The organism is Enterococcus pallens ATCC BAA-351 (genome assembly GCF_000407485.1).
Taxonomy (GTDB): Bacteria; Bacillota; Bacilli; order Lactobacillales; family Enterococcaceae; genus Enterococcus_A; species Enterococcus_A pallens.
The window spans coordinates 922,459-980,129 of sequence record NZ_ASWD01000003.1 but is presented as its reverse complement, the minus strand read 5'-3'; the positions used below and the strand labels follow the sequence as shown (position 1 = coordinate 980,129).

The 57,671-nt window shown below is 39.3% G+C and carries 53 protein-coding genes, 2 tRNA genes and 1 other annotated feature (1 of these 56 running past the window's edge); of the genes, 42 read left to right on the top strand and 13 right to left on the bottom strand.

The window, feature by feature from the left end; translation table 11 throughout:
- From I588_RS17330 to I588_RS17235, 20 genes are all read left to right on the top strand, one after another.
- Nucleotides 1-511, top strand: the 3' portion of a protein-coding gene (locus tag I588_RS17330) for a phage antirepressor KilAC domain-containing protein (RefSeq protein ID WP_010760066.1). It extends 257 nt beyond the left edge of the window; the window shows 511 of its 768 coding nt (coding positions 258-768); the start codon falls outside the window, past its left edge; the stop codon is at nt 509-511.
- Nucleotides 512-621: 110 nt separating this feature from the next.
- Entirely contained in the window at nt 622-975 is a 354-nt protein-coding gene (locus tag I588_RS17325) for a LexA family protein (protein ID WP_010760065.1), read from the top strand.
- A 60-nt stretch (nt 976-1,035) separates the two neighbouring features.
- A complete protein-coding gene (locus I588_RS17320; protein ID WP_010760064.1) occupies nt 1,036-1,437 on the top strand; it encodes a hypothetical protein in 402 nt (133 codons plus the stop codon).
- Nucleotides 1,438-1,452: 15 nt separating this feature from the next.
- Nucleotides 1,453-1,896, top strand: coding sequence for a hypothetical protein (locus I588_RS17315; RefSeq protein WP_010760063.1), 444 nt, complete (start codon nt 1,453-1,455; stop codon nt 1,894-1,896).
- A 34-nt stretch (nt 1,897-1,930) separates the two neighbouring features.
- Entirely contained in the window at nt 1,931-5,371 is a 3,441-nt protein-coding gene (locus I588_RS17310; RefSeq protein WP_010760062.1) for a hypothetical protein, read from the top strand.
- Nucleotides 5,368-6,441 carry a hypothetical protein gene (locus I588_RS17305; protein WP_010760061.1) on the top strand — a complete coding sequence of 358 codons (1,074 nt, stop codon included), beginning with the start codon at nt 5,368-5,370 and terminating at the stop codon, nt 6,439-6,441. Before I588_RS17310 ends, I588_RS17305 begins: the two co-directional genes overlap by 4 nt.
- Nucleotides 6,438-9,116: a phage tail tip lysozyme gene (locus I588_RS26490; RefSeq protein WP_010760060.1), complete on the top strand. Its 2,679-nt coding sequence runs from the start codon at nt 6,438-6,440 to the stop codon at nt 9,114-9,116. Before I588_RS17305 ends, I588_RS26490 begins: the two co-directional genes overlap by 4 nt.
- Nucleotides 9,100-9,735 (top strand): hypothetical protein, encoded by a 636-nt coding sequence (locus I588_RS17295; protein ID WP_010760059.1) that lies wholly within the window; start codon nt 9,100-9,102, stop codon nt 9,733-9,735. Before I588_RS26490 ends, I588_RS17295 begins: the two co-directional genes overlap by 17 nt.
- Complete coding sequence (locus tag I588_RS17290; protein WP_010760058.1) at nt 9,736-9,927, top strand: hypothetical protein; 192 nt, start codon at nt 9,736-9,738, stop codon at nt 9,925-9,927.
- Nucleotides 9,917-10,411: a hypothetical protein gene (locus tag I588_RS17285; RefSeq protein ID WP_010760057.1), complete on the top strand. Its 495-nt coding sequence runs from the start codon at nt 9,917-9,919 to the stop codon at nt 10,409-10,411. The genes I588_RS17290 and I588_RS17285 overlap by 11 nt, the downstream gene beginning before the upstream one ends.
- A 3-nt stretch (nt 10,412-10,414) precedes the next feature.
- Nucleotides 10,415-13,975, top strand: coding sequence for a hypothetical protein (locus I588_RS17280; RefSeq protein ID WP_010760056.1), 3,561 nt, complete (start codon nt 10,415-10,417; stop codon nt 13,973-13,975).
- A gap of 11 nt (nt 13,976-13,986) precedes the next feature.
- Nucleotides 13,987-15,090: a hypothetical protein gene (locus tag I588_RS17275; protein WP_010760055.1), complete on the top strand. Its 1,104-nt coding sequence runs from the start codon at nt 13,987-13,989 to the stop codon at nt 15,088-15,090.
- Nucleotides 15,091-15,106: 16 nt separating this feature from the next.
- Complete coding sequence (locus I588_RS17270) at nt 15,107-15,988, top strand: hypothetical protein (RefSeq protein ID WP_010760054.1); 882 nt, start codon at nt 15,107-15,109, stop codon at nt 15,986-15,988.
- Nucleotides 15,989-16,010: 22 nt separating this feature from the next.
- Nucleotides 16,011-16,352, top strand: coding sequence for a hypothetical protein (locus I588_RS17265; RefSeq protein ID WP_010760053.1), 342 nt, complete (start codon nt 16,011-16,013; stop codon nt 16,350-16,352).
- Complete coding sequence (locus I588_RS17260) at nt 16,339-16,662, top strand: hypothetical protein (protein ID WP_010760052.1); 324 nt, start codon at nt 16,339-16,341, stop codon at nt 16,660-16,662. Before I588_RS17265 ends, I588_RS17260 begins: the two co-directional genes overlap by 14 nt.
- The gene (locus I588_RS17255; RefSeq protein ID WP_010760051.1) at nt 16,646-16,912 is read left to right on the top strand and encodes a holin; all 267 of its coding nucleotides are present in this window, start codon (nt 16,646-16,648) and stop codon (nt 16,910-16,912) included. The genes I588_RS17260 and I588_RS17255 overlap by 17 nt, the downstream gene beginning before the upstream one ends.
- Before the next feature lies 1 nt (nt 16,913).
- Nucleotides 16,914-17,909: a peptidoglycan amidohydrolase family protein gene (locus tag I588_RS17250; protein WP_010760050.1), complete on the top strand. Its 996-nt coding sequence runs from the start codon at nt 16,914-16,916 to the stop codon at nt 17,907-17,909.
- Between the two features lie 542 nt (nt 17,910-18,451).
- Nucleotides 18,452-18,991 (top strand): hypothetical protein, encoded by a 540-nt coding sequence (locus I588_RS17245; protein WP_010760049.1) that lies wholly within the window; start codon nt 18,452-18,454, stop codon nt 18,989-18,991.
- Nucleotides 18,939-19,391 carry a hypothetical protein gene (locus I588_RS17240; RefSeq protein ID WP_010760048.1) on the top strand — a complete coding sequence of 151 codons (453 nt, stop codon included), beginning with the start codon at nt 18,939-18,941 and terminating at the stop codon, nt 19,389-19,391. Before I588_RS17245 ends, I588_RS17240 begins: the two co-directional genes overlap by 53 nt.
- Nucleotides 19,392-20,213, top strand: a complete 822-nt coding sequence (locus I588_RS17235; RefSeq protein ID WP_010760047.1) for a hypothetical protein — start codon at nt 19,392-19,394, stop codon at nt 20,211-20,213.
- 403 nt (nt 20,214-20,616) lie between these two features.
- On the opposite strand, the gene I588_RS17230 is transcribed toward I588_RS17235, so the two are convergent.
- The 6 genes from I588_RS17230 to I588_RS17205 all read right to left on the bottom strand — a co-directional run bounded on the left by I588_RS17230 (nt 20,617) and on the right by I588_RS17205 (nt 23,934).
- On the bottom strand, nt 20,617-20,913 hold the full coding sequence (locus I588_RS17230; protein WP_010760046.1) for a DUF5960 family protein: 297 nt from the start codon (nt 20,911-20,913) through the stop codon (nt 20,617-20,619).
- 15 nt (nt 20,914-20,928) lie between these two features.
- Nucleotides 20,929-21,204 carry a hypothetical protein gene (locus tag I588_RS17225; RefSeq protein ID WP_010760045.1) on the bottom strand — a complete coding sequence of 92 codons (276 nt, stop codon included), beginning with the start codon at nt 21,202-21,204 and terminating at the stop codon, nt 20,929-20,931.
- A gap of 23 nt (nt 21,205-21,227) precedes the next feature.
- On the bottom strand, nt 21,228-21,569 hold the full coding sequence (locus I588_RS17220; RefSeq protein ID WP_010760044.1) for a DUF7694 domain-containing protein: 342 nt from the start codon (nt 21,567-21,569) through the stop codon (nt 21,228-21,230).
- 159 nt (nt 21,570-21,728) lie between these two features.
- Nucleotides 21,729-21,801, bottom strand: a tRNA-Thr gene (locus I588_RS17215).
- A gap of 350 nt (nt 21,802-22,151) precedes the next feature.
- On the bottom strand, nt 22,152-22,691 hold the full coding sequence (locus tag I588_RS17210; protein WP_010760042.1) for a GNAT family N-acetyltransferase: 540 nt from the start codon (nt 22,689-22,691) through the stop codon (nt 22,152-22,154).
- Between the two features lie 49 nt (nt 22,692-22,740).
- Nucleotides 22,741-23,934, bottom strand: coding sequence for a serine hydrolase (locus tag I588_RS17205; RefSeq protein WP_010760041.1), 1,194 nt, complete (start codon nt 23,932-23,934; stop codon nt 22,741-22,743).
- A 104-nt stretch (nt 23,935-24,038) separates the two neighbouring features.
- On the opposite strand from I588_RS17205, the gene I588_RS17200 reads away from it, so the two are divergent.
- The 7 genes from I588_RS17200 (at nt 24,039) to I588_RS17170 (ending at nt 31,003) form a co-directional block, all read left to right on the top strand.
- Nucleotides 24,039-24,112: transfer RNA gene (locus tag I588_RS17200), tRNA-Asn, on the top strand.
- 130 nt (nt 24,113-24,242) lie between these two features.
- Nucleotides 24,243-25,223: an acyltransferase family protein gene (locus tag I588_RS17195; protein WP_010760040.1), complete on the top strand. Its 981-nt coding sequence runs from the start codon at nt 24,243-24,245 to the stop codon at nt 25,221-25,223.
- Nucleotides 25,224-25,274: 51 nt separating this feature from the next.
- The gene (locus I588_RS17190; RefSeq protein ID WP_010760039.1) at nt 25,275-26,600 is read left to right on the top strand and encodes a C1 family peptidase; all 1,326 of its coding nucleotides are present in this window, start codon (nt 25,275-25,277) and stop codon (nt 26,598-26,600) included.
- 105 nt (nt 26,601-26,705) lie between these two features.
- On the top strand, nt 26,706-28,451 hold the full coding sequence (gene recQ / locus I588_RS17185) for a DNA helicase RecQ (protein ID WP_010760038.1): 1,746 nt from the start codon (nt 26,706-26,708) through the stop codon (nt 28,449-28,451).
- A 196-nt stretch (nt 28,452-28,647) separates the two neighbouring features.
- Complete coding sequence (locus tag I588_RS17180; protein WP_010760037.1) at nt 28,648-29,430, top strand: tyrosine-protein phosphatase; 783 nt, start codon at nt 28,648-28,650, stop codon at nt 29,428-29,430.
- A gap of 13 nt (nt 29,431-29,443) precedes the next feature.
- On the top strand, nt 29,444-30,271 hold the full coding sequence (locus I588_RS17175) for a fructosamine kinase family protein (RefSeq protein WP_010760036.1): 828 nt from the start codon (nt 29,444-29,446) through the stop codon (nt 30,269-30,271).
- Entirely contained in the window at nt 30,272-31,003 is a 732-nt protein-coding gene (locus tag I588_RS17170; protein ID WP_010760035.1) for an acyl-[acyl-carrier-protein] thioesterase, read from the top strand.
- A 58-nt stretch (nt 31,004-31,061) separates the two neighbouring features.
- Here the strand turns inward: I588_RS17170 and I588_RS17165 are convergent, their stop codons facing one another.
- On the bottom strand, nt 31,062-32,036 hold the full coding sequence (locus I588_RS17165; RefSeq protein ID WP_010760034.1) for an asparaginase: 975 nt from the start codon (nt 32,034-32,036) through the stop codon (nt 31,062-31,064).
- Between the two features lie 156 nt (nt 32,037-32,192).
- Here I588_RS17165 and I588_RS17160 point away from each other — a divergent pair, with 156 nt between their 5' ends.
- Genes I588_RS17160 through I588_RS17150 form a run of 3 tightly spaced genes read left to right on the top strand, consistent with a single transcriptional unit; the run spans nt 32,193 to nt 34,399 of the window.
- Nucleotides 32,193-33,023 carry a DUF72 domain-containing protein gene (locus I588_RS17160; protein WP_010760033.1) on the top strand — a complete coding sequence of 277 codons (831 nt, stop codon included), beginning with the start codon at nt 32,193-32,195 and terminating at the stop codon, nt 33,021-33,023.
- A 12-nt stretch (nt 33,024-33,035) separates the two neighbouring features.
- The gene (locus I588_RS17155) at nt 33,036-33,872 is read left to right on the top strand and encodes a Cof-type HAD-IIB family hydrolase (protein WP_010760032.1); all 837 of its coding nucleotides are present in this window, start codon (nt 33,036-33,038) and stop codon (nt 33,870-33,872) included.
- Nucleotides 33,873-33,880: 8 nt separating this feature from the next.
- Nucleotides 33,881-34,399: a pyrophosphohydrolase domain-containing protein gene (locus I588_RS17150; RefSeq protein ID WP_010760031.1), complete on the top strand. Its 519-nt coding sequence runs from the start codon at nt 33,881-33,883 to the stop codon at nt 34,397-34,399.
- A 111-nt stretch (nt 34,400-34,510) separates the two neighbouring features.
- Here the strand turns inward: I588_RS17150 and I588_RS17145 are convergent, their stop codons facing one another.
- The gene (locus I588_RS17145) at nt 34,511-35,863 is read right to left on the bottom strand and encodes an aspartate kinase (protein ID WP_010760030.1); all 1,353 of its coding nucleotides are present in this window, start codon (nt 35,861-35,863) and stop codon (nt 34,511-34,513) included.
- Nucleotides 35,864-36,174: 311 nt separating this feature from the next.
- On the opposite strand from I588_RS17145, the gene I588_RS17140 reads away from it, so the two are divergent.
- A complete protein-coding gene (locus I588_RS17140; protein WP_010760029.1) occupies nt 36,175-37,896 on the top strand; it encodes a septation ring formation regulator EzrA in 1,722 nt (573 codons plus the stop codon).
- Between the two features lie 127 nt (nt 37,897-38,023).
- Here the strand turns inward: I588_RS17140 and I588_RS17135 are convergent, their stop codons facing one another.
- Entirely contained in the window at nt 38,024-39,451 is a 1,428-nt protein-coding gene (locus I588_RS17135; protein ID WP_010760028.1) for a DUF1958 domain-containing protein, read from the bottom strand.
- Nucleotides 39,452-39,686: 235 nt separating this feature from the next.
- Here I588_RS17135 and I588_RS17130 point away from each other — a divergent pair, with 235 nt between their 5' ends.
- Both I588_RS17130 and thiI read left to right on the top strand, forming a co-directional pair.
- Nucleotides 39,687-40,829, top strand: coding sequence for a cysteine desulfurase family protein (locus I588_RS17130; protein ID WP_010760027.1), 1,143 nt, complete (start codon nt 39,687-39,689; stop codon nt 40,827-40,829).
- Between the two features lie 41 nt (nt 40,830-40,870).
- The gene (gene thiI, locus I588_RS17125) at nt 40,871-42,082 is read left to right on the top strand and encodes a tRNA uracil 4-sulfurtransferase ThiI (protein ID WP_010760026.1); all 1,212 of its coding nucleotides are present in this window, start codon (nt 40,871-40,873) and stop codon (nt 42,080-42,082) included.
- A 183-nt stretch (nt 42,083-42,265) separates the two neighbouring features.
- On the opposite strand, the gene I588_RS17120 is transcribed toward thiI, so the two are convergent.
- Complete coding sequence (locus tag I588_RS17120; protein ID WP_010760025.1) at nt 42,266-43,009, bottom strand: SDR family oxidoreductase; 744 nt, start codon at nt 43,007-43,009, stop codon at nt 42,266-42,268.
- A gap of 75 nt (nt 43,010-43,084) precedes the next feature.
- Between I588_RS17120 and I588_RS17115 the strand changes: the two genes are divergently transcribed.
- The 7 genes from I588_RS17115 (at nt 43,085) to I588_RS17085 (ending at nt 50,969) form a co-directional block, all read left to right on the top strand.
- Nucleotides 43,085-43,969 carry a LysR family transcriptional regulator gene (locus I588_RS17115; RefSeq protein WP_010760024.1) on the top strand — a complete coding sequence of 295 codons (885 nt, stop codon included), beginning with the start codon at nt 43,085-43,087 and terminating at the stop codon, nt 43,967-43,969.
- Between the two features lie 259 nt (nt 43,970-44,228).
- A complete protein-coding gene (locus tag I588_RS17110; RefSeq protein WP_010760023.1) occupies nt 44,229-44,882 on the top strand; it encodes a redox-sensing transcriptional repressor Rex in 654 nt (217 codons plus the stop codon).
- 33 nt (nt 44,883-44,915) lie between these two features.
- Nucleotides 44,916-45,127 (top strand) — a binding site (T-box leader).
- Between the two features lie 67 nt (nt 45,128-45,194).
- Entirely contained in the window at nt 45,195-47,834 is a 2,640-nt protein-coding gene (locus I588_RS17105) for a valine--tRNA ligase (RefSeq protein ID WP_010760022.1), read from the top strand.
- 84 nt (nt 47,835-47,918) lie between these two features.
- Nucleotides 47,919-49,235 carry a bifunctional folylpolyglutamate synthase/dihydrofolate synthase gene (locus tag I588_RS17100; protein WP_010760021.1) on the top strand — a complete coding sequence of 439 codons (1,317 nt, stop codon included), beginning with the start codon at nt 47,919-47,921 and terminating at the stop codon, nt 49,233-49,235.
- Nucleotides 49,222-49,881 carry an HAD family hydrolase gene (locus I588_RS17095; protein ID WP_010760020.1) on the top strand — a complete coding sequence of 220 codons (660 nt, stop codon included), beginning with the start codon at nt 49,222-49,224 and terminating at the stop codon, nt 49,879-49,881. Before I588_RS17100 ends, I588_RS17095 begins: the two co-directional genes overlap by 14 nt.
- A 49-nt stretch (nt 49,882-49,930) precedes the next feature.
- Nucleotides 49,931-50,620 (top strand): RadC family protein, encoded by a 690-nt coding sequence (gene radC / locus I588_RS17090; RefSeq protein ID WP_010760019.1) that lies wholly within the window; start codon nt 49,931-49,933, stop codon nt 50,618-50,620.
- Between the two features lie 148 nt (nt 50,621-50,768).
- Nucleotides 50,769-50,969, top strand: coding sequence for a cold-shock protein (locus I588_RS17085; RefSeq protein ID WP_010760018.1), 201 nt, complete (start codon nt 50,769-50,771; stop codon nt 50,967-50,969).
- A 51-nt stretch (nt 50,970-51,020) separates the two neighbouring features.
- Here I588_RS17085 and I588_RS17080 read toward each other — a convergent pair whose 3' ends face one another.
- The 3 genes from I588_RS17080 to I588_RS17070 form a co-directional block, all read right to left on the bottom strand.
- Nucleotides 51,021-51,512: a TetR/AcrR family transcriptional regulator gene (locus I588_RS17080; protein WP_010760017.1), complete on the bottom strand. Its 492-nt coding sequence runs from the start codon at nt 51,510-51,512 to the stop codon at nt 51,021-51,023.
- 275 nt (nt 51,513-51,787) lie between these two features.
- A complete protein-coding gene (gene rnjA, locus I588_RS17075) occupies nt 51,788-53,464 on the bottom strand; it encodes a ribonuclease J1 (RefSeq protein ID WP_010760016.1) in 1,677 nt (558 codons plus the stop codon).
- 1 nt (nt 53,465) lies between these two features.
- Nucleotides 53,466-53,678, bottom strand: coding sequence for a DNA-directed RNA polymerase subunit epsilon (locus I588_RS17070; RefSeq protein ID WP_010760015.1), 213 nt, complete (start codon nt 53,676-53,678; stop codon nt 53,466-53,468).
- A gap of 358 nt (nt 53,679-54,036) precedes the next feature.
- Between I588_RS17070 and I588_RS17065 the strand changes: the two genes are divergently transcribed.
- Together I588_RS17065 and I588_RS17060 are read left to right on the top strand one after the other, a co-directional pair.
- Complete coding sequence (locus I588_RS17065; protein WP_010760014.1) at nt 54,037-55,767, top strand: ABC transporter ATP-binding protein; 1,731 nt, start codon at nt 54,037-54,039, stop codon at nt 55,765-55,767.
- Entirely contained in the window at nt 55,764-57,524 is a 1,761-nt protein-coding gene (locus tag I588_RS17060; RefSeq protein WP_010760013.1) for an ABC transporter ATP-binding protein, read from the top strand. Before I588_RS17065 ends, I588_RS17060 begins: the two co-directional genes overlap by 4 nt.
- Nucleotides 57,525-57,671 lie beyond the last annotated feature (147 nt).

Sequence of the window (57,671 nt, the reverse complement as noted above, 5' to 3'; positions counted from 1 at the left end):
CACAGCATATTATGTTCAACTATTCAATCAAATGGAGCAAAAAGAGCGACAAACTGTTATCCAGTTTCAAATTCCACAGAATTATGCAGAGGCTTTAAGACTGGCAGCAGACCAAGCGGAAGAAAACGAAAAACTTAAAGCCGAAAATGAGATACAGGCGCAACGAATAGCTGAGTATGAACCAAAGGTAAATTATTTGGATAAGATTCTTTCTTCGAAAAAGACAGTTACAGTCACGCAAATTGCTGCTGACTACGGTATCTCTGCACAGAAGTTAAACAAAATACTTCGGGAAGAACGAGTTCAGAGAAAAGTAAACAATCAATGGATTCTTTACCGGAACTATATGAATAATGGTTATACAAAGTCTGATACTATAAATATCGTTAGAAGTAACGGTATGCCTGATGTGCAAATGCAAACAAAATGGACACAGAAAGGCAGATTGTTTATCCATGAGCTATTAGAAAAACGTGGAATAATCGCTTTGATGGACATTGATGAACAATAAAGAATTATATAAAAAAATACGCAAAGCGCTGGAACGCTTTACGTACGAGATTAAATAGTTTGGCCGCTATTTAATCTCATTATAGCAGAAAACTTAATGAGGTGAAAGATATGAATTGTATTGAATCAGTCAATGAGTTGCTGATCCAACCATTAATTGCTGATGAATACGGACTAGAAAACTTATTTGCTTTTAAAGTTGAAGGTGTAGAAATGAACCGTGTCGTCCTACCTGGATCGTTAGCAATCGTTCATCAAACGAACGAATGGCAAGATGGAAATATAGTTGCGGTACGTATTGAAAATAAGCGGATGCTCTTTAGAGCGCGGAGAGAGGACGAGAAAGTCTTGTTTGTCCCTGAGAGTAGAGATGTTTTCCTACGTTCATGGGTATATGATCCAAGTGAGGGTTTAGATGTAGAAATCCTTGGAGAGTATATATATTCGGTAAATTTTGCTAGTTAAATAGTTTATTAAAGACCTTTTCGAAGGTCTTTTTTTATTACAAAAAGGATGGTGGTAAAAGTGACTAATCCATTTGGCGGAGATGTTTTCGGAGCGATGTGGGAAAGTGTTGCAGAAGAAACCGAACGAAGAGCCAAGGAAGCAGAAAAAATAATGAAAGATGTCATCAATAAGGATACTGGAGCGCTCGCTGATGCTGTAGAAGTAGAAAAGGTAGATGATCACAATTATTTGGTTGGGGTTAACGAAGGAAAGCTAGTTAACGACGAAAGAAATGTTGGCAATGTCAATTACGTGCCGTATTACTATTATGGTTCTAAACCGCACATAATTCGCGCTAAGAACGGCAAGGCGCTTCATTGGAAAGTTGGGGGCAAAGATTACTATGCCAAATTAGTACGACACCCTGGTAACAAACCACACAATTTTATCCAAGACACACTAGACAGAATGAAAAAATAAAGGAGATTATCCATTATGACGGACAAAATTAAAGTGCTTGAAGAACAATTAGCACAGGCGAAAACAGAAGAAGCTAAAAAAGCAGGGTTTACGGTTGTCGTTTTTGAGAAAGGTTCGGATAAATTAATAGAAATCAAAGCGAAGTCTCGTGAGCTAAATGAAAAAGAAAAAGCTAATCTTCTGGAAGCTGCAGGAAAACTTGGTGACAACTTCGAAGAAATCGAAAAGGTAACAAGCGAGCTGGATAATACAGTAGGGCCATGGTTAAAATTGATGGCTCTTATTGAAGCACCTCTAAAAGAAATTATTGCAGGAATGTTTGGGTTGGAACTTAACTCAATAGCAACTCTTCCGAATATGGATTTATTAAGTCTTATTTTTCAAGATAATCCTTGGATTAATTCAAAAGCTGATAAGTTAGCTAAAGAATTAGAATTTATCTCAGAAAATAAAAAATAGCCTTCATTATTACTAGGAGCGGAAAGGAGGAGCCATGGCAGCGTCAGGTGTAGGTCAGTTTTCGATCAATGTAAAATCAAACCTAAAAGATTTTTATGGACAGCTAACTAAAGCGCAAAGAACAATGAAGGAACTGACCGATAAAAAGAATCAACTTCAAGTTGATAGCTCTCAACTTGATAAGCTTAGAGATAAATCTCAAAGAATAGCTGCAGAGATGCGGGAATTACGGCAGCAAAAGACAGAAATAAAGCTTGGCATGAAAAATGTTGAAGATGCAGACAAAGAACTTAAAAATATTGATCAACGTATTGCTAGTTTAAGTCGTCAAAAATTGGAAGTAGACGCAGAAATCCAACCGATTAGAACAGCCAACGCAGAATTGTATAAAGTTGAGCAAGAAATTGATCGTATCAATGGTCAAAAGGTTGAAATTGATATCGGGGAAATGAGTGGGCAAATTGGTGACGGTTTAGATAATTTGTCTTCAAAAGTCATAGGAGTTGTCAAAGCCATAGGTGCTATAAGCTTTTCTGGAATGGCAGCAGGAGTTGGCATCCTTAAAGAAGCAGTAAATGCTGCTAGTGACTTAGAGCAAAATTTAGGCGGGGTAGAAAAGCTATTTGGAGATTCTGCTAATGCAGTTGTAAAAAACTCTGATTCAGCATTTAGAACTGCCGGGGTTAGTAAAAATGAATATTTGGAACAAGCGACTTCTTTTTCAGCTAGTCTGATCTCAAGTTTAGGAGGAGATCAAGAAAAAGCAGCGGAGTACGTTGACAAAGCTTTGATCGATATGTCAGATAATGTAAATACTTTCGGGACAAACGCTAACTTAGTACAGAATGCTTATGAAGGCTTTGCCAAAGGTAACTACACTATGCTGGACAATCTCAAACTAGGTTTTGGAGGGACTCAAGAAGGCGCTAAGCAACTGATTAATACTTACGGAGGATTAGATCACGAAGTAACTGACATGGCCGAAGTTACATTTCCCTTGTTGATTGAATCTATCCATAACGCTCAACAAGCGATGAACATATCTGGTACTACAGCTAAAGAAGCAGCAACAACCTACGAAGGTTCTTCTAAAATGATGAAAGCAGCTTGGAATGATTTCCTAGCTACTGGAAATACCGAAGGTTTAGCTGAATCAGTTCCGATATACTTAGAAAATTTAGATAGTAAGCTAAAGGAAATGACTCCTAAAATTATTGAAGGAGTCAAGAAATTAGTGAAGGAATTACCGCCTAAGTTGAAGCCTGTAATAGAGGATATAAGGAAAATTTTAGAAGAAAGTCTTAATTCAATCTTTGGAGAGGACTTTACTAAAAACTTTGTTGAAGGAATGGCACCTTTTACTGATATCATCAAGAAAGTATTTGAAATGCTTTCTAAATCAACAGAAGGCAAGAAACCAGATCTTTCTTGGGTAGGTTCAGTAATTCCTAACTTACTAAAGCTGGCTCTTGGGTTGAAATCAGCAAGTCTTGTATTTAAAGGGATTAGTTTTGCGAGTGGTTTGGGCTTGAAATTGCCAAGTTTTAAAGGTCTTGGAAGTTTTGGAAAATCAACAAAAGAATTCAAAGCCGTAGGAATCGAAGATCTCAAAAGCTTGGGTTTGAAAATGCTTACGATTGCTGGGATATCCGCAAATATATACTTTGCAGCTAAAGCCTTGCAACAAGTTCAACAAGTAGGTGATTTAGGGGACCTACAACCTAAATTGTTAGCAATCGCTGAAGCTGTAATAGGAATGGGCATTCTTGCTGCTGCTGTTGGTTTCATTGCAGAAAAGAAACCTGACCTACTTATAAGCGGACTAGCTACAATAGCATTAATATCTGCCGATATTTGGCTTGCAGCTAAGGCGTTGCAACAAGTGGCTAAAATTGATTCAGACTTCGGTTCAATGCAGGCCAAGATTGGACAGATTGCTTTGTCAATTGCCGAAATGGGAGTTTTAGCCTTAGCAGTAGGAGCTTTTATGAGTACAGGAATAGGTGCAGCAGCATTAGCAGCCGGCCTGGTAGCTCTTATCGGTATAGCTGGAACTTTAGCATTGGTAGCAACGGCAGTATCGTATTTAGGCAACCTTGAAATAGATAAGGAAGCAATTAAGAGGAATTTAGAAGCTATTACCGAAACGCTGCAGGCTGCTACCTCGTTGACAGTTGACCAATCTCTTATTGAGCAAATTTCGAATCTGATAACACAAGTGATCAATTTAGCTGTGATAGGAACTATGCTGGCTATCGGGTTAGAGTTACGCGCCTTGCAAGATATAGAATTAAATAAAGAGAAAATAATGACAAATGTCAAAGCTATTCAAGAATGCTTATTTTATCTGGACTTATTTGACCAAGGCACTAGTATCAATGACCTAATAAACAAAGTCCATGACCTATTGAGCAATCTCATTGATATTGGTATCATTGCAGAATTCCTTGTCATTGCAAAAGAGTTAGAAGCGTTGCAAGACATCGAATTAGACAAGAAGAAGATAGAGAGTAATATCAAGACTATCAAAGAATTAGTAAAAAGTATTAGCTCTGGATCACTTGCTGAATCTATTAAGAACTTTTTGTCAGGAGGAATCAAAGCCGGTTCTTTAGCAACTGCGATTGCATTATTTGGAGAATTAAAATCGATCGGTGATGTACTTGTAAAAATTCAGAAACTCGGGTTGACTGAAGATTCATTACAAGAACAAATCCAAATAATAAAGAATGCGATTGATAGTATTTCTAGTTTTGCAACTGACGACATTGTTAATAATTTGAGCGGACTGTCAGCGGCTCTAGATCAGATCGTTGTAAATCTAACTCAGAAATTTCCTCCAGAATTTAATAAGTTGGGGCAAAAACTAGCCGAGGAATTAAACAAGGGTTTTAAAAACAAATTAAATTTAAAAAGTATTCTCTCTGATGAATTAAAAAATCTTTCTACTGATGGAGCAAATACAGCGGGAACTAGAATCGCTGAGGCAATAAATAGTAGTATGAAAAACACTTTAAACATTGGTGATACAATCCGAACGGCTATTGAAAATGCTCTAGCAGAAAGCTATTCTACTAAAATAGATGTAGACCTAGTTACTACCGAAACGAAGAAATCGACGTCTAAGAAAAAGTCTAAAACAAGCAAAGATACTAAAGCTAGCGGTGGCCTTATCTCTGTAAAGAGTGGCTACAAAGCAGAAATACAGGATTCACCAGAAAAGCCATTGCTTGCTAACGGGGAGTACGTAATTCCTGAAAAGATTGTTGATGCTGTTGGGATGCCATTCTTAGAAAAATTGCGTAGTGGTCAAATTTCTAGAACATTTGCTGGATTGGCTCAGAGTGTCTCACACACGACTTCTAGCGTGGTGAACAACGTTTATCACAATAACAATACTCAGAATCTTAATCTTTACACTTCGGGTAATCAGGATGCAGTATTGGCTGCCAACAGGAGGTTCAGAATGGCATGAAGAAATTAGTTCAGTTTAACGAGCTTGTATTCAACCATACGGCATACATTGATCAACAGCCGGATAACTTGACAGAATTTAAAAATTCGAAGAATGCCTTCGCAAACTCTCACGGGGATTACAGTCCCGAACGTTGCGGTCCAAGAAAAGTTAACTCAAAGCAATTCGATGTTACTGTGATGGTAGACAAAAATAAATTCCCTTGTGAAGACAGAGAAGTTATTGAGCAATTTGTGCTTGATAACTTTTTTTCTGTTGGAAGATTGTGGGCAGTCCAAGGAGATTTTCTTCTATGGTCTTTAGCTAAGGTATTGTCAATTTCCGAAGGATTCGATGAGAAACGTGGCTATTTAAGTTTCACAGTAACTTTCTACTTACCTGAAGGTATTTGGCATATAGCAGATGATACAGCAACATACTTTGATGATTATTACCAATGCGATGTGACGGACTGCTATGCAGCTCTAGAACGTGAGCTGTGTGATTGCTGCGTATGCAATATCAAATTAGCACCAATAAAGCGGTGCCCACCTTGTCATGGCGATAGGCTATGCGATATTCCAAAAGGAGAACTGAGCGAAGTTATAGGCAACTGTGGCAACAACAAAAAGATCAGCTATTCTTGCTGTGATCAAACGGCGACAGCTGAAACAAAATCTGAATATGGTTCAAACACCGCCTTTCTTCAATTCGAGGGAAAAACACTTTACGAAACTGAAGATGTTGTTCTTGAAATATGTGGTAAATTCACTGATTTAGGAATAAATTGGAATGGCCAGCAGTCGATTATCGAAGGAGCTTATATAGGTGAGACGATTATCAATGCAGGACTTGTGAAGAACAACTGTGACTATTTAGATATCTCAAAGTTTCATGGAGATTGTGTTAGTAATGCTGAATGTACGCCTCCCGATTGTAGTTCAAATGATCCAAAAATAGGTGTAACTGGATCGAGTAACGGAATTGTGTCCTGGAGCGTAAAAAAAGGTACAAATAACGTTATTCTTTCAGGCTTAGATACGAAAGAGATACAAACAATCAAAGTCTTTGTTGGGGGGATTGCGCTATGACGGTTAATATGCAGACTGCAATTTCAAACATGAGGGCTTTAATGGGTAAAGGCGTCACTTATTCGCAAGGAGGAAGCCGTTCAGGGGCTGATGGTACGGCAGATTGTTCAGGAGCTGTCTATGCGTCTTTGAACGCTGGTGGAGCAAACCTCCCACCCGGAAACACAGATAGCATGTTCAGAGATTTACCTAGTCTTGGTTTTTCCAAGGTCAATCCTCCATATGCTTACGGAGATATTTTTGTGTGGGGAATAGAAGGTCAATCTGGAGGCAACGCTGGTCATACTGGAATATTCGTAGACAAGGACAACGTCATTCATTGTAACTTTTCAGCTAATGGCGTATCTATTGATAACTATGCGGCTATACATTCTTATTCAAATCCTCCGCAAACTGTTTTCCGTTTGGCTGGAGGTGCGCAACCAACACCTACTGAAGATGCAGCAACAGAGGAAAATACGAAAGAGAACATGGACAACTCTGGCGAGCTAGAAGAATATAGCTATATTGGAAATAAGCTTTGTCTTAAAGGATGGCATTTCGCAAGTGATCCAACCAATGCAGCTACTGGCGGGTCTGATGATGGTGGATCTGGAGGTAACGCCGGAGCTATTGGCAGCGTTGATTGGAACAGCATGCAATCACGAGCACAATTTTTCGTGTCTATTTGTACGCAGCTCGGAATTCCAAAGAACACAACACTAGCTCTTGCAGCAAATGCATTAGCAGAAAGTGCTCTTGATCCATCCGCCGCTGAAGGCAACGGGATGGGGAAAGGATACTTCCAATGGTCATATTCTTACAATTGGGGCGATGTTCCTAATCATATGACTAGAAGCTATGAAAATGCTAAATTTCAAATAGAATATGCGAAGAGCAATACAGCTCAATGGATTAGCGTAGGCTATGGATCGTGGGATCAGTTCTGGTCCGGTGCTGCAAGTCCTAGTGATTTAACGACAGCTTGGTTAATGAGTTGGGAACGACCTGCAAGGCCAATTGATCGGTGGACACCTTTCACTCAAACAATTGATGTTAATGCCCTAGATTTTGGTACTAGCAGCAACCGAAATGCTGAAACGAAAGTATTAGAGACAGAAACTACCCAACGAGCTGCTACCCATCTTGATGGGAATGCAAAGGAAATGCTAGAAATATTTGATGCAACAGACGATAAACTAATGAAAACTGTTGAAATCGAGTTAAAGAGTCGTAAAGATATCGCTTCTCAAAATCCTAACGTCGAAGGTGTAGAGTGGTCAGGATTCGATTTTTGTATCGATTTTGAGTCAAAGAATCCTTTTTATATTCAATTAATCAGGGTTAGAGCTGATGGAGAGAAAAAGGTCCTGCATGTTCAAGTTATCTTTTTCCCTCATAGTTCATCCAGGTCGGATATCGGACACAATTACTGCAATGATGATGATTTCATAATTGTATGTACAGATAAAAAAGGAAAAAGTGAGTATGTCAGAGATATCATCGGGGGAATCAGTTGGACCATCGAACCTAATGGCGTACCAGCGTGTTCCTTTACTGTGCCGATTAACAATGCCGAAAAATTTGATGGTCATATGGATTGCAGAGTAATTATCTTTAAAAAGATGTTCGATGGAATTGTAAAATCCATTACTTTGGATAAGGATGCAGAAACAGCAAACATTGAACTCGATCATAAGATAGCAGAATGGGAGTATCGTCAAATCCCCAATAACTATACTGTAAAAAATCGGACATTTCCTGATGTCTTTTGCCAAAGTCCGTTTCTCCATTCTACAGAGTGGTATGTAGATGCTGATGCAGCAGCTCATAAAGAAAAGATTAATTATGCCTTTAGCCGGCAAAGTCACTTAGAGGCGTTAAATAAGGCTGTAGAGTTAACCGATAATTTGTGGTGGCGAGTGGGAACTAAACATGATCGTTATTTAGAAATCGGTGCTTTCGGGGAAAAGAAAAATTACATCATTTCTGAATATGGGCAGACAGAACGTCATCTAAAGATCATCGATCAAGTAACTGTCTCAAAAGAGTTTGACCAGGTATTTAACGTAGTTACAGTTTATGGTGAAAAATCCGATAGTTCTCAAGCAAGTTTGACGTTGCGCGAAGCTTACTTAGATCAGCAACAACAAGGGCACGATATAGTTAAAGGATTTCCAATCGTCATTCTTAATTCAACCGCGAATAAGGAGCAAAAGAATTATTATACGAACATTACTAAGATTGCTTCGAGTAATTCTTTAGAGTTCGCTATACTTGATGAGTTTAGCATTAACCTAGAGCAGGGAAAATTGATTGAAAAGACTGTAAGCATGAACGATGTTGCTCCCTTCGAAGAAAATGGGGATACAATTAGTGACGAAGAGCGATCTAAACAATCAATGATCGCCTATAAAGCAGCTGTTGGACAATTAAAAAGCGCAAGACGTAGAGACGTGATCAGAGTTCGAATCGGGGAACTACCTTGCGATTTGAACGTATTGGATCGCGTCTATTTCGATTACCATAATAGCATTGAGCTTTTCGATCATTGCAGTAGGTATTGTAAGAAGATTTATGAGGCTTCAGACGACTTCTACATCACTCAAATTGAAACCAGCTTTGACAATAATTTGGTCGAGACAAATGTTCTCACACTGAGCAAGGAGTTGTATAGAGATGCCAGCAACTATTGATGATGTATTGAATTTTCTAGCCAAGAGGCAAGAAGGACAAAGTTTAGTTGAAAAACAGCGGCAGCTGCAACGAAGAAACACTGTAACAGATGCCAAAGCGGACTTCCAAACAATGCTACGCGGTGTAGATCGAATCTATACCGCGTTTCGTATATCTAACGATATGCAATATATTATGAAATATTCGTTTAACTTGCACATCCGACCATTTGTTACCAATATAGCGCAGAATGTCACGACTTCAGATACTTCACTGAATGTATCGGGTAGCGGCGTATCTCCAAATCCACACCATCACACAGTTGACCTAGGTGTGCAGATTAAGGAGCACAATTTTGAATTAACGAAGCTGAGAATTTCGATTCAGGGTATTGATTTAACAGATGCGATCATTGCGGAGTATGGCTCTTTTGTCAATGGATATGGATACTACCCAAGCCAAAATGATACGTTCGATGTTTTGAGGTTGCTAGATTACTTACACCCATGGCAGCAGTCAGTTGTTCTGTCTCCTGGATTGAAAGAAATTCAAATAACTCAGAATAGCAACATGCTTTGCGAGTGTGAGATCAGTTATTACATCAAATATAACCACGTTGACCGAGGAGGGCTTGATTAAATGAAAAAAGATACGACAAAACTCGAATCACATTTAGAAAGGCATCCCACCGATGCTGCAGGAGTGATTTCATTGTTGAAAGCAAAAAGTGCTAACTATGAGTATGATTTCTCATTAGAACAAAAAAGAAAACGAGAAAAAGCTCGCAGTATAGCTCGAAAAAGAACGAGGGGGATCAATAATGCCGATTAATTATTTAGCTCAAACAGGAGCCTTGGAAGACCTTGTTTGGTCGATCATGAACGATGCTGAAACCGAGGCGCATGCAGATCGTTTGAAAAGTGCATTCAATCGTGATTTAGAAAATGAACCAGATGATCAAGCAAGAGATATTATCCTAGACGAGATTAGAGACGTGGAGTTGCTAAAAGAAAAGGTCCGCGATGCACGCTACTCCAAAACTAATCTTTCTTTAGCTCTTGCTGCTAAGGTTGCTGAGAATGATCAGCAAGACAAATATTCCTGTATGTTCAAACATCAACTGATGAGCATGGCTGAGATGCGGGACGCGGCCGCAGCAATTCAAGATACTGAACTAAGAGAATATGCTGACAAAACATATGAAAAGACAGCTGTTAATGCTTCAGTGACAATCGCCAAATTTTTGGGCTTACCAGTTGAAAACTGCATGGCCTGTCTTTTTGAAAAAAATAAAATTGAGAATAGTGGTGAGTAGTGAATGAAAGTTGTAAGTTGTGATCCGGCACAAACCGAAGTATCACCAGAACGCTATAACGCTTGCACTTTTAAGATTATCGATAAATGGGACCCAAAAGAGCATGCAAAAACATGTGACACGATGTTCTATCTTAGTGATGGGACTGGCGCTTATGTTTGGGATTGCGATGAGTGGATATTTCTAGATTTCTCTGGCTACACGATCCCTGACTGGAGCGCTAAAGAAAACCAGAAAGGATATATCGATAACAAACCATTCATTCTTTTAGGCAATGGACTAGCTGTATCAAAAGACGGTACGCTGAGTGTCGATATTACGCCAGCCGATATTGGCGCAGCAACTAAGGAAGAATTATCGACTCACGAAAATAATAAATCAAATCCCCATAACGTAACTGCTAGCCAAGTAGGTGCTTATACCAAAGCGGAAGCTGACAACAAAGATACTGGAACGTTGACTGCAGCAAAGTCATATACGGACACTCATGCTAGTAGAAACGATAACCCACATTCAGTAACGGCGTCACAAACTGGCGCATTCACAAAGGATGAATCGTCAGTGAATGTTTTAGACACTATCACAGGAACCAAGCCGACACTTTACAGTGAGCAATTACTTGTAGACAGCGAGCAGGGGACGGGTAGCATTTTCGTGAAGGACTTGATCGGAACCGAAAACCTTATGGGTTCATTTACAAACAGTATTTGGAAAATTGATAGTGCAACAGGTAGGATCATTGGCGAAGGTGTGACGAACAGTAAGACAATTTCTGAAATTACATTACCTGCTGGTGAATACACGTTGTCTTTCACTATATATAAAAAACCAAGTATCTCGTCAACATTCTCATGTTACTTAGATGACGTTTCTATACCGGCTTATGCTTTTGGAAATATCAACAATTTTGAGCTTGAGTTACTTTATACAAGAAAACTAGTTTTGAGTAAAGAAACTAGGGTGAAGTATACACTGTGGGGCAACATGAATCATGAGCCTTTAGATTTTGAAATGAAAATTGAAAAAGGTGAATATACCGGATATACGCCTGCGCCCGAGTGGTATGGCATTGTCCACGGGCAGCCGAACCTGTTTGATAATACAACTAATGAATGGGAAAGCTTCGAGGTTAGTACATGGGATAGCGGAATTGCGGGCTCATATACCTTAGAACAACTTGGATTAAAAGCTGGGGACACAATAGCGGTGCGCAGTGAAATATCTAATGATGTAGGAACAGCACCATTACTATCAAAGGTTTTTCTAAGAAATTCAGAATATGTGACAGTCAAGCAGATATCTACGAACTATATCATGCCGGGAATGTCAGGTATCAGTTCAGGTGAGATTGTAATAACTGATGACATAAAGTATTTAACATGGTCTAAGTGCGCTCGGCAATCTAATCCTGCTGATTTAACAAAAGCAAAAGTTAGAGGATTTAAACTTATTAAGGGTTCTCTTGCTGCTATGGACGAGTGGACACCTAGTCAGTCTGATTCAGATTTAACACCACACAATCCTAAGACTCTATCTGAATCTAAAAATCTTTTCTCAGCAGAAAATGCTACACTTGGATACTTTCAAGGGTGGAGCTATAAAAGTGATTTAGAAGCTAATGCTACCAGAGCTTGTTCTGTAAAAATTCCTGTAACGGCGGGTAAAGTATATTCCGTGTATTCACCAATTTTAACTGGTAAAGCGAACTTTATTGTGCTTGCTTGTTATGATAGTCAAGACAACAAGACATATATGTACAGAACTGATAAATGGATAGTTCCTGACGCAACTCATACTTCTAGTGCTTCATACAGACCAATAGTTGTGACAATTCCTGCAGGTACTGCTTATGTACGTCTAGCTGTTGATTCGAATGGTGGCGCAATGACAAGAGATAAGTTAGTTGGTTACAATTTAAAGCTTATTGAAGGTGATTTCACTAAGAATGCAGGCATGGTTCCTTTTAGTTCTGATCAATACGCTGCGCTTGCTGATCCATTGAAGTATGTACGGGCTGAGACTTTGCAGGTTGGGCGTGGGGCTGAACTTCAGTTTGATTTTCCTGTTATTGCAGAACTAGAAAAGCGGCATCCGCATCTGTTTGAGAATACTAACTCCGCTGAAAAGACTGATAAATATCTGTCAATCTTAAAATCTGTTAAGTTAGTTGCTTCTTCTCGTGGGGGAGGGCTAAATAGTACGAATACTGCTAACTCAATGAGGTATTATCTGTTACATTTAGAAACAGTCAATGCTAATACATGGTTGTTATCGACAGGAGCACCTGATGCCACTCAATTTCAAACTAAAACTGTCACTTTTACTGGTACGTACCCGAGACAGATTGTTGAAGGAGGGTACAAAATATATGTATCTTCTCGGAAAAACGGGAACCCTGATGTTGGCGCAATAACTGACGGGATTATACCTGCATGGGTGGAAGTCAGAGACATTGCATTAACAGTTGAACTTGAAATTAATGGTAAAACAGTAGTCGAAGAAATTGCTGCGGAAGCTGCAAAAAGTCCTATTGCGGATTTCGTTGGAAGTGGAATGACTCAAACAAATATTTTGGACTTTCAGGGGAAGGTTTCAGGGAGTCATGTTGTTAAACCTCATTGGATAGGAGTTCAATATGCTAATGATCTTCAAGTGCCGAGTCTTTTTAAAACTGAAGTAGTGCAATCTCGTTATAACGCTGTGAGTAAATTGGATAATGACACGTTATCTTCTTATTCTTCAGCAGGGACAGCTGATCAGTTCCCCGCTGCATTGATTAGATTTAATGTTATTGAGGACTTTAAAAGACGCTACAATGGTGTATTTGAAACCTATGGTGCTGTTGATCTAGCTAGTCAAATTGCAGTGATGAAGAAAATTATTGCAGGGTGTAAGTATAGTGTTTGGGGGTGTGGTGTGACACCGGCTGGTAATAAGTTGAACACTGCTTATTGGTTGGATGATACAGTTTATTCTACGCAGAAACCATTCAATGCGACAAACGAGATAAGAGAGATAACTTATCCACTTGATCAAGCGAATGCTGTAAGAACAATTGATAAAGACGGATTTGTGGATATACTGGTCTATCCAGATAAGTCAACGGCTGCCATAGGATCTGCATTGTATATTGACTACTTAACGTTTGAGTACTCAACCAACCTGAAACTATCAGATATCATTGATGCTCATAATGCAAACCAAACAGGACTAACCTACAATAAAAAGTTCCCTCTAAATCGTGGAGATGGGCACTTGGCCGTTAAACAAAGAAACGGAATTGTTGAACTTCAATTAGTCGTTGTGAATGCTGTGTATTCCCCGAATACAAAAATTTATGACAATACCGAAATTGATGCAGTATTATCTAAAATCTTTAAGACATTCCGTTTGGAAAAAATGAACGTTAATAACATGACAACTAAGGAAGCAGTTGATCTTAATGCTTTAGTAGAATTTGCTCCGTCACGAATAGCATTTGTTGCACCTAATGAAAACGAAGTGGAATTTACTGATACATTGGGGATGCTCACATTTACTTTAGTTCCAGAAAATGAATTATAGGGGGTCTTTATATGGCATGTACGTCTTGCGGTAAGAAACGTAGTGGCGGATCTGTAGTGGGCTGTTGCACATTAAATTCAATGGATGAACAGACACCTTTAGAAAAAATAAGGAATGGCGATGATGAGTTCTGTTTTATTGAAATTACTAACGCGATTTGCGAAAGTTTGAAAAATGATGAGGGTATACACCCATCAGCAACTCACTCGAACACGGATTGCGAAGACTTATCGGCTTTAAACGACCTAGCGATAGCAAGGCTTCATAACGCGCTGATGGTTCTAAATATCTGTGATGTCGATGAATATAAATGTTGGCTAGATAGTTTAGTAAGCTGGCAATGGAACGTTGACAAGGCAATAATCTGCGCTATCTGTGGACTTTGGGAAAACATTCATGATTTATGGGATGAAATAGAAGACCTTTGGAAAGAGATTGATAAAATCTGGAAAGAGTTCGCTTTGGTCTGGGCAGCAATTAATGCCATCATTTCTCGAATTAACATCATAGAAAATGACATAAAGAATATCAAACAAAAGATTGTAAACATCGAAACCGAAATAAACAAACTTTGGAACGACAGTAGTTCGATCTGGCAAAATATAGGTGACATTATAAATGTAACTAATCAATTGAAAGATACCGATAAAAGCTTACAGAATCAAATTAACGCAATCAAAAATAAGCTGCCTGGTGGTTTTTCGACTTTAGTGACGAAAGAAATTTGGAGAGGCGTAGGTCACGCTGGGAATAATTTAACTTTGTCTGAATCAGCTTTAAACTTCGATGCTATTCGAGTAAGTTTTAATGTCGGCGGTGCCCAATATTCTGTAGATATTCAGCCGGGATACCTGCAGCATGATGCAGCTAATGTAGCAACTTACTCAGGCATGGATTTCAGTGGTACCAATAAATTAGAAGGTAGTGCTGGTTTGAAAGCTACAAATGCCGCTATGGATGTTTTGAATGTTGTTCCTAGTAAGTCCAACCTAGTTTGGACAAATCTAACCAATGGTAATATTGATCGCTTTTTCCAAGGAACAGCCTGCAATGGACAAGTTGGTGAATGTATCATCAGCAGAATTGAGGGAGTTAAGAAAATTGATTATGCGTAGGATAGGAGGTCTTTAAATGGCATGTGTTAACTGTAAACAAGGTGGTGGTTCAAATTGCTGCAACATGCGAGCAATGGATGTTGCTACGCCTTTAAACGATATTAGGAATGGTGATCCTAACTATTGCTTTACTTCAATTACTGATAAAATCTGCGAGAATCTTATGAATGATGAAGGTATTCATCCCTCAGCAACTCATTCTAATACGGATTGCGATGATTTAAAATCTCTTAATGATCTAGCTACAGGATCACTTCATAATGCATTGATGACTCTCGACATTTGCGATGTGGATGCCTATAAGTGTTGGCTAGATAGTTTGTTGAGCTGGCAGTGGAACGTTGATAAAGCGATTATCTGTGCTATCTGTGGACTATGGAAGCTTGTTCGCTGCTTGGATGAAAAAACACAACAATCGGTTAGAACGGTGAAGTTGTGGAGTGGAGACAGAAATGTTTTTGACTTGCCATCATTAACGATTACTGAAAAGTTAGATGCCTTTGATTATTTAGATTTGCATCTACTTTTTGGTACTGAGCATGTGGTGGGGCGTGTCTCACTAGAAGGCGGCTTAGGTGGTATTCCCACGACTGTTATCATGGACAAAATCAGTTCAAATAATAGTTACAAAATTGTACCTGGTGCATTAGCTGGCAAAGAAATCGGGCTGAGTTTTCCCAATCAGACAACAGTTAAAATTGATCATTTCATTTGGTCAATTACTGGTAGCAGTACACCCACGCTAGATTCTGCACAGGCGGGCGTTTTTCTTGCCTTTAGTAATACAGCAAACACAAAAAAGTATTGCGATTCCCAAGATGTTGCAGGCGACAAGCCACATAAAATTTTAATGATTGAAGGTATCGTGTCTGGTGAGACAGGTTCATGCTTCAAGTAAAAAATAGAGAAGACGGTGGATTATGAAAAATGATAGGAATTTGACAATACATTCAATTACAGCAACTCTCTTTGGAGTGATCTTTGAGCTAGACCCTGTCTATGCAGATAAGATCGCTTTTTTTGGTCGTGAACTTGGACTTGTTTGTCTTATGTTAGGCACTGTCTCATTTTTTGCGATTTTTTCAAAACGAATTGCTTTAAAAAGATGGATGTATTACTTGCATAGTGGTGTCCTTCTTGGATTAACAAGTTTAGGTTTTGTTAGACAGCTTCAAGGCGAATCCAACGTGATGTGGATTTTCACCTTAGAGTTGTTTGTATTTATTATTTTGTCGATAAGGCGGGGTGATGTATTTGAATGAAGCATTGACATTACTCGCTGCCCTTTTAGGAGGTGGAACGGTTGGGACATTAGCGGTAGCTTATCTTAATCACAAGGGGAAGACGGAAGAAAATAAGCTAACTAAAGATGAAAAAGCATTTAGTGTTTTAGAGGGGAGAATACGACATCTTGAAAAAGAAATGGATTCTTTAAAGGCTGAGCTTAAAGTAAAAGATGAATTAGTAGATCGTTTGAAGGAAGAGAACCTTTTGCTGAAATATGAGAATAAAGAATTGAAAGAAGAACTTGAAGAAATGAAAGGGGAACAAACAAATGGAGCAAGTAATTAACACAATATTTGGTACTGGCATCTCAATGAGTGCTTTAGTAATTATCTTAGTAGAGGTGATTAAGAAACCAGATATCATCCCTAGCAAATGGATATCAGTAGTGGCAGTAGTGATCGGAATTTTAACCGGTTGTCTACTGTCTTTTGTTTATCCAAGTGTCGGATCACTAGCTGAGCTTTCGCTTGCTGGAATCGTAGCCGGTGCAGTTGCAAGTGGAATCTACAATCAAGTCAATAAAGGAGGAAAATAATATGGTAGTAAATATCGAAACAGCAATCAATAATATGTACGATTTAATGCGCCGAGCAACCAGATATTCTATGTATGGCAGTAGAATCGGTACAGACGGCACAGCAGACTGCAGCGGTGCGATCTACGATTCGTTGCGCAAAGGCGGAGCCACCAATGCTGGATGGGTACTAAATACTGATTCAATGCACGCTTGGCTGGTTCAAAATGGATTTAAACTGGTAGCGCAAAATCAGTCTTGGGCCATGAAACGTGGAGATGTAATCATCTTTGGACTTCGTGGTTCTAGTGGAGGTGCTGCAGGACACATCGTTATCGCTATTGACGGAACAAATGTCATTCATTGCAATTACAGCGCTAATGGTGTCTCAGTTAATAATGAAAACACATTACCTTATTCAATGGGATTCTATGTTTACAGAATGGAATCAGGATCTGGACCTGCCGTTGTTCCTCCGAAGCCTGCAAACAAAAATGGAATCGCGATTGACAATATCAGCTATGACCAAGCCAAGCATATGGTTCCGTTGATTCAGTCTCGCTACGCATGGACGTTAGCGACAGAACAGGTTAAAGCAATCAAGCAAGCCGATGGGCGTTATACGCTTGTTATTACTTGCGACAACAAGTACAAATACGAACACAGCATTAACCGTTTGAAGCAAGAGTTGAAAACTCATTACCCAGGCTATATGCAGCAAAACATTGCTATCGTAGATGGTGACAAACCTACGATTAAGATTGAAGCTCGTAACATGCCTGTAGCTGCTTTCGAAGGTAAGAAAGAAGGATTTGACATCTATATGCGTAAATTCTTGTGTGATGTCCTGTTGTATGACCAAACCTTCGGACAGCCCAACAGCTATGGTACCTGGGACGTTCGAGTTCTTGGTGAAGGTTTCAATTCACGAGATGCGGCAACTGTCTTAGCTGAGGTTAAAGCGGAAGGTAAGAAAAAAGGAATTCCTGAGACACACATTAAAGGATTCAAGTATTAAGCACAAACAAGCCCCATCCGTCCGGGTGGGGTTGTACATATCATTTGAGTTTAACCGTTGTATATTTTATAATATCCTACAAGTATCACTCATTTAACATAGAAGCGTCATGATACGAATAGACGGAGCGGCAGAGATCAGACATTTGGGGAAGTGTGCTGGTGGGTAGGTGCCGCTCCGTTTAGTTGTGCATTTGAACTCTCTATGAGAAGGGTGTATTCTAACTATAAAAAAATACTATATTTACATTTTCAGAAAAAGGACTACAATAGTTTCAAGACTAGCTTAACAGAAGTAGTCTCTCTTCTATCTAGGACAACTGTTTGGGAAGGCAGTTGTCTTTTTTACTGTTACCTTAATTCAACTAAAGTTGAATAAAAAGTAACAACTATTCAGGTGAGGAGACAACAGATTTAGTGAAGCGGTAAAAAACTCCTCAGCCGGTTTCAGGTGGGGTTGTACATATTTTTTGTATAATACTTGAATCAAGCTCTCCAGATTGATATCATGATACTAGTATTAAATTGGAAGAGGGGAGAATTATGAATACATTCGAGCTTTATGAAGTGAATCAATTGAAAGCTTTCGATTCAAAATTTTCTGAATACCTATCACTTTTAAAAAAATATATTGATCAAACTGATATTAATGAAGAAAAACTGGAAATCAATAAGATGTATTTAAAATCTATTGAGGAGAGTTTTGAAAACAAAGATTTCAACTGTGATCAGTATCTTCAATTAAAATCTGTTTTAAAGGACACTACTTTCACAAGATTAAAAAAACAAGAAATTGATGCAATTATTCGGGTTTTTATAAGGAAAGTAAACTTCGAAACATCTACTTTGGAGGATCGTGATGTAGAAAAAACTTTAGATATAACGAATGAGATTTACGCATCGTTATCGAAGAATATTATTAAATTAAACAAAATATATAATAAAAAATGGAATGATATATCTATTTCGTTTCCAGAAACAAGTACGTATTCATACTTTTCTACATTAGAAAAAAATAAGGAGAATAAAGATGTTAAAAGAGATTACGAATATCAGTCTAAAGCAATTTTCGATAGAGGATAAAGAAGTTATTAATGATTCAGATAACATCAAACTAACGATTATTGGCGAAAGTAATTTGAATAAGCTAGTTCAATTTTCTGAAGATAAAAATGTTTATTCTACTAATGTGTGGTTCAAGATGGCTGTTTTAGAACAAAAACTTACCGAAGAGGAAACAAAAAACTTTGATGACAGTGATTCAAGACTGTATGTTTCCTTAAACTGTATTTTTAAGGTCGATTTTGTTTATGAAGGCTTGGATATAAATGACGAGGTTAGCAAGAATAATTTAGCTAAAGAAGTTGGAAGATACACTGGCCCGTATATAAGAGAAGTTGTAGCAAATATGTTTAACCGTACTCTTTTTCCTGTACCTCCTATCCCGTTGGAATTCTTTGATGAATTAGAGGTTGTTGAGTAAATGGAGCTAAAAAATATTAGGTTTGAAGAGATAGGGAGAGACAGCTTTTATGTATCTGTTCTTCAAAATGCTCACAACATAAATCTAAAAAAAATCTTGTTAAGCAAAGATGCCGACTTAATTGAAACTGTGCTATCTTTCTTTCAAAGAAATAAAGATAATGGTGAAAGATTACGAAATGAATTAGTTCGAATGGATGAAGAGTTAGAATTAAGAAGAATAATATATGGTGATGATTCTGAAGCATATTTGCAAATGGTTAAACTAAAGAGGACTTTAAGGTTAATATACCAGTTCAACTATAAGGAATTTAAAAGGTTTAGAAGCAACTTCGTTGAGTATGTTGCCTTTGTATATTTTTCGATAGTTGCACCGTTCGTAAAAAATAAATTAAATAGGAAAAGACGTTTCTTTCACGAACCTCAGATTTATTACAGAGCAAGTAAAAATTTAGGGAAATCAATCAGTGCGAATGCGCAAGAGAATGAAAAAATAATAATTGGAAATAGTGATAATTTAGTTGATTTAATTCACGTGAATAAAGATGAGTGTGCCATCGATATTTGTGAATGTAAAGCTGATTTAAACCATTTTTTGTTACACCTGAAAAATAGAAGTTCAAATGATCCAGATTGTAAAAAAAGTTTAAAAAAATGGGTTTATATGAATAATGTTCAAAACTTCTTTAATGAAAATGTAGCCGGATGTAGTGCTAAGCTGTATTTTTTCACATTTGCTGACACCATCAATAATGCAGAACAAGTAAACGACGAAGCTATTATCATAACTTCAGCTAAAATATGTTCTGCATTTTGTATCTGATAGTTTATTATTAGAAAAGTTGAACTAAAAGAGATTTCAACACCATTTACACCCCGCGCGACACGGTGTATAATGAACTTACCAACCCAAAGACCTTTTTTTTAACCGCCCACTTCTAACGAGGTGGGTATTTTTAATTGAAATATGCTATAATGCAAGTGGAGAATCTCTCCAACATTTTCTTTTTGCGGCCACTCTCTAATTTCTGGGGAGTGGTCTTTTTTTGCAGAAATGTGATATACTATTTACGGAGAGTCCTCTCCGACTTTTTTTCCCAACCACTCCCTACCTTGTCAGGGAGTGGTTTTTTTGTTTGCAGCAATTTAAATATGGTACAATATACATACTAAATAAACTTCTTTTCTTATTCCATTGCCCTCGGTTCTTGTGTATCGGGGGCTTTCTATTCGCTGAAAACTTCGTTTCCTTCTTCGTCAAAAAACTTCACTTCTCGTAATCTGTAGACATCAAACGTTATGTTTTCTTTAAGCGTGGTGATATCAAAATAAAACACGGCTTCCTTATTGTTTTTGGTTAGAGCTGCTGGCACACGAAAATGATTTACCTTTTGTGTCTCCATTATATAGAGTAGCTCTTTTTGTAGAGCGAACAACGGTATATCAGTGTTGACGTATTTGTGGAACATGGCGATAAACTTGTCGTCCTTGAATGCGAAATCTTTTCGGTGTACTTCTAGCATTGGATCACCTTGATATTAAGCAAATGCTTTCTTCGCAGGCATTGAGCTGTATTCAAATTCCATCATGAGTTTTGTCTTACCAATAACCGAATACTTCTTAATCACGAACTGTTTTCTTCTATTATATTCACCAAATGCTGATACTTTCATTCCATCTTCAACGTCAGCAAGAAAATTAAGAGAGTGACCCGCGATTAAGCAACTTACTCCGTCTAACTTGAAGTAAACTAATGGACGCTCCGACATATTAAGAATTTTGATGCTGCTGACTATTCCAATTTTTGATTCCATGCAATCACTCCCTCATATAATTATTAGACCAACAGTAACGGTGGCGTTGGTATAGCAGTTTGTTGTGGTGCCCACAAATGAAGACAGTTTACGCGTACATTGACATAGTTTTCTTTTTTCGGATGTAACTGCATAACAACTTCATTTTCGTAAAAGCATAAATCTTTTAGTCTGCACATAGTTTCCCAGTCAGGAATGACTCTTTTGTTTTTGCAAGAGATAGACACATGGTCCCACTCTTCTCCGAAAGTGGCAATAACTAAATAAGTCCATTTGCCGCAGACCCATCTAAAAGTTAATCCATCTATTCCTTCATTGACGTCATACACTCTTATTGAATTTTTAATTTCTTCAATTGTTTTCATTCAATCACCTCGTAATCATTATACAAACATATGTTCGGTTTTGTAAAGAAAAAAATAGCCTACCAATGAAAAAGAAGGCAAAATGTGTAATTTTTGGGTAGCTTGAGTATAAAAAAAACTCTAAATGCTGGTATAATAGCATTTAGAGGATATTACGTAAGCCACCTGTCGGGCTTGAACCGACGACCTCCACCTTACCATGGTGGCGCTCTACCAGCTGAGCTAAGGCGGCATCTGTTGAACACAAGATATAGAATACCGAATATCTGAGTGGATGTCAATATTTTTTCTCTTCTTTTTTTGAAATGAAAGTGAGGATATCTGATGCTCAATTTTGAAATGATTCGGCACTACGTTGGGACAAGATTGCTTTTTAAAACAGAGCGGATTGTGGTTTCTATCCGTTTAGGTGAGCTTGATCGCTTTTTTTGAACAATTAGATATAAGACTGTGCATTTAGTGAGACATACCATCTTTACATCTTTAACAGCAGAAGTTTCTACCAAGAAAGAATAATAAATGAACCGAACGATAAAGCACCTTTCTTTGCGAAAAGTCTTTATGGTTCGGTTTTTTTGACGATTACCGGTTGTTCAAAATATCTATGATTTGCGAATAATTTTGATCCTGTAAAATTTCATAGCCTAATTTTTGATACAGTTTTACTGCTGGATAGCTCCAGGTTTGAGTAGTTAAGTATAATTCTTGATCAGGATACAGTTCATGGAGCAATTCTGTCACGCGAATTACCAGTGATTTGGCTAACCCTTTTCCTTGTTCCTCGGGAAGAACTGCTAACCAATGAAGTCGTGGCTTGCGCGTATCATCTGTCCGCCAGGCAGTAAAAGTAGCTACTTTTTTTCCTTGGGGATTTTCGATGAACATCATTCGCTTTGGTAGTTCATTGGAAAAAGGCGCAAAAGAACGTTGAAAATAACTTAAAGCCTCCTCAGTTGAGTCAAATTCAGCCACTTGTGTTTCGATCATTGCCCAATCCTTTTCATCACCTGGCTGGTAAAATACGATACGATAGCCTTCGGGCAACTGATAGGTAGGCAAGGGGGATGCATCAGGTTTTCGAACCATAGTAAATGGAATATAAGGGACTGATTTATCTAACATAAAAAATCCTCCTGACAACTTTTTACTTTTATCCTATCACGTAGACCTTTCAAGAACTAGCTGGAGTTGTTAATTTATTGCTAGAGCTTGTGTTGTTTGCCTGAATTAGTTGATTAAACATTTGATCACCTAACTCGTTGAAAAATGTATTTTCAATGTGCTTGTTAGAGATAAGGATCAAGGCATTTTGTCCATCTTTAGAATAATTGACGATTGTTTCGAAATTGGCCTTCACGCCGCGGCTGTGATAATGATTGGACATGTTGTAAATACCAGCAGCATATTGCTCATTGGGATAATTCTGCCACAAGGTTTCCCGATCTTGAGTTGTCAGCTTTTCACCAGAAAGTAGAGTATGGAAATACAAAAATAAATCACCGGCAGACATAAAAGCATTGCCCGTTCCCAATTCTGTAGCGTAACTAGCAGCTGATTCATCCGTGAAGGTGTCTGTCCCAGTGGTTTCTTGATAAGACCGAGCCTGTTCTTCGGACTGATCTTGAGCAAAGCTGGTATGGCTTAGTTTAAAGGATTGAATAATTTGTTGATTAAACAGATCATAGTAACTCTTCCCTGTTGCTTGTTCAATAATACCTGCCAGTAATACATAATTAATGGGCTGGTAAGAATAGACCTTTTCACCAGCTTCTGCTTGTTGGATGGCTTGATCCAAAACAGTCTTTTCATTGGTTGTAGGTTCATTTTTTATTTTATCGTTGGGTTTCAACCCAGAGCTCATGTTTAGCATATCCCGTAAGGTAATGGAGTCGCTATTTTTTATTTGCGGATAATATTGACTTAATTTATCTGACAGCTGAACTTTTCCGGCATTGACTGCTTGCATTAATAAATAGGCTGTTTGTCCTTTTTCAACTGAGCCGATGCAATACTGAGTGGTTACTTGATTTTGCTCCTGTTGTTCTTGATTTTTCCAGCCATAAGCTTTATTCAAGATTAAATGTCCATCGTGATAGGCGAGAACCGTTCCGCTGAAACCTCTTTGAACCAGCTGTTGTTGTAGAGAATCAGCTAATGTATCATGAGGTTCGATCGTTTGCTGTGTTTCAGCTGCTAACGTATTCACAGGCTTTTTAATTGGCGGATTTACTACCTGTGGTGCTGAGTCAGCAGTTTGTTGTTGCTCATATAAATATCCTCCGCTGAGGCAGCCTAAGGCCAATAGCAGTATACCGCTGATAATATAAATAGGGTGTTTCTTTTTCTTTCGACTATGACGATACATATGGACACACTCCTGACAAATGGTAGACAATAAATAGGAAGAAAATTGCATCAAATCTATTGCCATTCAAAATAAAAATTGGTATCATAAACAAGTATTCTTTTTCCGGCATAGCTCAGTTGGTAGTAGCGCATGACTGTTAATCATGATGTCGTAGGTTCGAGTCCTACTGCCGGAGTTTGTTGAGACAATTCGTAAAGATTGTCTCTTTTTTTTGTGACGAAAATAAGAAGTTTTTTAGATTGTTTTCAAGATTTCTTTCAAAAGAAACCTAAACCTTTTATACTAAGTATGAAGGAGGCGAGTTAATGGCAAAACGTGATGCCTATTTTGACAATGCGAAATTATTCTTAATGATTTTAGTAGTTTTTGGCCATTTATTTCAGCCGTTTATTGAGACAAAAGGGCTATATAGTGATCTGTACTATTTTATATTCACTTTCCATATGCCAGCATTTATTTTAATTTCTGGTTATTTTGCAAAAGGCAAACCCAAACCATTGAAAAAACTGGTGAAAAAATTATTGCTGCCGTATATCTTTTTCCAGCTGGTTTATTCAGCATACTATACAATAATTGGTTTACAGGAGTCCTTTAGCTTTAGTATAACGACGCCCCAATGGTCTCTTTGGTTTCTGCTAAGTTTATTCTGCTGGAACTGTATGCTGTACTTATGTCAGCGTTTTTCGGTAAAACAAGTAGTGATCGGTAGTATTATTGTTGCATTGATTGTCGGCTATATTCCTTTCTTTGGTCGTTTCCTGGCAGTCCAGCGTACGTTGACTTTCTTTCCTTATTTTATGGTGGGCTATGCCTTGCCTGCCAGCTGGATTGCAAGAATCAAGGCAGCTCCTAAGAAATGGGTAGCCTTTGCCTTATTTGCAGGAATCTTTGTTCTAATCGAAACCAATGACTTTATCAATAAATATTGGGTCTTTGGATCGAAGCCCTATGAAGATTACTTGAATCATCCGCTTTTAGGCGGTCCCCAGCGGATGATTTTCTTCCTGTTGGGCCTGATAGGTATTACAGCATTTTTTATGCTAGTACCAAAAGGACAGTATTTTTTCTCAAAATGGGGGAAAAATACGTTGACAGTATACCTGCTTCATGGCTTTTTAGTCAAAGGATTGCGTGCTGTTGGAGCGGATGAGGTGGAAATGGGGATCTGGGGAGTAGCGGTTCTGTTTATTTTCAGTGTTCTGCTTACGGCAGCTTTATCCAGTGAAAGATTTGGGAAATGGCTTGAAAAGGGGAAACAAAAAGTTTTACGTCCGGTTTTAAATTAATTGTCAAGCAAGTCTCTGAAGCGTAAAATAAGCGTGGAGGAGGCTTTTTTTATGACAAAAATTACAGAAGAACAAACGAAACACTATCGTGATAGCTTTTTGGCTAATCAAAAACAGGTGGCATTGCAGCGAGGTGTTGTTAAAAACGGTATTACAGCCTCAGCTGAAAACGTGGCTGCTCATGTAGAAAACACGCCCGTTTTTTCAATTGATCTAGCAACAGGTAAGGTTGCCAATCAAAAACAATCAGGTCGTTGTTGGATGTTTGCTGCGCTGAATACCTTCCGCCACAAAATGCTCCAACAATTTAAATTAAAGGATTTCGAACTGTCGCAAAACTATACTTTTTTCTGGGACAAATATGAAAAGGCCAATTATTTCTATGAAAACATTTTGGCGACAGCAGACCAGGAGGCTTCTAGCCGTGAGGTGGCTTTCTTACTGCAAACACCGCAGCAGGATGGTGGTCAATGGGACATGATTGTTTCTTTATTTCAAAAATATGGTGTAGTCCCTAAAGCCGTCATGCCTGAAAGCAGCAACAGCTCAAATTCGCGAGACTTGAACAAATATTTGAATAAATTGTTGCGCAAGCATGCAGTGGTGTTGCGCAAATTAGCGGCTGGAAAAGACGAAGCTGCGGTCGAAGCAAAACGTAAAGAAATGTTGCAGGAAGTTTATACTCTGTTGGCAACAGCCTTAGGTACACCACCAGAAGTATTTGATTTCGAATATCGAGATGAAGAGCAAAACTATCATATTGATCAACAGCTGACACCGCAAAGCTTTTATGAAAAATATGTTGGAGTAAACTTAGACGACTATGTCAGCATTATCAATGCGCCAACCGCTGACAAGCCCTATAATCGCAGCTATACAGTATCAATGCTGGGAAATGTGGTCGGAGGAGCACCAGTAAAATATTTGAATCTTGATATGGAGACCTTCAAACAATTGGCGGTTAAACAGCTGAAGGATGGAGAATCAGTCTGGTTTGGTTGTGATGTCGGCCAATCTTCTACCCGTGATTCTGGAATTATGGCTTTAAACGCTTATGACATAGACGATTTGTTTGAAGCTGATTTTACCATGACGAAGGCTGAACGGTTAGATTATGGCGACAGTTTGATGACACACGCAATGGTGTTGACTGGTGTAGATGTAGTGGATGGTAAAAGTACGAAATGGAAAGTAGAAAACAGCTGGGGCGAAAAGGTTGGTGAAAAAGGCTTTTTCGTTATGAGTGATGCTTGGATGGATGAATACACTTACCAAATCGTTGTTCGTAAAGATTATTTAACAACTGAACAATTGGCGGCGTTTGAAGCAGAACCGGTTGTGTTGGCACCTTGGGATCCAATGGGAGCTCTTGCTTAAAGCGATTATTTGTAATAGACTCATTCCTTTAGGGTGAGTCTATTTTTTTAAACAAAAATGACTATTCATCGCGTATAATAAAGCATAGGAATGTGAGGAATAATGATGAATAGAGTAACTGAATTATTAAAGGAAAAGTTTGGCTATGACAGTTTTCGAACAGGTCAGGCAGAAATCATATCAAAAATTTTAAATCATGAAAATGTTTTAGGAATCATGCCTACAGGTGGCGGAAAGTCCGTTTGCTATCAATTACCGGCATTGGTTCTGGATGGCTTAACTCTAGTGATCTCGCCTTTAATCTCTTTAATGAAGGATCAGGTGGACAGCTTAAATGAAATGGGCATACCGGCAGCTTTCATTAACAGTTCATTGTCGAATCCAGAGATTCAACAGCGAATTCGTCTAGCGGTTGATGGTAAGATTAAACTGTTGTATGTTGCACCGGAGCGATTAGAATCAGCGTCCTTTCGTCAATTACTGCATTATGTACCAATTGAATTATTAGCGGTGGATGAAGCTCATTGTATTTCACAATGGGGTCACGATTTTCGTCCTAGCTATTTACGATTGGCAGAAACCATTGAAGAATTATCACAGCGTCCAACAATTATTGCTTTGACTGCTACGGCAACTGAGCATGTGGCTGATGATATTTTGCATTTGTTGCAGATTCCATCGGATAATCAAATTAATACTGGCTTTGCCCGGGAGAATCTGACCTTTCAAGTGGTCAAAGATGCTAAGGAAAGCTATTTGATGGAATACTTAAAGCTGAATAAAGGACAGGCTGGCATAATTTATGCTAGCACTCGAAAAGAAGTCGATCGTTTGCATCATTTATTAAAGGCTCAAAATATTGCGGTAGCCAGCTATCATGGAGGGATGAGTGAACAGGATCGTTCGAAAAATCAAGAAGACTTTCTGTTTGATCGGGTGCAGGTCATGGTGGCAACCAATGCTTTTGGTATGGGGATCAATAAAAGCAATGTACGTTTTGTCATCCATGCCCAAATTCCTGGTAATTTAGAATCTTATTATCAGGAAGCTGGTCGAGCAGGTCGGGATGGTTTACCGAGTGAAGCGATTCTTTTTTATGCCCCTAAGGATTTGCAGGTACAAAAGTTTTTCATTGATCAATCTGAGGGAAATGAAGAATATAAGAAAAATGAATACAATAAATTACGGGAAATGGATCAGTACGCCCACACTCAAATGTGTTTGCAACGCTACATTTTACGTTACTTTGGTGAGGATAGTGAAGATTGTGGTCGTTGCAGTAATTGTACTGATTCACGAGAAGTGATTGATATTACAACGGAGGCACAAAAAGTGTTATCCTGTGTAAAACGTATGGGAGAACGTTTTGGTAAAGGATTAGTAGCGAAGGTGTTGACTGGGTCAAGGGATCAGAAGATTACTCAGTGGCAGTTTGACCAATTGTCTACCTATGGTTTAATGCGAGATTGGAGTCAAAAGGAAGTCACCCAGCTGATTGATTATTTAACTGCCGAGGGCTATTTTACTTTAACAGAAGGTCAATTTCCGTTGCTGACAATTTCACCTTTAGGCTTTAGCGTCCTACTTGGGAAAAAGCAGGTTACCCGTAAGCAAAACGCAGTGAAGACGTTACAAGTGGATGATGAATTGTTCGAAGAGCTGCGCAGTCTACGGACACAGCTGGCTCAGGAGCAGAATTTACCCCCTTATATTATATTCTCCGATAAAACGCTACAGGAGCTGGCAGAAAAGCAGCCGCAAACATCATTAGAGATGCTGCAAATTAAAGGCGTCGGTCAAAGTAAGCTGGATAAATATGGTGCTGCCTTCTTGGAAATTTTAAAAAAATAGCAGCTATTAAATAAAAATAGGCAGGAGTATTATTGGCTGAATCCAGCGAATCAACTACTCTGCCTGTTTTTCTGTGCTATACTTTACAATAAGGACCCAAATTCCAACTGATTTTTTTGCTAGTGGGAATTAGGATTATGAGAATGCTAAAAAAGCGAAAATTGCTCATTACTTGATAAAATAAGGAGGACGTAAAATGGGAGAAGAATTAGCAGTACAACATGCTGAAAACATGCGAGAATTAGGCGGGTACCAAACGAAGGATGGTCGAACTGTTGCTAAACAAAAATTGGTTCGTTCTGCGACGATTAATTTATTAAACGAAGAAGATAAGGCATATTTGGCTGACTACGGTATTCGGACGGTGGTTGATTTTCGTTCTCCATCAGAACGGGAAGACCAGCCGGATCAGCCAATTCCGACGGCTGAGAATATTGCCTTGCCGATTTTTCCAGTTAAGGAAAAGGAAGTTTCAGCTTCCCCTTATGAAGTGATGATGAAAATGCAGCAGGGCTACTCGGCACATGACCAAATGCTGGAGGTTTATCGTAATTTTGTAACCATGCCGCATATTCACAAGCAGTACAATCAGTTTTTTGAGATTTTATTAAAGAATGAACAGCCTGAGAAAAGTGTCCTGTTCCATTGTACAGCTGGTAAAGATCGTACTGGATTTGGTGCTGCCATGATGTTGAGTGCTTTAGGTGTTGATCAAGAAACTATATTTGCAGACTACTTAAAAACCAATCGCTTTTTAGAGAAAAAAATTGAGGAAATTAAACAGCAGGCTAAAGCAGCTGGAGTCTCAGAAGAGATGATGTACGGAATTGACGACATGATGAAGGCAAAATCTGAGTACCTGCAGACCAGCTACCAGCTAATTGCTGAGCATTATGGTGACATGGCTGGTTATTTAAAAGATGGTATTGGACTAGGAAAACAGGACATCAAGGACTTGCAGCAACTATACCTTGTTTAGGAGTTGAGAAGTGATGGAGGGTTTACTAAATTATTTACAGCTGAAAAATCACCCGCTGCCAATTGGTGGTGGGGATATTAATCAGGCATACCGGGTGACAGATGGTACTAAAGACTATTTCTTAAAAGTACATCCCAATATGACTGAAGCTTTCTTTCAGGCTGAGGTAGATGGATTAAAAGCTTTAGGAGAGGTTGTTCGGGTGCCGGAAACTTTTGCGACAGGGGTTCATAATCAAACTGCTTATTTGCTGATGGAATGGATCGAACCAGGCCAAGGAGATCAACGAGACATCGGCAAGGCTTTGGCTGCTATTCATGGGAAGAAGCAGGAGACTTTTGGCTATGGACAAGACAATTATCTAGGATTGTTGCCACAGATCAATACGCAAGGTACAGATTGGTGGTCCTTTTATTTTACTAATCGATTAGAACTCCAAATTGAAATCGCTAAACAGCGAAATCGATGGACAAAGCAGCGTGAACAGGCTTATTATGCGTTAAAGGACCGGGTACTGACTCGCTGGAGTGATTTGCACTTCAAACCGTCCTTGCTGCATGGAGATTTTTGGAGCGGCAATACATTTTTTGATACTCAGGGCCAGCCGGTCTTTGTTGATCCGGCAGTTTCTTATGGTCATCGTGAGTTAGATATTGCGATGGGTCAGCTATTTGGTGGATTTCGACAAACCCTGTTTGATGCCTATCAGAAAATTTATCCGCTGGAACAGGAATGGCAGGAACGGGTTCCAGTTTATCAATTGTATTATTTATTAGTCCACTTGAATCTGTTTGGCGAAAGCTATGGCGATGCGGTGGATCGGATTTTAGGAGGAAAATAGTTGGGCAAAAAATATTCAATTCAGCACGAAGTCGCCTATTATGAATGTGACATTAATCAAACGATGACCTTCCCAGCCATGCTGAGCGTGGTCATCAAAGCTTCCTCTGATCAAAGTGATCAGTTGGAAAGAGGCACAGAGGCCATTAATCAATTGGGTTTAACTTGGGTAATTACTCAAACTGAAATTTCGATTGATCAGCTACCTCGTGTAGGAGAAAAAATAACAGTCGTCACCGAACCGACGGCGTTCAACAAGTTCTTTTGTTACCGCAGTTTTTGGATCTATGATGAAGCTGGCACACAGCTGGTAAAAATTGATATGGCTTTTGTCTTAATGAAGATTAAAGAACGGAAAATGAGCAGTGTTTCTCCAGAACTGATGGAACCTTATGAAGCACCACAGGTGAAAAAGATCCAACGCTGGGAAAAAATCGAACCCGTGGAAAATGGTGAAAGTCAATTGTACCATGTTCGTTTCTATGATTTGGATAGTAATCATCACGTAAACAATGCCATGTATTTTAATTGGATTATTGATGTGCTGGGCTATGATTTTATGGTGAATCATACACCCGTAGCAGCTAAGGTCAAATTCGATAAGGAGATCTTGTATGGCAATGATATTACCAGTGTTTATCAAATTGATGAAGACAATGGGAAAACCCTGCATGAAATTCGAGTAGGAGATCAGCTGGCTTGTGAAGCCAACATTCAATGGAAAACGAAATAAAATAGACCTGAAAGGATGCTACGCTACAGCAAGCGAAGTAATCCTTCAGGTCTGTTTGTTATTCCTCCATAAAGTGTTTCAATTGTTCTTTGGATAAATCAGCATTCATAGCAATCAACAGCTTGATTCGTGCCTTTTGACTATTAATACCGCGGCAGAAGATAACGCCTTTTTCTGCCAATTCAATGCCGCCGCCGTGGTAATCATACACCGGTTCGGCAATTCCATTGAAACAACGGGAAACCAAAACAATCGGCATACTCTTATCTAGCAGGTTTTGCAGTGAAGGCAGAGTGGCAGGTGGTAAATTTCCCGCTCCTAATGCTTCAATCACAATCCCATCAACGCCCATTGCATGATCCAGCAGTTCAAAGAAAGTTCCCTGCATTCCGGCAAAAGCTTTAATAATCGGAATCATAGCATCTATTGAAGCAATGTCGTACCGAGTTGCTGCAGGCAGTTCCTGCATAAATAGGATTTTTGATTTTGTTACTAAGCCAACGGGTCCTAGGGTTGGAGTCCGGAAGGTGGCAACATTTGTGGTATGTGTTTTGGTTACATAACGGGCACTGTGAATCTCATCGTTCATAACCACTAGAACACCTTGACCAATCGCATCTTTACAAGCAGCTACTCGTATCGCACTTTGAAAATTGTACAGACCGTCACTGCCAAGTTCATTAATCGATCGCATTGCACCTGTAAGTACGATGGGCATTAAATTGCCGATGGTGACATCTAAAAAATAAGCAGTTTCTTCTAAGGTATCAGTTCCGTGAGTAATAACCACACAATCGATTCCTTCGGTTTTGGCTTTTTTAATTCGTTCCTTTAAATCAAACATGACTTCAACTGTAATGTGAGGAGATGGCAGATTAGAAAAATCTTCTACCACCAATTCCACATCCTTAGGAACATCCAACTTTTGACCAGCAGCCAATAGTGGATTCTTTTCATCTGGGCGAACGGCTCCGTGCTCATCTTCACTCATGGAGATTGTTCCGCCAGTATGTAAAATTAAAATACGTTTCATTTCATTCACCTGCTTTTTTTATTGTATATTACTTGTAGGAGAAAGGCTCTCTTGCAGATCCTCTTATTGATAAAGCCTTTTTCACTAGAATACTATTTTCTCTCTTTTTTTACTATGATTATTGTATACTATGTAGAAAAGAGTTTGGAGGTCTCTATGATTCGAATTGGATTAACTTCTTTTAATGAACATCAAACGTTGACTGGAAAACCCCGGACAACGTTGTTTGAATATGCTGGATTTTTACCATTGGTGGAATTAGATACTGCTTACTACGGTTTGCCTAGCCGCAAAACAGTTGAAAACTGGCTGTCTCAGGTGCCGGCATCTTTTCGTTTTGTGGTGAAATTTTACTCAGGTTTTACTTGTCAGGAAAAATGGCAGGATCATTATAGTTCCATTGAAGAAATGAAACTGCATTTCCTGGAGGTGATGAAGCCTCTAATTGAAAGCTCAAAAATCTATTGTTTTTTGGCGCAATTTCCGGCACAATTTAAGTGTACGAAAGAAAATGTGGCCTATTTACAAACCTTACGTCAGCTGTTTCCTGATCTGCCGATTGCGATAGAGCTACGAGATTACAGCTGGTATAGTCCGGAATTTAAAGAGAAGACTCATCAATTTATGAAAAAACTGAAATTCAGTTTAGTTATGGTGGATGAGCCGGAGCTCCCGGATACTGTCCCTTTGGATTTAACCGTTACGAATCCAGACTTTAGTTTGTTTCGTTTTCACGGAAGAAACCAAGCCTACTGGAAGAGTCGCGACCCTCAATGGCGTAAAAAACGGACTTTGTATCGCTATAGTGAAGCCGAGCTTTCTGAGCTAGCTGATGCAGTTAGGCAGGTTAATGCTCATAGTCGAGAAGTCGCTGTCATTTTTAACAATAATTCAGGTGGCGACGCGGCCGAAAATGCTTTAAGATTAAGAGAACTACTAGATATTGAAGATGAAGGACTCAATCCAAGTCAATTGGGATTATTTTAAAAAGGAGCAGCCATGATCAAAGCGATTTTTTTTGATATTGATGGAACATTAGTCACTAAACAATCGAAAGCCTTGTACAGTACTCGCTTAGCGATTCAACAAGCCCGTGAAAAAGGGATTATGGTAGGAGTTGCGACCGGTAGAGGTCCGGTTCATTTAGCTGAGCGAATTGACTGTCTGACGATGGATATGTTTGTGACCTATAATGGACAGCTGGTTTATCAAGGGGAAGAGGATATTTACCAGCATGCTTTTGATCCAGATGTGTTAGAGGAAATCGTGACCTTTGCTGATCAGCAGCACCGCCAAATTATTTTTGGTGCCCGCCGCCGAGTGGATGGCAGTTACATTATGCGCTTATCTCAAGTGGCCTGGGTTAAGCGAGTAGCAAGCATGATGCCTCGGTGGTTTCCGGTCCGAACCACTAAAGGCCTGCTGCAATCATTTAGTCCCAACCGCAGCAAAGGGAGGTATGCTCGACTGAGTATTTTGCAGGAGCCAATTTATCAATGTGTTTTATTTAGTGCAGAATCGGAAACGGAAAAGCTGGAGCATCTCTTACCTAACGTAACATTTCAGCGTTCAAATCCTTACTCAGTGGATATTATTCCTAAAGGTGGGTCAAAGCTTTTAGGAATTCACAAATTTTTAGAAGCCAATAATATTGCACTCAATGAAGTGATGGCCTTTGGCGATAATCTAAACGATTTGGAAATGCTGGAAGGAGTAGGTATTGGGGTAGCTATGGGTAATGCGGAGGATGAAACCAAATCCCACGCGGATTATGTGACCGATACTAATGAGAACGATGGTATTTACAAGGCATTAAAACATTTTGAGATTATTTAGGAGGCAACATGGAGGAACAATTTAACCCTTATGAAATGACAAAAAAATTTCACCGCGTGTTTGAACCACAGCCGCCTAAAAAACCAGTTCCTTTTTCACCTGAACAGGCAGCTTTTCGTGCAGGGTTCAAAGTGGAAGAAATTGTAGAGTTTATGTATGGAGCTGTTCAAGGAGATCTGGACTTGTTTGATGATATGGTTGCTCAGCTGCATGAAAATATTGAGCAGGCTAAGACAAAAGTATTGGATAAGCAGGAACCAGTCGAGGACCAGTTGACTGCTGAAGTTGATGCGTTGACTGATTTGCTGTACTTTACCTATGGTTCCTTTGCGTTAATCGGTGTAAATCCCCAACCAATTTTTGAGATTGTTCATCGGGCTAACATGGGTAAGCTTTTTCCAGATGGCAAGCCCCATTACCATCCGGTGACCCATAAGGTGTTAAAACCGGACAATTGGGAGCAGGAATATGCGCCTGAACGATTAATTCAAGCAGAATTAGCCAAACAAAAACGCCAAGATTCTTAATAGAATCTGGCGTTTGTTTGCTTTTTTTAAAGCATAGGTATTCACAACTAACAATCCTGCTAGAGTGACGTTAGCTATATACACTAATTAAGTTTTCGAAGCTTTACTTATTTAATCAAAGAAAGTGTAGTAAAGAGAACGAACTGCTAAACGTTCTTGTTCACCTTGAATAGCAAAGATAATGCTTCGTTCATCGGCACCCTGACTGATCATACGCAGGTTAATGTTCTTACGTGCCAATGCTGCTGAACTCTCAGCTGTAATCCCTGTATGGAATTTCATTCCCTCACCAACCAAGGCAATCACTGAAATATCGTGTTCAATTTCTAAATCATCAGGACAGATACGTTCGTTAATTTCGTTTAGTAAGGTTTGTTCCAATTCAGGGGTCAATTGTGATTCTCTTAAAATCAAAGAGATGGTATCAATTCCTGAAGGCATGTGTTCGAAGCTGATATTTAGCTCTTCTAAAATTTGCAGGACGCGCCGAACAAAACCAACTTCTCGATTTAGCAAATATTTATTAATGGTAATACTGCAGAAGCCACTGTCGCTGGCTACTCCAACCACTCGGTTAGGATTTTCCCGATCATAAGCTTCCTTGATTAAGGTACCTGTACAAGAAGGATTGTTAGTATTTTTTATGACTACTGGAATTTTTGCTTTAAATGAAGGCATTAACGCTTCATCATGGAAAACAGTAAAACCGGCATAGGATAACTCACGCATTTCTCGATAGGTCAGCTGTTCAATTAAAGCTGGCTCGTGAACGTATTTAGGTGTAGCGGCAAAAATACCATCTACGTCAGTAAAGTTTTCGTAAATATCTGCTTTAACCCCAGCTGCTACGATTGAACCGGTAATGTCAGAGCCTCCTCTTGAGAAGGTGCACAGCTCGTCATTTTTGGTATAGCCGAAGAAACCTGGGATCACCAGAATCTCCTCTGTCTCGCGCCATTGATAAATTTTGTCATAGGACTCTTCTAAAATACGAGCATTATGAGGCTCATCTGAAACAATAATTCCTAATTCTTTAGGGTTGATATAGCGAGCTTTCAAGCCTTCATTTTGGAAATAGGCCGCGATTAATTGAGCATTCAAATTCTCACCGGTTGCTAAAAAGCTGTCTAAATCGTAGGGATTTTCTTCATTGAAGTTTTCCTGCAGAGCTTTTAATTCTGCTGTAAAGGCTTCGCAAACACTAGCATCCAGCCCTAATTCCTGAGCGTTGCTGCCATAGCGGGCGGCTATTTCTTCAATGAGTGGAGTAGTATCTTGATTACTGGATACTTTTTCATAATAAGCAATTAATAAGTCGGTGACCTTCTTATCCTCGTCATGACGCTTACCGGGAGCAGACACCACAACAAAGCGTCTTTTAGGATCGTCCTTAACGATGGCTAAGACTTTTTTTAATTGCTCGGCTGAAGCTACAGAACTTCCTCCGAATTTGATAACTTTCACTCTGATCACCTCTTATTTTAATGTGAATCTAATAATATCCGAAAATGCTCGGAACTTCAAGAGCTCATCGCAAGAGAATTGTTGAAAATCAACTTTTTTTGCAGAAATCTTCGTTAAAAACTTCTAATAGAAAAGGAAAGTGAAAGCTCTGTTTTTTTCTGTAAGAAAATCCAAGTTTTACGAACTATTTAGTGATGGAATGAATAGTTTGTGCTATAATCTAGGTTAGATGTTTTTGCGAAAAAACGGATGAATAATCGAACTGTAAATAGTGAACGAACTTATTCTAAACGTCGAAAGGAAAATCATACATGGGAAGTAACGTTATCATTGGTATCGTCATTGGAATTATTATTTTAGTGGCAATACTGTGTTTGATTGGCTATTTAATGAGAAAGAAGAATCAAGAACGGTTAAAAGAACTAGAGAAACGCAAAGAAGCACTGTTCGATCTTCCGGTAGTTGAAGAAGTCGATGAAGTGAAGAAAATGCATCTCGTAGGTCAAAGCCAAAATACTTTTCGTGAATGGAACCAGAAATGGACGGATGTTTCGACTAAGTCATTTGCTGAACTGGAAAGTCAGATTTTTGAAGTTGAAAGCCAGAATGAAACCTTTCGTTTCATGAAGGGCAAATCAGCCATCGAAAGTGCTGAACGGACCATGAAGGAAATGGAAGAGGAAGTTGCGGAAATCCGCGAAGGACTTAAGGAACTGCGTGAAACAGAAGAACGCAATTCTTTAGCCGTACAGCAAGCACTGGATGTCTTTGAGGAATTGAAAAAGGACTTGAAGGACAATCGCGAAAACTTTGGTCATGCTTTACCAGAGATTGAAAAGCAAGTGAAAAATGTTGAGATTGAGTTTACTCAATTTGTTACATTAAATACCTCCGGTGATCCTGTAGAAGCACGAGAAGTACTCGACGATGCGGAAAAACACGTTTACGATGTTCAAGCCATCATGCAAAAAGTTCCAGCTCTTTACGAAGAATTGGAAAAAACTTTCCCAGCACAAGTTGAAGAGATCGAAAAAACCTACAACAAAATGCTAGATGATGACTACGTGCTGCCAGAAGAAAACTTTGAAGCTCGGATTGAACAAGTAAAAAAACGCATGAAGCTTTCTACAGAGGATTTAGAAAAAGTAGAATTAGATACAGTTGAAGCGGCGAATAAAGAAACCGCCAATTTAATTGACGCCTTGTACGACACGTTAGAAAAAGAGTTCGAAGCGAAAAAATACGTCATTACTAATCGCAAAACAGTCAGTGAATACATTCAGCACGCATCACGCAACAATCATCAATTAATGATCGAATTGGACCACACTTCCCAAAGTTATACGTTGAATAACAACGAGTTGGGCCGGGCTCGTGGCTTCCAAACAGAAATCGAAGAATTAGAACGTCGCAATCGCAACATGGAACCATTGATTGACAAGCATGACGTCCCTTATTCTGACATTCAAAACTTCTACCAAGATGCTTTCAAAGTTCTAGACGACATTGAAACCAAACAGGTAGAAATTGATAACGACTTGCAAGACTTGCGCAAAGGCGAACGCATTGCGCTTGAACGAATTGATACGTATGAATTCCAACTACGCAATTTAAAACGTTACGTAGAGCAGCAACGTTTGCCTGGACTTCCTGGTGATTACTTGGAGTTCTTCTTTATCGCAACCGATCGAGTGGAAGAATTAAGCAAGTCATTGAACCGGATTCGAATCAACATGCAAGAAATCAATAAGTTGGTTAGTCTTTGTGATGAAGACATGGAATTATTGGATCAAAAAACCAATGATTTGGTAGATGCGGCAGCATTAACAGAACAAATGATGCAGTACGCTAACCGCTACCGTCATACTCATCCTGAGATTAAAACAGCGATTGAAAACAGCTTAGAGTTGTTTAATAAAGAATACCGTTATCAAGATGCGCTAGATGAAATCGGTACAGCATTAGAACGTGTTGAACCAGGTGCGTTTAAACGTATCGAAGATTTCTACTTTAATAACCGTGAACTTGCTTAACCAGACGCCTGTCGTCTGGTTTTTTTTAAACAAATTTTTGAAATTTCCTTGTTTTGACTACTAAAAAAAGTACCTGTTGAAAAATGAACGCAAAAAAAAAAACGACCCGTCAAAAGGTCGTATTTTGCTATTTAAAAATGTTAACGATGAACAATCCAACTGCAGAAAGTAAACACAGAATACCGATACTGCGAAAAACAATGGTAAGAAAAGAGCTTTGTTTTTTTCTAGATCTGCTTGCTGTTGTTTTAGCTGGCAGCAACATCGAAATAAGCAGAGAAACTAATCCAGCTACCACAATCGCAATCAAATAGAACGGTTCGTTGACAGCTGTTGCGGTTTTGCCTAAGGTTTCTGGTAAACTAGGTGGTTTCGCTTCTTTTAAAGGCTGAGTGCGCTCAATATCTCTATAGCTGGTTGCCAGCTTAGGCATTGTATCAGCAGCTTGCTCTAGGCCTTGACTTAATACCAGCTGATCATCTTGAATTGATAAGGCTGGGTTCTCATCTTTTTTGCTTACCGCATAAAAGTCTTCTGCCAGCTGAATATCTTTACCGTTAATGGTATGGCTTCCTTTAGGTAAAACTAGCTGATATTCGTAATCTTTAAAAGTTTTCTCCAGCAAAGCATTGCCAAAAGGATGCCGATAGTATTCGCCATCTTGATCCGACCAATCGCCTACGCCCAAAATAACTTCGATCAACCGAGTATCGCCTCGTTTAGCTGTTGCAATATAATTGAAAGCACTGCTGGGACCAGAACCGGTTTTCAGACCATCAACACCTTCGATCCCATATTTGGCTCCCGGTAAAGAGTAGTTATAGGTTTCAAAGCTTTCTTCATAAGGAGTCCCAGCCATCGTTGTAACATTTGGCTGATTAGTAAATTCCAATACTTCTGGATGATCATTGATTAAATAGAAAACCATTGTCGCTAAATCGCGGGCCGTAGAAACATTGCTTCCATAAGGATCAAAGCCCTCTGGATTGTAGAGCCCATCAAAGCTGGCGGCAGAAGCACCGCTGCAATTGTAGAAATTAGTTTGCTTCATGCCGATTTTTTGCGCTTTCTCATTCATGCTGCGAACAAAAGCACCCGCATCATTATCAGAAACTGCATTTGCCAGCATGACAGTTGCGACGTTGGAAGAAGGAACCGTAACCATCTTCAATAACTCTCTTACTGGGTATTCGACACCAGCCACAATCTTGCTATTGCTAATGGCATAAAGCTGACTGATCGCCTGATCATTTTCTGTGGCTTTAATAGGGGTATCTAAGGTTAATTTGCCATCTTTTATTGCATCAAAAACTAAAAAAACAGTCATCATTTTTGAGATGCTGGCAGGTTCTCGGGCCATATCGGGATTTTCAGCCCACAAAATTTGACCATGAGTCCCATCAATCACAATTGAAGCTTTGGGCTTATTTATTTCCAATGCTTCGGTATATCCAGCCTGCTGTGTAATGGTAAAAATATCTTCTTCAGCAAAGGCTGGAGAAGCCATACTGGCTAAACCAACTAAAGTTAGTAGTGCAAAAACTTTTTTTATCACAAATTCACTCCATCCGACATGCTTGTTTTTTTCTATTTTAGCATAAGTTGCCGCAAGTTTTTTTGATAATTTCCAAAACAATTGAACTATTTAGTGAAAAGCTTTGCTTGGTGAACAAAATGCTTTGACTGTCCATACTAAAAGAAGATGGAATCATTGTAAATTGGTAAAGTCGCTTGAAGCGCACCTCAATTCCCGTTATAATAGGTAGGAATTTTTGAAGGGAAGTTTTTAAATGATTTATTTTGATAATAGTGCAACTACCAATATTTTTCCGGAAGCACTCGATACATATGTAAAAACCAGTCAACGCATTTTCGGTAATCCTTCCAGTTTACATGACCTGGGAACACAGGCACAACGTTTACTGCAGCAGGCACGGAGGCAAATTGCTGAATTGTTGGCTGTTGAATCTAATGAGATTTATTTTACCAGTGGTGGAACAGAAGGGGATAATTGGGTAATTAAAGGAACTGCTTTGGCTAAAAAAGAGTTTGGCAATCATTTGATTATTTCCAGTGTCGAGCATCCAGCTGTTAGTCGAGCAGCCCGTCAATTAGAAGCTTTAGGCTTTGATGTAAGTGTAGCTCCTGTTGATCAACAAGGATTTGTTGATGTAGATCAGTTAGCTGCACTAATTCGTCCTGAGACTATTTTAGTTTCAGTGATGGCTGTCAATAATGAAATGGGAGCTATCCAACCAATCAAAGCGATTAGTGAATTGCTAGAGGAGCATCCAACCATTCATTTTCATGTGGATGCAGTTCAGGCGATTGGAAAGGTAAACCGTTCAATCTGGCTGACACCACGAGTAGATTTTGCGACTTTCTCTGCTCATAAGTTCCACGGACCACGTGGAGTCGGGTTTATTTATTGGAAACATGGCCGGAAGCTTGAACCGTTGTTAGTTGGTGGTGGGCAAGAAAGTGGTCAGCGCAGTACCACAGAAAACGTACCTGGAATTGTGGCTATGAGTAAAGCGCTGCGGCTATACTTAGAAAAGATTGAACAGCGCCCAGCGCACACTGGAACTATTCGCAAGTATTTAATGGAAGCTTTAGCCAGTTACGAAAAGGTAACAATCTTTTCTGGTGAAGATCAATTTGCTCCCCATATTTTATGCTTTGGAATAAAAGGTATTCGTGGAGAAGTAATGGTTCATGCTTTTGAAGAAAAACAAATTTACATTTCAACTACCAGTGCTTGCTCCAGTCGTAAAAAAGCAGAAAGCTCAACCTTGCATGCAATGCAAGTGCCTGGTGATCAAGCGACTACAGCGGTACGGGTAAGCTTGGATGAGGCTAACACAATGGCAGAAGCAGAACAATTTATGATTGTGTTTAATCATTTATATGAAAAATTTGCGAAAATGAGCTAAGGAAGCGTTGCAGTAAAATTAGAAAAATGAGGAGAATGATTGTGCAATATACAGAAATTATGGTTCGCTACGGAGAGCTTTCCACTAAAGGTAAAAATCGCCGCAGTTTTATCATGCAATTAGCTCAAAACGTACGGGGTGCTTTGGTTGACTTTCCAGCGATTAAGATTCATGCAGATCGCGATCGGATGCATTTAATTTTAAATGGGGAAGATAGCACGCAAGTTATCCCTAAACTAAGTAAAGTATTCGGAATTCAAACTTTTTCGCCAAGTATTCAAGTAGCAAAGAATCCCCAAGACTTAAAAGCAACTACAGAAGAAATTATGGAAGCTGTTTACACAGGCAAAGAAACCTTTAAAATTACTGCTAAACGCAGTGACCATTCTTTCGAAATGGACAGCCATGAGATTCAACAGTTTTTAGGCAATGCGGTGGTGGATCGCTTTCCGGATATTAAGGTTCAAATGAAGCGTCCCGATATTAACCTACGAGTAGAAATTCGGCGGGATGGCGCCTATCTATCCTATGAGACGATTAAGGGAGCTGGTGGTTTACCAGTAGGCAGCAGCGGCAAAGGTATGCTGATGTTGTCTGGCGGGATCGATTCACCAGTTGCTGGATACTTGTCTATGAAGCGCGGTGTGGAGATTGAAGCCGTTCATTTTGCTAGTCCGCCTTATACGAGTGACCAAGCTTTGCAAAAAGCCAAGGACTTAACTGAAAAGCTGACCCCTTATGTTGGCAGTATTCAGTTTATTGAAGTTCCGTTTACTGAGATTCAAGAAGAGATTAAGCAACATACGCCGCAGGGCTATTGGATGACATTGACTCGCCGGATGATGCTACGAATTACCGATGCTATTCGAGAGATGAGACACGGATTAGTGATCATCAATGGTGAGTCATTAGGACAGGTAGCTTCACAAACCTTGCATAGTATGGTGGCAATCAACGAAGTAACCAGTACACCAATTATTCGACCAGTAGCAACAATGGATAAAACCGAAATTATCGAACTAGCTGAAAAAATTGATACTTTTAAATTAGCAATTCAGCCTTTTGAAGACTGCTGCACGATTTTTGCACCCCCGCAGCCAAAGACCCGTCCGAAAATGGACAAGGTTTTAGAGTTGGAAAAACGCTTGGATATCGATGGCCTGATGACACGTTGTTTGGCGGGTTTAAAAATTGAAGCTATTTCAGCAGCTCAAAGTGAAACACAAGTCGAAGAATTTGCTGACTTACTATAAAAGAAAAAGCAGATAGTTTTCTTTCTCTTAAGAAGAAAATTATCTGCTTTCTTTTTAATGTAATTGGTGGGTCTCGATTTCTCGTTGGATATATTCATCAAAAGTTGTAGGCTGTCGACCCAACAGCCAGGTCAATACATTCGCATTGCCAGCGATGCCGTATTCGCCGTAAGTTTCAGACAGCTACTGGAAGGTTTTAACAAAATAGCTGTCATATTTGGCGGTGGGGAAATAATTAATAATCGTTTCCACTGGGATCTGCTGACACTCAGCTGAACGTCCCGTCAATTGGTTGAATTTTTCCACCATGTCGTTCGGCGACAAAAAGTCGGTCCCAACTAATTCATAAGTGGCATTCGCATGCTGCTCAGGTTCAGATAAAACTTTCGCCGCTACTTCTGCCACGTCCACAATATCTACATAGCTTAGTTTGGTAGTCTTAGTGTAAAAGCACTGATAAGCATTTGTGGACCAAACCATCGGAATTGAGAAGTTGTGCATGTAATGCATCGGCTGCAGGATTGTATAATTCAGTTTATCTGATAAACCTTTATAAACCAAATGTTCCTCGGCCTTCAGTTTTTGAGTATGCTGTGGCAAAGTGGACATATTCGGATGTGTGACTGTTATCATGACAAATTGCTGAATACCCGCTGCAACGGCCTCATCTACAAAACGATTAGCAATCTCAGCTTCATCATAAATAAACATCGGTGGAATATAAAGAACTTTGTTACATCCTGCTAAAGCTTTTTTCACATCGTTAACTAATCGTCCATCGCCAACAAAAGTTTCTGCAACTCCCAGTTTTTTTAACTCTTCAACTTTAGGATTAATATCAAAGGCTCGAATCGATAAGCCTTTCTTCACTAATTCCGTGACAACTTGGCGTCCTACACCACCAGCTGCTCCTGTTACTAAAATCATTTGTATTCCTCCTTTTGTTTATGAGAATCCTGCTTGAATTTACGCTATAATCAAACTAAGAGGTGAAGAAGCAGAATGAAAATAGAGTATCTTCAATCATTTGTAACCTTATCTAATACACTAAATTATACAAAGGCTGCCGAAAGACTATATATTACGCAACCCACTTTAAGCCGCCATATTCAGTTATTGGAAACTGAGCTAAATTGTCCGCTAGTTGCCCGTAACACACGGAAGGTGCAGTTAACTGAGGAAGGACGTATCTTTTTAAACTATGCAACAAACATGATCTTTGATTACAATCATGCTACCCAAAAATTGAAGGAAATTCGCCATCAGCCAGAGCATCAGCTGAGGCTTGGTTTTTTACGGGGCGGTACCGATAATTATTTACTGCCGCTGCTTCAGGCTTTTATACAAGACTATCCCGAGTTTGACTTACAGCTGCAGGATGGCACACATGATGAACTGGTAACCGAGCTAAGGGCAGACAAATTGGATCTGTGCATGACTATGTCTACTACCTTGATTGGTATTGAGAAAATCAAGCTGCATGTTGCAGGTAATTTGGCTTTGGTGCTGGTAGTGTCAGACGATCATCCTTTGGCTCAACATCATACAGTAACGTTTGAAGATTTTGCTGAGGAACCGTATCTTTGTGTGGAAAAGCAGCAAACTAAAGCTTGGTATGACTACATCATTAGCCTATTTCTTAGCCAGGGCTACTATCCGCTAGTTAATGACAACTGCTCCAGCGTCAAAACGCTCTTAATGCAAATTGCTTTAGGTAAAGGAATTAGTGTGCTTACGGAAGGCTGCCGCAGTTCAGCCCCTGCCAATGTCCAATTGATTCCGATTGAAAATGTACCTACAATTCAAATGGTATTTGGTTATCGTGAGGATAACGAGAATCCCAGTTTGGATTTATTTATTAATTGGGTGAAGGATTACCTTCGTTAAGTTAAGTATAGGTGACTATTTAGGGATAGTGAAATAGAGAAAAGGCTGGATTTATGCAAGATGTGTATAGGTGGCATTTATAGGCATTCAATGAAAATTTATTAGAAAGCACCGTGGAAAATTTTAAATAAAGTATAGGGCTTAAACTATTTACTTACACTAGCAAGAAAGATTCTATTCTTTCTTGCTTTTTACATTGTAACCAAGAAGCATTCATGTTAGAATAAATATGTGAAAAAATTAACAAAGGAGACCTTCTATGGATCATTTAATTGAAAAACCCAATCTGTCAAAGGCGACGACGAAGCGTTTGTCTTTATATTTACGTTGCTTAAAGGAACTACAAAAAGAAGGCGTACAACGAATCAAATCTTCTGAATTTAGCCAATTGACCCATGTAGGCTCCGCAACGATCCGCCGAGATTTCTCACAGCTGGGAGAATTAGGTCGCAGTGGATATGGCTATGATGTCAATTATTTAATTAGTGTTTTCAGCAGTATTTTAGATACGATAGAGGAAAAACGAATTGCGTTAATTGGTTGTGGAAACTTGGGTCAAGCTCTGGTGAACAATAATTTTCGGCGCAACGATAATTTAAACATTGTTTGTGCATTTGATAACGATCCCGAGAAAATCGGCTTGATTTTCAATGGTGTTGAAGTTTACTCAATGGATCGGTTAGATGATGTTTTGAAAAAAGAGAAGGTTACGGTAGCAATTTCAACGGTACCTAGTCATCAGTCTCAAGCTGCTGTAGAAAAAATTGTGAACAACGGAGTTACAGCAATTTTAAGCTTTGCGCCAGACCCAATCAAGGTACCTGAAGGAGTAACTGTTCATTACATTGATTTAACAACGGAACTGCAAACCTTAATTTACTTTGATGAGTTAGCCCAATCACAGCGAGGATAGGGCTTTACAACTAGGCTGCTTCATTGTACAATGACTCATACGAAGATCAAGAGGAGTACGATTTTTTTCCTGTATCAGAGAGAGAATGATTGGTGGAACATTCTTACAGTAAAGATCGGAAGGTAGCTTGGGAGTAATGTTCTTTGAAGAAAGTAGAAGGGCACGAGTCATGATCGTTATCTCATGTTTGAGCGGCAGAAAAAATTCTGCAATTTAGGTGGTACCGCGTAGATTACGTCCTAAAACACATTCGTGTTTTAGGACTTTTTTTCGTTTTACTGCTTGCATACATACCACTAAGGAGGGAACCAAATGTCTGAAAATTTAGCAACAAAGTTTAATCCGCAAGAAATTGAAGCAGGTCGCTATCAAAAATGGCTGGATGAAGATTTATTTAAACCATCGGAAGATCAATCTGCCAAGCCTTATTCCATTGTTATTCCGCCACCCAATGTAACTGGAAAGCTGCACTTAGGTCATGCCTGGGATACAACCCTACAAGATATGATCATCCGTCAAAAACGGATGCAGGGGTATGATACATTATGGCTGCCGGGGATGGACCATGCTGGAATCGCTACACAAGCTAAAGTTGAAGAAAAGCTTCGGGAACAAGGCATTTCTCGTTACGACTTGGGCCGTGAGAAATTTGTGGATCAAGTTTGGGAATGGAAAGAGGAATATGCTGGACATATTCGCGAGCAATGGAGCAAATTAGGATTATCCTTGGACTATAAACGGGAACGTTTTACTTTAGATGATGGCTTATCAGATGCTGTTCGCAAAGTATTTGTCTCATTATATGAAAAAGATTTGATTTATCGTGGAGAGTATATCATTAACTGGGACCCGCAAGCGAAAACAGCCTTATCTGATATTGAAGTTATCCATAAAGATGTTGAAGGAGCCTTCTATCATTTGTCTTATCCATTGGCTGATGGCAGTGGCACGCTGGAATTAGCAACCACACGTCCTGAGACGATGTTGGGAGATACCGCTGTGGCAGTTCACCCAGAAGACGAACGTTACCAAGATTTTATTGGGAAAACCGTTATTTTGCCTTTGATGGATAAAGAAATTCCGGTTATCGCCGATGAGTATGTAGACCGGGAGTTTGGAACAGGTGTAGTAAAAATTACTCCTGCCCATGACCCTAATGACTTTGAAGTAGGCAATCGTCATAACTTGCCACGAGTAAATGTTATGAATGAAGACGGCAGCATGAATGATCTAGCTGGCAAGTATGCAGGTATGGATCGTTTTGCAGCTCGTAAAGCAATTGTCAGTGATTTAAAAGAGATCGGACGTTTAATTAAAATTGAAAAAATGGTTCACAGTGTGGGTCATTCTGAACGGACCGGTGTGGTAGTTGAACCACGTTTATCTACTCAATGGTTTGTTAAAATGAAACCTTTAGCGGATCAAGCAATACAGAATCAGGAGACCGATGATGCTGTGAATTTCTTCCCGCCACGTTTTAACCAGACTTTCCTAAGCTGGATGGATAATGTTCATGATTGGGTAATCTCTCGTCAATTATGGTGGGGGCATCGTATTCCAGCTTGGTACAATAAGCAAACAGGTGAGATGTATGTAGGGATGGAGGCACCAGCTGATACTGACAACTGGGAACAAGATCCAGATGTATTGGATACGTGGTTTAGCTCAGCATTATGGCCCTTCTCAACCATGGGCTGGCCGGATACAGACAGTGCTGATTTCAAACGCTATTTCCCGACCAATACGTTGGTCACTGGATATGACATCATTTTCTTCTGGGTAAGCCGGATGATTTTCCAAAGCTTGGAGTTTACTGATGAACGACCTTTTGAAAATGTTTTGATTCATGGTTTGATCCGTGATGAACAAGGCCGTAAGATGAGTAAATCATTAGGTAACGGAATTGACCCGATGGATGTGATTGATCAGTATGGAGCGGATGCATTGCGCTGGTTCCTATCAACTGGTTCTGCACCGGGGCAAGATGTACGCTTCAGTTATGAAAAAATGGATGCAGCGTGGAACTTCATTAATAAAATTTGGAATGCTTCTCGTTTTGTTATTATGAATATTGAAGGAGTTACTGTCGATGATATTGATTTATCAGGCGAAAAAACAGTAGCTGATCGTTGGATTTTAACCCGTCTAAACGAAACGATTGAAAAAGTAACTAAGCTATTTGACCAATTTGAATTTGGTGAAGCAGGTCGGCAGCTGTACAATTTTATGTGGGATGACTTCTGCGACTGGTATATTGAGATGAGTAAAGAAATCTTGTATGGTGAAGATGAAACGGCTAAGAAGACTACTAAGAGTATTTTGATTCATGTATTGGATCAAACGCTGCGCCTATTGCATCCAATTATGCCATTTGTAACAGAAACGATTTGGGAAAAACTGCCTCATGAAGGAACTTCATTGGTAGTTGCAGCCTATCCAACCGTTCAGACGGCTTACAACGATGAAAATGCAGCCAAAGGCATGGAAGTATTGAAAGAATTAATTCGCTCTGTTCGCAATATTAGAGCCGAAGTAAACACCCCGTTGTCTAAACCGATCACTTTATTGATCAAAACTAACGATCCAGCAGTTAATGCTTTCTTGTTGGAAAATACCAGCTATATTGAACGCTTCTGCAATCCAGAGGAGCTGGTGATTGACAGTGAAATCACAGCACCAGATTTGGCGATGTCTGCGGTGTTAACCGGGGCTGAAATTTATCTGCCATTAGCTGGCTTGATCAACATCGAAGAAGAAATTCAACGATTAGAAAAAGAACTAGCTAAATGGACCAGTGAAGTAAAACGAGTTCAAGGCAAACTTGCCAATGAGCGTTTCGTTGCCAATGCACCAGAAAAAGTTGTTGAAGAAGAACGTGCCAAAGAGAAAGATTATTTAGAGAAACAAGCAGCAGTTAACGAACGAATTGAAAGCTTACGAACCATTCAATAGGATAAAATGACTAGTCAAAAATGGCTAGTCATTTTTCTTTAACCAAGGTAAAACTCTGTTATACTAGAATCGAGGTGATTAGCAGTGACAATTGAGGAGACAATCGACTGGATTCACAGTCGCAAGAAATTTGGTTCACGTCCAGGATTGGAACGGGTCCAAGCATTACTAGATAAAGCTGGGAATCCTGAAAAACAGGTTCCTGTAATTCATATAGCAGGAACCAATGGCAAAGGTTCAACAGTTGCTTACTCGAGAAGTATGCTGGCAGCTGCAGGTTTGACGGTAGGCAGCTTTACTTCTCCCTATATTGAAGAATTTAATGAACGAATTGCGATTAACGGAGAGCCAATCGCTGATGCTGAGCTGATTGCTTGGGTGGAGCGTTACCAGCCTTTAGTAGATGAGCTAGATGAACAACCGGACATTAGCGGGATTACTGAATTTGAAGTGTTAACGGCATTAGCTTTAGATTATTTTCTGGAGCGTCAGGTCGATGTAGCCATTGTTGAGGTCGGTTTAGGCGGGTTATTAGATTCAACTAACGTTGTGGAGCCGGTATTAACAGCAATTACCACTATCGGTTATGATCATACGGATATACTGGGAGAAACCCTACCAGAAATTGCTCATCAGAAAGCTGGGATTATCAAAGAGAATGTCCCCGTAGTCACTGGAAATATTCCAATAGAAGCTTTAACGGTAATTAAAGAGAAGGCCAAAGCAGAGCAAGCGGCGATTTATCAATACGACAAAGATTATCAGGTAAAGTATTTGCAGCCAGATGGCAATTGGGGTGAACGATTCGATTTTACTTCGGAATCAGGCCGTCTGAGTAAATTAAAAATTAGCTTACTGGGCCGTCATCAAATTGAAAATGCCGGAATAGCCATCATGCTTTATCAATTGTACTGCCAACAAAAGCAGTTGCCTTTCGAAGAAAAAGCAGTACGCAGCGGATTATTAGCTGCTCAATGGCCGGCGCGAATGGAAAAAATCAGCGATGAACCGTTGGTAATTTTGGACGGAGCGCACAATGACCATGCCGTTAAACGTTTGGTTGATAACATGAAGAAGGAATTTGGGCAGTACAATATCCATATTCTATTCTCTGCTTTAGAGACGAAAGATGTGGACAGTATGTTAAAGGATTTGCGCAAAATTCCTCACGGACATCTTTATATTACCACCTTTGATTATCCCAAGTCCTTAAACCTCAGCCGTTATGATGATCAGGAAACAGAGCAGTTTTCTGTTGTATCCTTATGGCAATTTGGTTTAGCAGAAATATTGGAATCAATGGATGCAGAAGATTTATTGTTAGTCACGGGTTCTTTGTACTTCGTTTCTGAAGTACGTCAATTATTATTAAATGTGGGAGGAAGCGATGAAAGAAATTAAGGGAGTTATTTTCGACATGGATGGCTTGATTTTTGATACGGAGGCTATCTATTATCAAGCACAGCAGCAGGCCGCAGACCAGTACAACATTCCTTTTGACAAGGCGTTGTATCGGGAATACATCGGAATTGCTGATGAAGAAGCTTGGGAAAGTTTACATCAGCGTTTTGCTGAGCATGGCAAGGATACTGTGCAAAAGTTTATTGATGATAGTTGGGGGGAGGCGCATCGGATTTTCCATTCTGGTGAAGTAGACTTAAAACCGGGTGTACGAGAGCTGCTGCAATTTTTAGAAGAACACGAGATTCCAAGAGTAGTAGCCTCCAGTAATGTACGTCCTGTGATCGAAATTTTACTGGAGCACGCGGGCATCCGAGATAAGTTCCAAGCGATTGTTTCAGCGGAAGATGTAAAACTGGCTAAGCCTAATCCAGAAATTTTTAATATCGCTCGGGCGCATTTAGGTACTTCAGCAGAGCAAACTTTAGTACTAGAAGATGCTCAACATGGTGTACAAGCAGCAATTGGAGCAGGAATTCCAGTGATCATGGTACCTGATATGATACAGCCTGCCGAAGGATTAGCCCAGCAAACAGCAGCCGTTTTGCCAAGTTTGCATGAAGTAATTGATTATATTCAAAACTAAATTTGACTCCTTTACGTATCTTATAGAAAAGACGTAAAGGAGTTTTTGTATGGAAAAATCGTTACTGTTAAAAGAATTACCGGCCAGCTCATGGCCGCGAGAGCGCTTATTGAAGGAAGGAGAAAAGCATCTGACCGATCAGGAATTGCTGGCAATTATTCTGCGAAATGGTTCACGTTCGCAGCATGTGATGGATTTAGCAGGTTTGATTTTGAAGGAGGTTCCTAATTTATATGATCTTAAGCAATTAACGATTGAGGAATTAATGGCTTTTAAAGGAATTGGCAAAACTAAAGCTATTGAATTAAAAGCAGTAATTGAATTTGGTGCGCGCATTCATCGAGCGACTCAACCAAAGTTAGGTCGAGTAAGCTCTAGCTTTGCTTTGGGCAATCATTTAGTCGAAGAGCTGAAGGGATTACAGCAGGAACACTTAATTGCAATGTTCCTAAATACGAAAAATGAGATCATTCAACAGAAAACAATTTTTGTAGGCTCTTTAAACCAATCCATCGCTCATCCAAGGGAAATTTTTCGTGAAGCAGTTCGGGTCAGTGCCGCAAGAATTGCTTTAGCACATAATCATCCCAGCGGTAATCCTCACCCTTCCCGTAATGATTTAGACTTTACAGCCCGAGTGAGAAAGTGCGGAGAAATGATGGGAATTGAAGTGTTAGACCACATTATTGTCGGTGAAAATGAATACATCAGTTTACGAGAAGAAAATTACTGGGAGTAGTCAAATGGGAACCCTTGCATATTTTGTAAGACAAGTGGTAAACTATTTATGTAATTTTGTTTGTTGGAGTTGAAACTATAGTGTCACCTCTATCGTACGAGCAATGTTACAATTCATTAGTGCTTTTCGCACGAGGAGGAAAAGATTCATGGAAAACGGAACAGTAAAATGGTTTAACGCAGAAAAAGGATTTGGCTTCATCACTCGCGAAGATGGCAGCGATGTATTCGTACATTTCTCAGCTATCCAAGGAGATGGTTTCAAAACACTTGAAGAAGGCCAAGCAGTAACTTTCGACGTTGAAGAAAGCGACCGCGGACCTCAAGCAACAAATGTAGTTAAACAATAATTCTGAATCCGAAAAGACCTAGACAAACTGTCTAGGTCTTTTTTTGGCTGATTATTCCTTTAGTAAGGCTTGAAAATCATCAATTGCTTGATGGGTTTCAGGAATGGCAATAGCCAACACGGCCTTTCCAAGACAATATTGCCAATAGACATTGTAGAGGTGCTCAGAGTGAGGCTGATTAAGTCGATTAAAAACTTTTAGTGTAATCTCTTTTGCCAATTGAAGGGTAGTAGTGTCTTGTAGGAAAAAGCGATGAAATTCTTCAGGATAATCGGTGGCATAATTGATAATGGAGCCGGTCAACTGAGTGATGTTGCGAGGATTTTGGTCTTCAAGAAAATCTTGGTATTTCATCAAGGTTCGTTTCACAATGAAGGTCCTCAAGTTTGAAATACTGTTAAACTCACGATAAATAGGCTGTGGTGAACATTGCATTCGCTTAGCAATATTTGCAGCACGGAATTTCCTAAACCCTTCTTCAAGGATTAAGTTGTAGCTTTCCTCAATAATTTGCTCTCGTTTTATTTTTGGTGTTCTCACCATAATTATCTTCCCCTAGATTCGATTTAAACTTCTATATCTGTTAAAATAACATTAGTAACAAAATACTTATTTTTTCTATTCCCTATTGTGCAAATTAATCAGGCATTTGTCAACAAGGATTTCTAAAGAAAATATTCAAAAAAAAGTAATAAATTCAATAGAACCAAGCTTTTATACTAATTTACCAAAGTTTTTATCTTTTTGAAAGAAATATACTCAGAGAACAAAATGCTCAAAAAAAAACACCTGCTCTTTTAAGAGCAAGTGCAAAAAATTTATTGATCAGGCGTCATAATCATAGGAATGATCATTGGGTGACGTTCCGTTTGATCAAACAAGAAAGGCTGTAAAGCAGACACCATTGCGTCCTTTAGCTTGGATTCGTTACAAGCCTTATCATTTAAAGCTTCTCGCAAAGCATGGAACAGAATTCGTTGGCCTTCGTTAATCATATCACCGGATTCCCGCATATAGACAAATCCTCGTGATAAGATGTCAGGACCAGCTAAGACTTCTTTTTTAGCGATATCGATAGTTGCCACTGCCAGAACCAAGCCTTCTTCTGAAAGAATACGGCGATCCCGTAATACAACATTTCCAATATCACCAATGCCGCTTCCGTCTACGTAAACATCGTGAGCATTAAAGTGACCAGCAGGACGTGCGCTATCAGCAGTTAATGCTAACATGTCACCATTTTCCATAATGAAGCAATTTTCTTCAGGAACTCCCGTATCCTGAGCTAACCCAGCATGAATTTTCAGCATGCGAAATTCTCCGTGAATAGGGACAAAATATTTTGGTTTCATTAAGCGCAGCATCAGCTTTTGTTCCTGTTGGCTACCATGTCCGGAAGTATGAATATTATTAACCTTACCGTGAATAACATTTGCACCGGCTTCAGATAACAAGTTAATTAAATGGTTGACACTGGTTGTATTACCAGGAATTGGTGAGCTAGAAAAAATTACAGTATCATCTGGTTGAATTTGAATCTGACGATGGGTACCATTAGCAATGCGGGATAACGCAGCCATTGGTTCACCTTGAGAACCTGTACACAGGATCATCAGCTCATTAGCCGGAATCCGATTAATTTCATGAGCGTCGACAAAAGTTTCATCAGGTACTGTAATGTAACCTAAGTTTCGACCGTTGTTGATAGCATTTTCCATACTACGGCCAAAAACAGCAATTTTACGACCAGTAGCTACAGCAGCCTCAGCTGCTTGCTGCAGTCGAGAAATATTAGAAGCAAAGGTAGCAAAAATAATGCGGCCTTCTACTTTTTCAACAATTCGCAGGATTGACATACCAATTGTTTTCTCAGATTTAGTAAAAGTAGGAACTTCGGCGTTTGTACTGTCTGATAATAAGCAAAGTACGCCTTCTTCACCCAATTTTGCCATTTTGTGCAAATCGGCAGGTTGACCTACAGGTGTGAAGTCAAACTTAAAATCGCCAGTTTCTACAATGTTACCAGAAGGTGTTTTAACCACTACACCTAAAGGATCAGGAATACTATGAGTAGTACGGAAGAAGCTGACTGATGTTTTACGGAAACGAATAACTGTATCCTCATCAATTTCATGCAGCTCAGCATCCCGCAGCAAACCATGTTCATCTAATTTGTTTTTGATTAAAGCAAGCGCTAAAGCCCCTGCATAAACAGGTATGTTGGCTTGTTTCAATAAATAAGGTACTCCGCCGATATGGTCTTCGTGACCGTGAGTAATGACAACCGCTTTGACCTTATTGATGTTTTGAATGACATAACTATAATCGGGAATCACGTAATCAATTCCTAAAAGATCGTCTTCTGGGAATTTGATCCCAGCGTCGATAATGATAATCTCATCTTGAAATTGAACCCCATACATATTTTTCCCGATCTCGCCTAGTCCGCCAATGGCAAAAACGCCAGTTTCGTTGTTTTTCAGCGAGAGTTTCATATTAAAACTCCGTTAGCTTAAAGTCGGCATTTGCTTTTTCATAGTCTAAATGGTTGCCGTCCAAAGCTTGAATGTATTCTACGTTATATGGGGTGTTGTCACGCATCAAGTTATGAACAGCTTCTTCGTTCTTTGCTTCTACATAAAGAGAAAGAGTTTGTTCACGTTTTGGGTTGCGTTCTTTGCTTTCTTGGTAATAAACTTTATAAATCATTACATAATCTCCTTTATCTGCTTACGCAGGATTTTTCCACAACAAAATGAGGGGGCTGAGCCACCTGAAAATTTATGCTCGAACATTAGCCAATCTAATATTACGAGAGGAAGCCTCGACTTTGCTTCCTGGGCTTATAAGTATTTTCACCGTACGTTGTGTTGTGAGTACAACAATTATATGTAGTTTATCATAGAATAGGTAAGAAGTATAGAAACTAGGAGGGGAAAAACCACTGTAGCTGAAAAATTTCAGAAAACCAAAGAAAAAGCGCAAAGAAATTGATGAGAAGTGCAGGCAAAGCATTTTAATTTGTGCTATATTGGAGACATTACGGTATAGAAAGAGGCGAGATGAAATGAGTTTAATGTGGCGGTATACGTTACGCTATAAAAAGCTTTTATTCTTTGATTTTATTAGTGTTTTTGGTTTTATTTTAATTGAATTAGGATTGCCTACAATTTTAGCAATGATGATCGATCAAGGAATAAGCAATCAGGATTTTGATTATGTTAAAAGAATGGGCGTACTGATGGTTGTAATTACAGTGATTGGAATAGCTATGAGCATATCGCTACGCTATTTTAGCTCGCAAATTACTTCGCGGATGGTAGCGGCCATTCGAGACGACCTATACGAAAAGGTTCAAACATTTTCTCATACTGAGTATGAAAGTATTGGGGTTTCTTCATTAATTACCCGAACTACTAATGATGCCTACCAAATCATGCTCTTCATGCAAAATATTCTAACAGCTGGGTTTATGACACCGATGATGTTTGGTATGAGCTTGTACTTGATCATTCGGACAAGTCCTAGTTTAGGAATTTATGTATTAGGGTCACTTCCGGTGTTATTGCTAGCAGTTATCTTAATTGCCAAATACTCAGAACCTTTGTCTAGTAAACAGCAAAAGAATTTGGATAACATTAATAGTATTTTACGGGAAAATCTTTCTGGGCTGCGAGTCATCCGTGCTTTTGTAAATGAAAAATTCGAAGAAATGCGTTTTCGTAAGGTAAATAATGCTTACGCGAACAGCTCCAAAAGTTTGTTTCATTTGATGGCAGTTGCTCAGCCGGGATTTTTCTTCCTATTTAATATAGTGATGGTATTGATTATTTGGAATGGAACGATTCAAATCGATAGTGGTCAATTGGAAGTGGGGACCCTAATTGCTTTTATTGAGTACATTTTTCATGCCCTATTCTCATTCATGATGTTTGCGACAGTATTTATGATGTATCCAAGAGCTAATGTCTCTGCTTTACGGATTCAGGAGGTGTTTGATCGTGATCCTGAAATCAAAGACAATCCTGAAGGAATTACTATGCCAGAGCAAAAAGGCTATGTGGAATTTAAAAATGTGACTTTTGCTTATCCAGGTCATTCCGAAAGCCCGGTAATTCGCAATGTCAGTTTCACTGCCAGTCCAGGAGAAACGGTAGCCTTCATCGGCAGTACTGGTTCTGGAAAATCAACACTGATTCAGCTGATTCCTCGTTTTTACGATGTTACAGAAGGCCAGGTATTAGTAGATGGTGAAGATGTACGGGCATACAAATTGAAGGATTTGCGTTCAAAAATTGGATACATTCCGCAAAAGGCTCAGCTGTTTACTGGTACGATTGCTGAAAATATGCGTTACGGGAAAGAAGATGCGACTCCTGCTGAAATGCGAGAGGCAGCGGATATTGCTCAGGCGACAGATTTCATTTCACAAAAACCAAATGGCTATGACGAAATGTTGTCAGAAGGCGGCAGCAATTTCTCTGGTGGACAGAAGCAGCGTTTAGCTATTGCCCGGGCCGTGATACGTCGTCCAGAAATTTATATTTTTGATGACAGCTTTTCAGCATTAGATTATCAAACCGATGCTAAATTGCGAGCGCGTCTGAAAAAAGAGACGACAGAATCAACAGTGATGATTGTAGCGCAACGTGTAGGAACAATTATGCATGCTGATAAGATTATTGTTTTAAATGAAGGGGATGTAGTCGGGATGGGTACCCACCGTGAATTACTGGAAACTTGTCCTATTTATTATGATATTGCAGCATCTCAACTATCAGAGGAGGAATTAGCATGAAAAAGACCCTCTCTTCCTTAAAACGTTTGATGCACTATATAAATCCATACAAAAAAACCTTTATTGCAACACTAATCTTAACAGTAGTTACTTTAGTCATGAACACCTTGATGCCTTACCTATCAGGGTTACCAACAACTGAAATCACTCGTAATATTCAGCAAAATGAAGCGATTAATTTTGATTATGTTTTTAAATGCTTAATTGCAATTTTGATTGTGGGGATTATCTACAGTGGTGCACAATTAGGCAGCGGATGGTTAATGGCGAACGTTGTCCAATCAGCAATGCGTGATTTACGAGAGGATATTGAAACGAAAATTAATCGGTTGCCGGTTTCGTATTTTGACCGTAACCAGCAGGGAAATATTCTTTCTCGGATTACAAATGATGTAGATGCGGTCAGCAACGCTATGCAGCAAGCAATTATTAAATTGGTTAATGCAGTGTTGGGTATCATTTTTGCTGTTAGTATGATGTTCTATATCAACCCTATGATGGCAGTTATTTCTATGGTTATGATTCCTGCTTCCTTGTGGATTTCAAGAAAAATTGTTCAAATATCTCAAAAGGATTTTCAATCCATGCAAAATGCTTTAGGTGATATGAATGGGTATGTACAGGAAAATATGACAGGGTTTAGTGTATTAAAGTTGTATGGTCGTGAAGAAGAAACTTTGGAAGGCTTCAAAAAAGTCAATCATACCCTGCGACGTTATGGGTTCCGTGCAGCTTTTGTTTCAAGCTTGATGCAGCCGCTGGTTCAATTAACCGCTTATGCAACTTATATTGTTATCGCTGTTTTAGGTAGCTGGAATGTTATCGCCGGCGTGATCTTAGTAGGTCAGCTGCAAGCCTTTATTCAATACATCTGGCAAGTCAGCCAACCAATGGGTGAAATTACTCAGTTGTCATCAATGATCCAAAGTGCTTCGGCTTCAGCAAAACGAGTATTTGAGATTTTGGATGAAGCAGAAGAAAAAGAAAATAAAGTAGATGAACGTCTTCCAGAACCAGTCCACGGGAACGTTGTATTTGATCATGTGAAGTTCAGCTATGATCCGAAAAAACCTTTGATTGAAGACTTAAGCTTTGAGGTCAAAGCCGGAGAAACTGTGGCAATTGTTGGTCCTACAGGTGCTGGGAAAACGACGTTAATCAATTTATTGATGCGTTTTTATGATATCGACAGCGGCCGAATTTTAATCGATGGAGTGAACACTCAAGACATGAACCGTTCAGATGTCCGTTCGCTTTTTGGCATGGTGCTGCAGGATGCATGGCTTTATGAAGGCACGATTGCTGATAACATCCGCTTTGGACGTTTAGAGGCGACTGATTATGAAGTGGTTGATGCAGCCAAAACAGCAAATGTGGATCATTTCATCCGGACAATGCCAAGCGGCTATGAAATGACTATTAATTCTGAAGGGGACAATGTCTCATTAGGGCAGAAGCAATTACTAACAATTGCTCGTGCGGTTATTTCTGATCCAAAAATTTTGATTCTGGATGAAGCAACCAGTTCAGTTGATACACGACTGGAAGGGTTGATTCAAAAAGCTATGGATCGAGTGATGCAAGGGAGAACCAGCTTTGTGATCGCTCACCGTTTATCAACAATTCGTGATGCAGACCTGATTTTAGTTATGAAAAATGGCTCGATTATCGAACATGGAACACATGATAGCTTATTAGAAAAAGGCGGTTTTTATGAGCAATTGTATAATAGTCAATTTGCCGAAGACGCTGAATAGATAAGTAAGCGGCTTGAAATGTCTATAGACATTTCAAGCCGTTTTTTACTTTACTTGTGAATGAAATCCGGCATGATTCAAGCTTAAAAAAACGTTTGAACTTTGGCTCTTTTATGTTTATCTTAAAAGAAGAGCAATTGACAGGTA

What these genes read in the sequence shown, in the direction of transcription:
- I588_RS17325 (WP_010760065.1), top strand. Translation starts at nt 622, where the DNA reads ATGAATTGTATTGAATCAGTCAATGAGTTGCTGATCCAACCATTAATT.
- I588_RS17315 (WP_010760063.1), top strand. Translation starts at nt 1,453, where the DNA reads ATGACGGACAAAATTAAAGTGCTTGAAGAACAATTAGCACAGGCGAAA.
- I588_RS17310 (WP_010760062.1), top strand. Translation starts at nt 1,931, where the DNA reads ATGGCAGCGTCAGGTGTAGGTCAGTTTTCGATCAATGTAAAATCAAAC.
- I588_RS17305 (WP_010760061.1), top strand. Translation starts at nt 5,368, where the DNA reads ATGAAGAAATTAGTTCAGTTTAACGAGCTTGTATTCAACCATACGGCA.
- I588_RS26490 (WP_010760060.1), top strand. Translation starts at nt 6,438, where the DNA reads ATGACGGTTAATATGCAGACTGCAATTTCAAACATGAGGGCTTTAATG.
- I588_RS17295 (WP_010760059.1), top strand. Translation starts at nt 9,100, where the DNA reads ATGCCAGCAACTATTGATGATGTATTGAATTTTCTAGCCAAGAGGCAA.
- I588_RS17290 (WP_010760058.1), top strand. Translation starts at nt 9,736, where the DNA reads ATGAAAAAAGATACGACAAAACTCGAATCACATTTAGAAAGGCATCCC.
- I588_RS17285 (WP_010760057.1), top strand. Translation starts at nt 9,917, where the DNA reads ATGCCGATTAATTATTTAGCTCAAACAGGAGCCTTGGAAGACCTTGTT.
- I588_RS17280 (WP_010760056.1), top strand. Translation starts at nt 10,415, where the DNA reads ATGAAAGTTGTAAGTTGTGATCCGGCACAAACCGAAGTATCACCAGAA.
- I588_RS17275 (WP_010760055.1), top strand. Translation starts at nt 13,987, where the DNA reads ATGGCATGTACGTCTTGCGGTAAGAAACGTAGTGGCGGATCTGTAGTG.
- I588_RS17270 (WP_010760054.1), top strand. Translation starts at nt 15,107, where the DNA reads ATGGCATGTGTTAACTGTAAACAAGGTGGTGGTTCAAATTGCTGCAAC.
- I588_RS17265 (WP_010760053.1), top strand. Translation starts at nt 16,011, where the DNA reads ATGAAAAATGATAGGAATTTGACAATACATTCAATTACAGCAACTCTC.
- I588_RS17260 (WP_010760052.1), top strand. Translation starts at nt 16,339, where the DNA reads ATGTATTTGAATGAAGCATTGACATTACTCGCTGCCCTTTTAGGAGGT.
- I588_RS17255 (WP_010760051.1), top strand. Translation starts at nt 16,646, where the DNA reads ATGGAGCAAGTAATTAACACAATATTTGGTACTGGCATCTCAATGAGT.
- I588_RS17250 (WP_010760050.1), top strand. Translation starts at nt 16,914, where the DNA reads ATGGTAGTAAATATCGAAACAGCAATCAATAATATGTACGATTTAATG.
- I588_RS17245 (WP_010760049.1), top strand. Translation starts at nt 18,452, where the DNA reads ATGAATACATTCGAGCTTTATGAAGTGAATCAATTGAAAGCTTTCGAT.
- I588_RS17240 (WP_010760048.1), top strand. Translation starts at nt 18,939, where the DNA reads ATGTTAAAAGAGATTACGAATATCAGTCTAAAGCAATTTTCGATAGAG.
- I588_RS17235 (WP_010760047.1), top strand. Translation starts at nt 19,392, where the DNA reads ATGGAGCTAAAAAATATTAGGTTTGAAGAGATAGGGAGAGACAGCTTT.
- I588_RS17230 (WP_010760046.1), bottom strand. Translation starts at nt 20,913, where the DNA reads ATGCTAGAAGTACACCGAAAAGATTTCGCATTCAAGGACGACAAGTTT.
- I588_RS17225 (WP_010760045.1), bottom strand. Translation starts at nt 21,204, where the DNA reads ATGGAATCAAAAATTGGAATAGTCAGCAGCATCAAAATTCTTAATATG.
- I588_RS17220 (WP_010760044.1), bottom strand. Translation starts at nt 21,569, where the DNA reads ATGAAAACAATTGAAGAAATTAAAAATTCAATAAGAGTGTATGACGTC.
- I588_RS17210 (WP_010760042.1), bottom strand. Translation starts at nt 22,691, where the DNA reads ATGTTAGATAAATCAGTCCCTTATATTCCATTTACTATGGTTCGAAAA.
- I588_RS17205 (WP_010760041.1), bottom strand. Translation starts at nt 23,934, where the DNA reads ATGTATCGTCATAGTCGAAAGAAAAAGAAACACCCTATTTATATTATC.
- I588_RS17195 (WP_010760040.1), top strand. Translation starts at nt 24,243, where the DNA reads ATGGCAAAACGTGATGCCTATTTTGACAATGCGAAATTATTCTTAATG.
- I588_RS17190 (WP_010760039.1), top strand. Translation starts at nt 25,275, where the DNA reads ATGACAAAAATTACAGAAGAACAAACGAAACACTATCGTGATAGCTTT.
- recQ (WP_010760038.1), top strand. Translation starts at nt 26,706, where the DNA reads ATGAATAGAGTAACTGAATTATTAAAGGAAAAGTTTGGCTATGACAGT.
- I588_RS17180 (WP_010760037.1), top strand. Translation starts at nt 28,648, where the DNA reads ATGGGAGAAGAATTAGCAGTACAACATGCTGAAAACATGCGAGAATTA.
- I588_RS17175 (WP_010760036.1), top strand. Translation starts at nt 29,444, where the DNA reads ATGGAGGGTTTACTAAATTATTTACAGCTGAAAAATCACCCGCTGCCA.
- I588_RS17165 (WP_010760034.1), bottom strand. Translation starts at nt 32,036, where the DNA reads ATGAAACGTATTTTAATTTTACATACTGGCGGAACAATCTCCATGAGT.
- I588_RS17160 (WP_010760033.1), top strand. Translation starts at nt 32,193, where the DNA reads ATGATTCGAATTGGATTAACTTCTTTTAATGAACATCAAACGTTGACT.
- I588_RS17155 (WP_010760032.1), top strand. Translation starts at nt 33,036, where the DNA reads ATGATCAAAGCGATTTTTTTTGATATTGATGGAACATTAGTCACTAAA.
- I588_RS17150 (WP_010760031.1), top strand. Translation starts at nt 33,881, where the DNA reads ATGGAGGAACAATTTAACCCTTATGAAATGACAAAAAAATTTCACCGC.
- I588_RS17140 (WP_010760029.1), top strand. Translation starts at nt 36,175, where the DNA reads ATGGGAAGTAACGTTATCATTGGTATCGTCATTGGAATTATTATTTTA.
- I588_RS17130 (WP_010760027.1), top strand. Translation starts at nt 39,687, where the DNA reads ATGATTTATTTTGATAATAGTGCAACTACCAATATTTTTCCGGAAGCA.
- I588_RS17120 (WP_010760025.1), bottom strand. Translation starts at nt 43,009, where the DNA reads ATGATTTTAGTAACAGGAGCAGCTGGTGGTGTAGGACGCCAAGTTGTC.
- I588_RS17115 (WP_010760024.1), top strand. Translation starts at nt 43,085, where the DNA reads ATGAAAATAGAGTATCTTCAATCATTTGTAACCTTATCTAATACACTA.
- I588_RS17110 (WP_010760023.1), top strand. Translation starts at nt 44,229, where the DNA reads ATGGATCATTTAATTGAAAAACCCAATCTGTCAAAGGCGACGACGAAG.
- I588_RS17105 (WP_010760022.1), top strand. Translation starts at nt 45,195, where the DNA reads ATGTCTGAAAATTTAGCAACAAAGTTTAATCCGCAAGAAATTGAAGCA.
- I588_RS17095 (WP_010760020.1), top strand. Translation starts at nt 49,222, where the DNA reads ATGAAAGAAATTAAGGGAGTTATTTTCGACATGGATGGCTTGATTTTT.
- radC (WP_010760019.1), top strand. Translation starts at nt 49,931, where the DNA reads ATGGAAAAATCGTTACTGTTAAAAGAATTACCGGCCAGCTCATGGCCG.
- I588_RS17085 (WP_010760018.1), top strand. Translation starts at nt 50,769, where the DNA reads ATGGAAAACGGAACAGTAAAATGGTTTAACGCAGAAAAAGGATTTGGC.
- I588_RS17080 (WP_010760017.1), bottom strand. Translation starts at nt 51,512, where the DNA reads ATGGTGAGAACACCAAAAATAAAACGAGAGCAAATTATTGAGGAAAGC.
- rnjA (WP_010760016.1), bottom strand. Translation starts at nt 53,464, where the DNA reads ATGAAACTCTCGCTGAAAAACAACGAAACTGGCGTTTTTGCCATTGGC.
- I588_RS17070 (WP_010760015.1), bottom strand. Translation starts at nt 53,678, where the DNA reads ATGATTTATAAAGTTTATTACCAAGAAAGCAAAGAACGCAACCCAAAA.
- I588_RS17065 (WP_010760014.1), top strand. Translation starts at nt 54,037, where the DNA reads ATGAGTTTAATGTGGCGGTATACGTTACGCTATAAAAAGCTTTTATTC.
- I588_RS17060 (WP_010760013.1), top strand. Translation starts at nt 55,764, where the DNA reads ATGAAAAAGACCCTCTCTTCCTTAAAACGTTTGATGCACTATATAAAT.